Here is a 54,070-nt window from a genome sequence, read left to right as displayed (position 1 = left end):
CTCTCGCCTTGTCCACCCCAGCGCCGCGCATGGAGAACACGGTCTCGCCGAGCTCGTAGTAGCTCCCCAACGCCGCGCGCTCGGGGATGACGATAGCGCCTGCCAGGCTGGGATCTTCCAGCCGGCGGCGGTGCTCGGCACGCTTCAAGTTCACCCGGTTGGCCACCGGCAGGAAGGCCTTGCCCTGCTTCCGCAGGGTTTCAATGGTCCGGAGGTAGACCACGAAGCTACTTCCGTCGAGCAGGGTTGGAACCAGGTATAGCTCCGCGTCTGGGAGCTGATCCTTTACTGGGGCGCTGGGTGGCAGGTCTTGAATCTCCAGGTCGAAGCCGGGCGAGGAGGAACGGCCCACGGTGAACGGGGTTTCGTCTGAAATGGCTGCCCACGCGATGGAGCCGCACTGCGGGTCGCGGTCATTGACGAGCACGCGGGATTGGCCGGCAAACGCGGCGGCGAGGTTGAGCGAAAGCGTGGTGCGCCCCACGCCCCCTTTAAAGCAACAGACAACGAGACGCATGAGACAGGCTCCTTTTATGGGTAGGTCGTGCAACACACTACGATGCAAACCTAATCCCGCAAGGGCCGTGCAGCTAGAGGGGTTTAGCCGTGCAGACGTCGGAGGTTCAGCGACCCCGGGGCCCTGCGGGAGCCGTGGCCCACCCTGCCGTTGTCTCCACTCCGCTCTTCGGCGGCGAGCAGCCGCCGGCCTGAGCTTCAGGTCACGGCTTTATGGTTGCGACGGAGGTGGGCGTAGGCGGGGTGAGGCCGATGAAGCGCGGTGTGGGACCATTCGCCTGCCCGTTGGCGTCCAAACCATGCCTGCATGGCCGGGCAAAGAACGCCCCCCCAGACCTCCGCCAGCGTTCGGCCTTCGTCCACCCGTCGCCGCTCCAGCTTCCCAGTGTGCCCCCGTCGCACCACGAACCGCTCCCCGATCTGAACCAGCGGATTGGCCCCGGCGTCCATAAGCGCCTCAATCATCGCGGCATAGCGCGTCGCCAAGACCGGGTCCGACTGGACGGCCTTGAAATACATGAGGGAGGCGACGGCCAACGCAGTGATGCCAGGGTCGCCGGCCATGCCAGCGTCCAGGTCGGGCGTCCCCTTGAGTGTGTGGAGCCACCCATAAAGCGCCAGCGGGTCGTTGGTTTGGATGGCCCGGATGAGGCTTTCGGTCCCGGCGCTCATTGCCCACTTCCCAAAACCCCGATGAGCACCAAGGCCACCAACGCGTAGAACGGCACCAGCACGATGCTCCACCACTGGCGGGATGCTTCCTGGGCCTTGCTGCCCTGTCGAACAGGAGCTGACGCGCGATAGAGGCGCACCAGGGCGCGCCCGGCGGAGATGGGGTTGGCGACCAGGTCCCGGTAGAACACCGCGGTGCCCAGGAGACCTAAAACAGCAGGGACATGTTCAAGAGGCTCATGCGGAGCGCTCCTCTTCTTTCTTCCAACGCCGCTCATGGCGGGCCCGGGTGGCGAGGCGCTGGATCCGGCGGTGCTTGTCCGCCAGTTGGTTCAATCCGTTCGTGCGATCCAACAACTGCGGGGCCGTGTGGAGCTGGAAGTGCGCCAGGTCGTTGCGGGCGGTTTCGGAGGGATGAATTTTCATGCGCGGACTCTCTTTTGTGTATTTATGGGTAGGTCGGTTTATCCATTAAACCGCTCCTACACACTGATCCAACCACAAGTTCAACCCGTGTCAACCCATTGATTTGAAGCATTTTTGACTAAAAACAGAAACTACTCTCAGGGCTTGTCAGAACGCGGTTCTGTCGCATGTCGACGTGCATGACACGTCACTACTGGCCTCGCCTTCCTGTTAACGCCCCAGGCGTTGGCCTGGTCGAGTGCTGCTCGCACTGGGTTGCCACCGCAATTAGGGCCGCCGCGTTATGGGTCTACCCCCGTGTCGCCATCCGGCTGTACGTGGCGTCGGATGTGGAGAACGTTCGGGATCTGGCCAGCCGTATTGAAGGTTCCCACGGCGTCGCCGGCTCGCTACGCAGCGCCAGCACGATGAACGTTCTCGGGGAGGGGCTCGCTCCCGCCGACTTCCGTCAAACCAGTCTCGTAGTCAGTAGCCTTCCAGGCGATATGTTACGACGCTACAACGTTCAAAAATGCAGTAAGCTCTTGCTCAACCGCCGGATCAGCGCACAGGAAAAACACGGCCTCGTGGTGGTAGGCCTCCGTGAGCGTGGAGTGGATGCTGACTCCTGCGGCTTAGGGGGTTCTCACAAACACGTCGTGCTGGTGCTGCATGCCCGCTTGGTCAGCCTGATCCTGAAGCGCGCGCTTAGCCACCGCCGTCCGCTCAGAGACATGCTCCATTGCAGGGGTTCCGACCCCGCATGCGGTGTAGAAGACCTTGCCCTTGAACGTGGTGCGCCAGACACAAACACTCCCACCATCGCTCAGGGACTGCATGTTAAGAACAAGGCTGCTGATCATCGGAATTCATGGGAAAGGTGGGCCGCAGCTCTCCAAACGACGCCATCCGCTTGGGCGGCTGAGACACGCGGGGAGGGGGCCAGCCAGCCCTAGCAGCACCCCCATGGACCGTGGGCGACCTGCCGGCCCAATCGTGGCGGTCATCGTCCAATGGGTGTACCTGTTCCATCACACGTCTCGCGGGATGGGAGCTCCAGCAAGGGAGTGCTCGATCTGTCTGGGGGCCGCCACCGGTATTAAGGCCAGCCCGGGCCTCGTCCACGCTGAACGCAAAGAGGCTTGCGCCTTCGATCGGTGGGCATCACAGTGACACGCATGGCCTTGCATGAGCGAACACAACCACCGCTATGACCGCTCCTCTGGATCACTTCGCAGACCTGTGCATGGCGGCCCAGGGGTTTCGTCCCTCGCAAACGAGGCTGACGGCCTTGTGTGATCAAGACCTGGTTTGGTTCCAGCCGGGCAAGCCAGCCCGGTTTGGACTCACCGAGGTGGGTAAGTCGCAGCTGATGGAGATGTTGAAGGCGTGTTGTAGCGGGGCCGTCGATGAGCCGCTTGCCAAGGTCAAGTCGATGCGACCCAACAGCGTGGAGTTCTCGGCTGGAATGGCTTACTTCGACGAATTCGAATGCAATTTGCGCCTGGGCGTTCGACCTGAAATTCTCCCGAATCGTTTGGCCTTCCTCGCTTGGCTGATCAAAGAGCAGCCTAGCGCGCCCATCGCCCCAAAGTAGGCGCCATCGCCCACAAGCTGCCGACACCTCTCCCGTCCGCTCCTTGCACCACAGCACCATTGCATCGGGTGTCTGACGGAGAGCGCAGGCGTGCCCTCGCAAGCTTGGGCTCGACCAAGCGCCTGCCCACGCCAACCGTGTAACAGTATTGATCTACGATAATTGGCCGCCGCAGTTGTCAACGCTGGCGGTCGCCTCGCTCACGGCCTGCGGCTGTACAGTTCAGACGCAGATGCGTGGTTGTTCGATCAAGGCTTGCAAGCCAGTGGAGGTGGGGCTGAAGTTCATGGGCAGCTTGCCGATAAACCTGTAACAAGGTAAATGAGGCGAGAAGCCCAGCGAAGCGATGGCGCGTTTCAGATCGGGGGTTGCTTTGAGCGTTCGAAAGGATCGGGTTCGCTATGCCTTGACGGTCGTAGGGGCCACGACGGCGTGCCTTCTGGCGATGCTCGCCGTCGCCCAAGCCATTCTCTACGTCCGTGACAAGGAAGGATCGGAGGCAGTGGCAGAAGCCGCGGTGGCACGCTCGGAGGCTATCTCTCTCGCAAGGCGCGTCGCGGCCGAACAAGCGTCTCGCATAGGGCTGCCTCGCTGCTCGGCCGCCGACATTGACTCGCTGAAAGAGATTGCGTTTCGCTCCAGCTATATGAGCGACATCGGTCGCATCCAAGACGGACGCCTTGTCTGCAGCGCCCTTTGGGGGCGCTCGCGCCCCTACAGCCTCCCCGCTCCACGCTTCTCCAGCGGAGGTGTCCGGATTTGGCATGCATCGGATCTCGTTGGCTCCCCCTACACCGGGTCCAATCTGATCGCCCAAGGCGACACGTTCACCGTGTCTTCTCCGTCTGCCTTCGAGAGCTTGGACCCTGCGCGCAGCAGCTCCATCAGCATCGAAACGAAGGACCGATCATTTGCATTCCGGACCTTGTCCCCGACCAGCCGCGTCGGCAACCCCTCTGTCGTCCAAGCTCAGCATTGCAGCCATGTGGCTGACATCTGCGCCTTCGTCACCAGCCCTAGGCACGTGGTGTCCGAGCTGCCCTCGGCGTTGCTCACCACCATCTTGGCAGCCGGGGCGTCGGCGGGGCTGTTGCTGGCGTTCCTGCTGATCAAACACCGAATCACGGCACGGCAAACCATCCAGCAACGGCTGGTGCTTGCGCTGAAGCGCAGCGAGATCGAACTGGCCTACCAGCCCCTGCGTCGGATTGGCACGCGGGAGCTCGTGGGATTTGAAGCGCTCAGCCGCTGGCGCCCGCCGGGAGACGATGAAATCCCGCCGGCCATCTTTGTGCCCATCGCCCACCGCCTCGGCCTGAGTCCTGATCTTTTTCGATACGTCCTGGCCCGTGCCATGAATGACCTCGCCCCCGCTTTGCGGGAGCACAGGAACCTCTACGTGAGCATCAATGCCGAGCCTGTGGACATGGCCCAAGAGTGCATCGTTCGCTACATCAGCAGCGTTACCACCGATTTTGGCGTGCTCCCCGAACAAATTCGCATCGAAATCACCGAACGGGAAGAACTCGTGTCTGCCACCGCCAAGAGCAACATGCAGGCCCTCTCGGTTCTGGGATACCGGTTCTTGATCGACGACTTCGGGACGGGCAGCGCGAATTTCTCCCACCTCGCCCAATCGCCGTTTCGAGGAATCAAGATCGATCGCATGTTCGTGGCCGCTATCAACGAGGACTCCCCCCTGCGGCCCGTGTTGCCAGGGATGTATCGCATCGCACGTGAGCTTGGGCTGGATGTCATCGCAGAAGGCGTCGAAACAGAAGAGCAAGATTTGCTGCTCTACCGGATCGCGCCGGACGCCATCGGCCAGGGATGGCATTACGGCCGGCCTCTCTCAACAAAAGACGCTCTGGCCGCCATCCAGGTTGGGTAGCCCTCCCGCGCGGCTGGACCCAAGCCTGTTCACTGGCGCTTGACCTCCGTCCTAGCAAGATGTCCGTGCGTCCGATGGACGCGACAATCGTGAAACTCTCCGCTATGGCGCTGACCCCAGTTGGCGCCGCCGAACCAACGGGGTGACTCCCCCTCGCCCTAGGTGACGCCCCGGCAATTCAGGGCATCGTCGTGATCGGCACCCCTAGCCACTGGCCTTTCTAGGCCAACGTGCGCCGCGCACCAAACCAGTGGTCGAAACCGCCTAGCCGCTGGTCTGGCTTTTTGCTGGTGAACGTACTGGCTGAGCGCTTTCCAACAGCGCCGCTCGGTCCCTTCGCTGTGCCGTGGGCTGTCAGCGTACAGCGCGCCTCTTGGTCATATTTCTGCTGCGGCAACAGTGGGATCGAACCGCGCTCATGTATCGGGCGCGAGGACAGCGGGGACGATGCCGTAGCTGCATTCTTCAGAATTGAATTTTCCTATGAGGTTCCGTTGGGGATGTCGCGGTGCATCATATGCATTCCCCTCTGTTCAGCTTTTTGTTCATCTTCATGCCCAACGTTGGGCGTTTTTTCATCGATCAGGTTGAAGGAGTGCTGCGGGCGGACGGCCTGCTCTTGCAGGTCACGCGGGTCAGCTGCGCTTGCCTGGAGTGCGGCCGACAACTGCGATTGGTGCCAGGGCATGGCCTGCTGGACTTGGACGGCTCGGCCGTGCTCACTTGCCCGATGTGCGACAACCGCCAGGCAGTGGCACGAGCAAGGTTGGAAGAGCTCTGCCAACCAACTTCACCACCAGCGCTAGGCGAGCCCTGATCCAAGAGCGGACCTCTACGCGCTGACTGAAGGGACCGATTGACGGTGCAGTCAAGCTGAACGCTCACCGGTTTCCTACGCTTGAGCTTGGGGCCACACTGCTGCTGGGCCACGATTCGGTGGCCAGCCAACGGAAGCGGTGTATGCACGAGGATGAGACGGATGCGTTGGTCAAGTTGGAGCTCCGCCTGAGCGAGTGCGAGAGGCGCCTGTCCAACGCTGAGGGCAAAACCAATGCCTTGGAGTACGCGGTCAGGGCGTTGGTGGCCAGTTCTGCCAATCCATCCGCTGTGCGCCTGGCATGGGCCCACCTGATGCCCATGATCGTCGACAACCATGTGCCTCCGCAGCCAGGCTCCAATGCAGACTTTCTACTTGGTTTGCGTCATGGCCTGAGGTTCGTGGCCGAGCAAATCGACGCTTTACCCTGATCCCTAGAGACTTCCAAGATCCAGAACGGTTGCTTGGCCCTTTGAGAGAATTGCCGCCAGCAGACGACCGCCCGCCAATGGCCGCTCGCTGTCGCGGTTGAGGTAAGCGGCTTGCAAACGTCCTGCTGCCATCAACTCCGCCCGTTCCATGCTCGCCGGCTGATTCCGTAAGGGCTCGCCGGGCGACGCCAAGCCTCCCACCAGCGCTTGAACCACGGCGGGGTGGCCGTCTTCGGACTTGGCATAAGCGGTGGCGACCATGTGCTGCGCGTGCGCCGACCAGCCGCCCAAAACCAACTCGGTGTGCATAGCGCTGACGGGGATGCCAGCGGCTGCAGCCGCGCTCACGTAGTTTGGCCAGAGGCGATCAATCACGCCGCCGAGCTCGCCGGACAGCCGCTCTATCGTGAAGTCCACTCGGAAACTGGCCTGGAGACAGAGCTCGTAGATTCTTAAGAAGAACTGGGCCGACCCACGCGTGGCCAAGACGGCGTTGTGCTGAGGCAGCAGAAGCAACTTGGCACCCTCCGAATGCCCCCCCGTTTGAGCGTCTTGCGCCAGGGTATCGACGGTCACAGCCAAGTGATCGGCACTCAGCAACACGTTCAAAATGCTCATCTGCCGTCCTTGGGATCCATTCAGTCGATTGAACCTTCCAACGCCAATTCAGCCAGAGGGTTTGTTGAGAATCTCAGACGCGATCCGCTCCCCCGCTTCCAACACTTGGAGGCACGACGGCGCTTTGATTCCCAAACCGGAGCGCGCGCCCACGCCGTGCACCTCGACAGCAAGGAGGACCCAGCGGCTTTCACTGATCCGCCAGATCTCGGAGGTGTAAACCTGCTCCCCCACCGACAAGGTGACCCGTCTCAAATCTTTGGCCGGCTTGGAAGTGCCCATGGCCCTCGAACCCTGACTGCTTAAAAGCAGTGTGCACGCGAACGCCGCCGGCCTCAACTGCTCCCTTTACTCCGGCGCTGCTCGCCCTGCGACGAAGGGAGTCACACTCAAGCGAATGCACCCCGATAGCTCAGTCCCTGCCCTCATGGGATGCCGGCGATGTGACCGTGACCTGCCCAACCTGGGGGTCGCCGTCATGGCGTTGAAAGGGCGGGACATGGTGAGGGGGCCGCGCCCAGCGCGTTGGGGGCATCTCCGGCCGACTCCACCGTTGAATTGAGCCCAATCTGCAGCAGAGCCAAGGCCGCCAAGCACGCCTGCCGACTGGCGAACGTCTCCCGGGGAGCCATCAAAACATGCCCGCGTGGCGCCACCAGCCGCCAGCGCCAACCTTCCGCCCCTGTGATCCGGGCCCAAAATCCCACCCGGTGGTATACCTCAACGTACATAGCTGCCTTGCGTGATCAATCTGCGATGCTAGCGCCATCGAACCGAGCTCGGCCTCTCTTCCGGCCGGGCGTTTAACTCGTCTTTTGAACAGCGCGCTCAGGCGTGCGTCGCTAGAGCCTGCTCCGGCCCCGGGACGCCCCGGCCCACAGGCTCATCCAGCAAGTTTGAGCCCCCAGGATGGCCGGGAAGAGACCGCAACAATTGACTCACCCTGTGGACGCTTCCTCCCCTCCCCCCCTCCGCACCCAGCACGTAGAGAACCCGCCCTTCAAACTGGGCGAAAGCCAGCTCAAGTCCTTCCACGTCTGCCAACTTCTTCGTCAGAAGAGCTCGCCACGACGGGGGCGGTTCGGATTCAAATTCGACGATCACCGCGGTATCACCGCACTCCAGTTGCATGATTTCCACGCGAAGGGCGTGGGGCGACGATGCCGGCAGTTCGGGGGCGGATCGGGCCATAGCGGAAGTGTCCAGGCTGGAGGGGGTGGGGAAGGAGTATCCAGCGCTCGTGCCAAGACCGCGTCAAGGCACGACGGCACTCTCGCCTTCCAGTGATTGCCGTCATCACAGGGATGCACTAGCGCTTTACTCGCAGTCCTGCATGATCCCCCGAATTTTTGATCAACCGGGTTTGCCGTGACTGCTTCTCGTACCCCTCGCATCCTTCTTGTAGAGGACGACGTAGCCATCCGCGAATTGACGCAGGACGTTCTCAAAGACAGCGGCTACGACATCACTGCGGTGGGCGACGCCGAATCGGCTGTGGAGCGCCTGGAGCAGCAGCCCCCCTTCGATCTGCTCATCTCGGACGTGGGCCTGCCGGGGATGAACGGGCGCGATCTCGCCGAGCACGCCATGGCACGCCACCCTTCTTTGAGGGTCCTGCTGGTCACCGGTTACGCGGGCGTGTCCGGCGCAGACCCGCACTTCCTCCAAAACGACGTCATGCTGCTCAAGAAGCCTTTCACGCTGCGGGAGTTGCTGGGAACGGTTCGTTCGACGCTTTGACGGCTTCCAGCAACAACTCGGTCACTCTCCTCTCCAACTCCCCCGCGGCGAACGGCTTGCTGAGTATCTCCATGCCAGACTCGAGCTGGCCGGCCCCCACCGCGACGCTTGCTGCATAGCCAGTGATGAACAACACCGGCAGGGTCGGACGGCGCTGCCGGCCCGCGTCCGCCACCTGTCGCCCATTGAGCGAGCCCGTCAGGCCCACGTCCGTGATCAGCAGATCAAAGTGCTGTTCGCTGGCAAGCACAGTGAGGGCGTCGCTGCCGTTTGCAGCTTCCGTCACGCGGTGGCCCAAACTGCTCAGCACCTCTTTCACCAGCGTGCGTATGGCGGTCTCGTCTTCTACCAGAAGAACCGAACGACCAGGCGACGTCGCTGGCACAAGCGTGGCCATCTCCTGGATACGGTCATCGGCATCCGCCGTGCTCTGCGGCAAATAAAGGTGCATCGTCGTGCCCCCCCCCCCCCCCGGAATGGAGTCAACCGCCACCTGACCGCCGGATTGGCGCGTGAATCCGTAAATCATCGACAAGCCCAACCCCGTGCCCTGCCCGATCGGCTTGGTCGTGAAGAAGGGCTCGAACACCTTTTCAACAACGCGTGCGTCCATGCCGGTTCCCGTGTCTCGGACCGACAAGCGAACATAGGGTCCAGGAGTCAGCGCCAAACGCTCCGCCAGCCCGCCATCGACGTGTGAGAGCTCTGTCTCAATCGAGATGCGTCCTCCATCCGGCATGGCATCTCGCGCGTTGATGCACAGGTTGAGAAGGGCGTTTTCCAGCTGCGGAGCATCCACCCGCACGACGTCCTCCACTGCATCCAACCGCGTCTCGATCTCAATGGAGGGCCCGATAGAGCGGGACAGGATGTCGAGCATCCCGTTCACCATGGCCGACACGTGGATGGCCGACGGTGCCAACGTCTGCCGGCGAGAGAACGCCAACAGTCGTTGGGTTAGCGCTGCAGCCCGGTCGGCCCCGGTTCGAGCCATCTCCACGTAGCGACCCAGGTCCTCCAAACGGCCTTGGCCGACGCGCATCTCCAACAGCTCCAAGCCCATGGAAACCGCTGTGAGCATGTTGTTGAAGTCGTGGGCAATGCCGCCGGTCAGTTGGCCGAGGGACTCCATCTTCTGGCCCTGTCTCAGCCGCTCCTCCATCGCCATCAGCTCTTCAGTGCGGGCCTGCACCCGCTCTTCAAGCGTTGCGGTCAACTGCTGCAAGCGCTCTTGAGCCACGCGGCGATCGGTGATGTCGGAGGCTGCACCGAACCACTCGCTGACGTTCCCTTCGCTGTCCATCAACGGGACTTCGCGCAACTGGACCCAACGGACGGTGCCGTCGGCGAGCAAAGCGCGGTGTTCGACCTCCAACGGCGAAGCCAGCTCTCGGGCATGAGCGATGGCCAATTCCACCTCCGGCCTGTCCTCGGGGTGGATCAGCTGTTCACGCCAGGCGCCCCCAGTGGCCTTGAGCTCGGCCATGTCCCCTTGGCGATAAATCTGCTCGACGTGCTGCCAATCGGGGGAGACTGAGTAAAGCGACTGGGTGGCCGCGGCCACCAGTGCCCCCAGACGCCGCTCGCTTTGCGCCAAGGCTTCGGACGCGTCGCGCTCCGCAGTGCGGTCCCGAAAGACGACCACGTAGCCCACCGCTTGGTTTTCTTCTCCGCGCAACACGGTCATTGCGCCGTGCGCCCAAATTTTCTTCCCGCTGCGAGACCACATCGTTCGGATGAAGCGTGGAGGTAAAGAAGAAAGCAATGCCATCGCGCCAAAGCTCGTCTGCCAACTTGTATGCACTGCGTCGGGCGGCAGCGCTGGCGGGCACATCCAGAACGACGACGTCGACGTGCCTCGCTTGCGCTGCGCGCAAGGCTCCTGAGGTGGATTCGAAGCATTCGACGTCATAGCCGAGCTCTCTTAGTCCAACTCCAACCACCTCACAGATGGAGGTTTCAATGTCCACGAAGAGAATGTTCATGTGGGTTGCCGTTCCACAAGGTCGGGTCAAATTTTCCACACGGTCAGCAGCTGGTTCAAGCCAGTTGGGACGACTTCTGCTCTCGGCAGACGGAATCTCCTCAGCTTTGCCAACGCTTCATCGGGAGCGCGAGAGGAGACCCCAGCATCCCTTCCGCCGGGTGACAGACCAGTCGCCACGGTGCTCATTTCGCCCCTCCTTCGCTGAGTGGCTTCGAGAGGAGCCCCACGTAGACGGAGGCAGACGGCCCTCCCGTGAAGCGCACAAGGAGATCCATCGCCGTTGCATTCATTGCGTCCGCGTCGCCCCGCTGAGCGAAGCTGGCCCAGTCTGCCATCGCAATGCTCTGCAGCTGGCCCTCCTTGGCCTCAAACAGCCGCATAGGCCACTGCGGCAGCCGACGTTGCGAGACACGTCCCCGTGCCAACTCGATCAAGTTCAGGTGGCTGCGCGCTTCGGATGCCCTGGCGTAGGCAACGCGAAGGCCATCGGGCGGACCCTCCATGTAGGACAGGAACCTGGCCCCGTCGTACAAGGTCACCCCGGTCACGCCGGCCTGCCTGTTGAACCGCTCCGCATCGGCCATCAACTCAACCAGCCGCCCAAGGCCAAGGGTGGGGCTGGCCTCACTCACAAAAACCACCGCACGGTTTGGCATGACACGCTCCTAAGATTGCTTCAGACCCAACAACCTGACGGGTCGGGAAGAGCAACAAGTGCTACACGGCAACCTTTGATTTTGCCTTCCAGGCGCCTGTTTCCAGATCCTCCCTCAGCACCCAGTCCTTTGCCGGAATCTTCGCCCCACGAGCGGTCAGGTAGTCCGGCATGGAGAGCAGGATCTCACCCCCTTGAATCAGACAGCTGGTCGAGAGGACCACGCCATCACTGAGCTCGACCAAGCAGGTGGTTCTCTCGCCCGGTTCAGCCTGCTCGCCTGTCAGGGACGCAGTGGCCCCTGGGTAGATGTGGCTGTGAGTAAATTCCAACCGCATGGCATGCCCCTGTCGAATGCCTCAAGTTGATGACTCCCCTGCTTCCACTTTGCAACGTGAATCGGGCGGCCTACAGAGAGAATCCGTTACCCATCACCGCGGGACGTCATCGGGACGATTGCCGGCCAATGCGGCAAGCCGCTCCATCCCCGTTTCTGGGATGAATTTCCCTCCGAAGCGTTGGGAGAGATTCACCCAGTTCGACCTCATCAGTGTTTTGAGCTCGGCTTCTGAAATCGGCAGAAAGAGCAATGCATGCGCAGGAAACCGCAACTGCTGGATGGATCCCCGCGCCAGCTCAACGATTTCGGTATGCAGGGTGACGGACTCGGTGTAAACGCAGCTGGCAGCCACCGCACTCGCTGCGCCTTCCATATACGTTAAAAACCTGCTGCCGTCGAAGCATACGACTGCATGCGAGCCGCACTTGGCATTGAACTCTCGGCCTGCACGCATGACTTCGGCCAAGCGCTCATCACCGATGCCCTCCACCGCCGCGCTCACGAACACCACTGCACACTTGGGCATTGAGGGCCACCTCCAACTCGGAACCAGTGAGTCTAAACAGGCCAAGAGTAGATCAGCTGTGTAGAAAACGCAGGCGGGCTCGGACCGAAGTTGCGGTCCTTCTGAACGCTTAAGGATGCGCCATGGTTAGGACCATCCTAGATCAAGCTGGCTGCAAGAGACTTGACCTGGTAGGGCAGCGTCGCCCCGAGGTGCGCGAGGACTGCGGCCTCAACGACCGAAGTGCTGCACAGAAAAAATATCCCGTCTCGCGGTCCAGCCGACGTTAAAGACCGATGGACAAAGATCACTGAGGCGGATTCATCGCTCACGAAAACCTCATGAAACTTCGATCCCGCAAAGCGCACTTGGAGGGCTCTCCGACTTGCTTTCGTGTCCTGCCGTAGCTCCATACCGTATTGCCCAGGCGTCCCGATGCCACTAGCGGTGAAGAGGTACTTTTTTCTGAACGAAGTCAACCAGACCAGAACTGATCCGCCTTGGGCGAGAACGCGCTTGTGAGCCAGCTTGCTGCGTATCATCGGGCTGCTCGTTGTTGACCGGGTTGATCGATTCGTCCCGCCTGTCGCCCGTGGACGACCGACTTGGGAGCTTCCAGCGATGGACGGGTTCAGTATCAGGCAGCGGCAGCGGTGAGAGCAACGCCCACGCGCTGCCCACCATTTCGGCCGTCCAGGTAGGCGCGCTCACAGCACCACAACATGCCGTTCTCCGGGCGAAACAACCCGAGCAGGCTGCGCAGGGCCTAATCCTTTAACTGCCTCGCCAGGCTCAGCTTGAGCACCGAGGCGCTCATGGCTCCGCCGATTCAGTTCCGCGGTGCACGCGAGACAGACGCCATCCACCGTGCGACTTGAAGTAGCCCGTGTCGCCAGTCAACGAATAGCGAAATCCGGCCCAAATCGATGTCGGCACGGAGCTGTGCCAAGTGCGAGCCTTTTGGTAGGCGTAGCGAAACGAACGCATCATTTCGGTTCTCCGCGGCGCAGCCATTGCCGACACGACGGCGCTTTGAAAAGCGCGATTGCGAGTTGGAGCAACCCCAACGCAGCTGCGGCAGCCAAGATCACAAGAGCAAGAGACAAAAGGAGGTCCATGGCGGGGGTCCTGCAGGCCCGTGGGGTGGCAGCACCTCTGAGCGCCCGGGCCATTGGCGCTCAGCAGTCCCCTGTCCGCTACAAGTGAAGATCGCCACAACCGCGTGATATCGGCGTGAAAGCCAGCCGCGTCATTTGTTGCCGTTGCAACCGCCCACTTCTGACCTCCTACTAGTGCTTGGAACCGGGAAATCGAGTTGATTGAACAGTCCAGGCAATGCACCCGTCTTCATCAGTGATCCTGTTCATATTTGGTCAGAAACATCTCACACTGCTCGCTCCGCTTCCGACAGCGCTCTCTCTTCGCGTTGACCGTTCAATGCAATCTTCGACCGTCTTTGTAATCCACCAAGTCGATCCCACACTGCTGAGCAAGGGGGCGAGGGCTGGATCTGCAGCTATCCTGATGACCTGCCAAGCGTGCCGAGCTAGGTCCACCGTCACCATCGGTGGCGGACTGCAGACGGATAACGCGGGTGTCTGGGTCACTTGTCCGGGATGCAACGCGAATGCCATGCTAGGTCTGGAGGAGATTTGGCGCCTTTGGAGCAGTGACGCCGGGATCGCCTTTGCAGCGGCATTTGACGCGTCGATCAAAGCGCCAGTCAGCGTGATGCCGGAGGGAGATCGTCGAAGAGGCCCTGACCTATCGCCTAGCGGTTGCTGCAATGGCTGCAGCTGAGCACGGCGCCACCGGAGATCGATGTCAGCCCAATGGGCTCGCTTGAAACGAAATCACTGTCGCACATGTGGCAACGGGCGTGGACTTTCAGCGCTTTGGACACCGCCTGCGGACCCGCGCTCTCGCGCTCGACCCAGACCAAGCGAAACCGTCCAGTCTCACCAGCCGCACCACAGCTTTCATTCGCGTCCCGCTCGCACATTCAAGTTACCAACCGTGGCGTATGGCTTAGCATCAGGCGGCGAGGGAGAAGGCAGCGTGCTGCGCTGCTGAGCCTCACGTGAAGCCGATTTAGTCAGGTGCGCGATGAACTGGATCGGCCAAGCGCGGCGAACCACTAGGGAGTATCGTGTTCAATCCACTTCAAACGAGCCCATCCATGCTGCGAGCCGTTGCCTACCGAAGCGTTGCCGACCCGGGAATTGATTCCACCCGCCTCGATCAGATCGTGCGCGGTGCACAACGCTTCAACCGGCTAGGCGGCGTGACAGGAGCGATGCTCTTCGATGGAGCCCGCTTTCTCCAATACGTGGAGGGACCAAACGATGGCATAGAAGGCGCCATTGGACGCATCAGGGCCAGCGATGACCACACCAACCTCCATGTGCTTGGGAATCGCTGATCGAAACCCGGCGCTTCCCGGCTTGGGACATGAGCTGCTTTATGCAGCCCAACACTGTGCTGGATCGGCTGTTCGTCGCCCCGTGGGGAAGTTTGGACCGCTCGCTGGATCACGCCGGCAACCCGGTCGGTGGCTTGTTGCTTCTGCGCCAGATCTTGGCGTAAGGCCGCAGCCCAAGGGGAGGCAGCCCCTGCTTCCCACGCGCGCCAGAGATCCACTCACGGCGGTTAGCCACACGCGGTTGCGAGAACCGCAGTTTCAGAACAACGCTGGTGCGCTATCAACTTGCCGTAGTCGAATCGTGGGCGATCTTGTGAGACAGGTCTGCGATGTGCCGTTCGACGGCGGCCAAGGCTAGCTGCATCGCGTCGCCCTTATTACGGATCACACCCCTCTCCCGCACCTTGACGTCCACACCGTCTACCGTCGCCAAGTAGTGGAAGACATCATCGGTCGGACTGGTGATGGTGACAACGTAGGTATGCCCACCCATCGTGTCTCGCATGGTGTGGCGGAAACCCTCTGTCTTCATGACCGGTTTGCAATGGTAGGCTGGGATCAATCTTACGCGGATGAGCGAGGCAAGAGGGCGATAAATGACCTCTCGGCCGGATCTGCTTTGGCTGCTGAGGTCTTGGGTAAGCAGGAGTTCGCTTCCCCTCCGTCCCTTCGCAGTTCCCGTAGCAGTCGTTGCCTATGATGACAATCCGGCCGCCGTCACCGCCGCCGCCTTGAGAAGGCGGGGGTCATCGAACACCGCGACTCCCAAGAGACCAACAAAGAGCAGGGCGAGGTTCAAAAGGCTTATGCGAACCGCTCCTCTTCCTTCTTCCACGCCGCTCATAACGGGCGCGCGTGGCCAAGCGCTGGATCCGGCGATGCTTGTCGGCCAGCTGATTCAAGCCGTTGGTGCAATCCAGAAACCGCGCGGCGGTGTGGATCTGGAAATGCGCCAGGTCGGTGCTGGCAGCGGGCTCGATGGGATGAATCTTCATGTCGTCACTCTCTTTTTGTGGGTAGGTCGGTTTACCCATTAAACTGCTCCTACAACACGATCCAACCACATCACCAACCTTTGTCAACCCATTGATTTGAAAGATTTTTGACTAAAATCAAGAACCGCCGCCAGGGCTTGTCAAAACGCGGTTGTGTCGCATGCTGAAGTGCATGACACCGCATGCCCGCCCTCGCCGTCGTTCTCCTGCCCCAGGCTTTGGCCTGGTCGAGTTGCTGCTCGCATTGGGGGTTGCCACCGCAATGGGCGCCGCCGCGTTTTGGGTCTACCCCCGCGTCACCACTCGGGTCAACGTGGCGTCGGACGTCGAGAACGTTCGGGACCTGGCCAGCCGCGTTGATCGGTCCCATGGCGTCGTCGGTTCGTTCCGCGGCGTCAGCACGTTGAACGTCCTTGAGGATGGGCTTTCCCCCGCCGACTTCCGCCAAGCCAGCGCAGCGACCATGAGCAACGCGTGGGGCGGAGCCGTGACCGTGTCCCCGGCCACGGTGCGCTTGGCGGGGGATGCCTTCTCCGTGGGGCTGTCCGGGCTTCCTGCGCGGGCCTGCGTGCCGTTCGTCTCCGCCCTTGCGGGCGACGCGAACGTGCGGGACGTGATCGTGGGCAACACCAGTGTTTTGTTGGGCAACGGCGGAACCCTGGACGTCCCCGGGCTGGGATTGGCGTGCGGGGCCGATGGGGCCGTGGTCGACGTCGTCTATTACTCAGGCCTGGTCGCCGGGTCGTCGGTCGCCGTGGTGCCCACGCTTCCCCTGCCCTCCACGCCCGCCGTCCCTGGCCCTTCAACGCCGACACCGGCTGGCCCCGTATCCACCGCTCCCAGCGCGCCCGATGCAGTGCCGAGCGTTCCTGGGAGCGTGTCGCCAAGCCCTGGGGTTGCTCCTTCCCCTGCGGTTCCGCCGCTTCCTGTTGCGCCCAACGTTCCGGTGCCTCAGCCGCTCCCAACGCCGGTCCCCACCCCGGCTCCGCCGGCCTTGGTGCCGTGCCGGCAATCGGAAAGCTCGGCGGCCCGGGCGAGCTGTCCGGCGGGCACGTGGGGCACGGAAACAGTGCGGACACGCCAGGTCTGCGCCGCTGGCGATGTGGATCCAAACTCAGACGCTGCGTGGGAGCATCCCGAGGTGTGGGTTCAAGCCCAGACGGTGGCGGCTGTGACGGCGAGGGATTGCCAGGCCTGCCCTGGAACCTCCCAGGAGGAACGCGATCAATGGCTACCCACTTCTCAACCCTGCCCGTCGGGCCAAGCTGGGACGCACATCTGGGAGCGGCAGCAGGTCAGATCGCGGGACATGTTCACCCATTGCCCGTTTGGCACCACCGCCCTGCCCGGCCCCACTTACGGCGGCTGGTCCAACTGGGTGGATACCGGGGCTCGTCGCAACGAGGTCAGCACATGCAAGCCCACGGCCGCTCGCTGCGGCAATGGGAGCTTGCAAGTGGTGGCGTGGCACTCCGCCGATGGGCAGGACGTGCCGCCGCCCTCGGGTTCGAGTGGCATTTCTTACTGGTATCCCGACGCCGTGGTGCGCCTGACGCCAGCGGAAAAAGCCAAGCTGGACTGGGCCATCGCCAACGTGCCCATCCACCGGGTCGAGACGCCGGCCCCGATGCCCGGCAACTGGCCCGCCAACGTGAGCGAGTCGGCCTTCTACGAAGAGCAATGCAACGCCCTTTCGGACGCGGGAAACATCCGTTACGCCTACTCTTACGATTTTGAGTGCGTCTCCAACATGGGCATGCACTACTGCGACTACAACTGGACCAGCGGGGGCACCTCTTTGGCCGTGTGCCGCCAGGCCTGCGCGTCCGATTTGGTGGGCAAGACCAACAATCCGTATCGCTGGGAGTGGCCCGAATCGTCGGTGGTGGCTTCGACGCCCTACACCACCTGCACGGGCCAGCCCGGATGCACGCCCAACGGCGGTTTTGGCACCCAGCAAGGCCTGCCGGCGTGCAACGAGCACAACGTGGGCCAGACCTTGGCGTTCAACTGGTATCGCCAGTTCTACAACCCCGTTCGAGTCGACTACCAGAAGCTGACACTCACGTGCAGGGGGCCCATGGGCTAGCGGCCAGAAGCACTTGTCGGACACGCACGGAACAGTGCACTACGCAGCTGGGGGCACGAACGATGCTTGGCTGGGCGTCCCCATGACCTTCTGGACAAGCTCGTAACCAGAGACCTCCTCATAACGGGAGGGTATTCTTGCTTTGAGCCCATGAAGGCGCCGATTCGCCGTCAATGCGAGCTGGTTGTAAGTGGTCGCCGTGACGCGTCCACGCTGGGCCCCGTTGTATTCCCGGTTAGTGACGGTCGAGATATTGGATGCGACCGAATGACCGACCACGAAGGCATGGAAGAAGGGAACCCCTTCAATGCCTCCGCTGGAGACGAGCTCATCGACATACTCAGCCGCTTGATTCATCTCTTTGCGACCGATTTCAGAGCGCCCTTTCTTTAGCTCAATGAGTAGGACATCGCGCATCATCACCAGCTGATCCCTGGCATTATCGAAAGTCTCTGTCCCAACAACAGAGAGTGTCGCATCGGAGAGGACGACAATGTCAGGGCGTTTCGCTGCATTGGCAAACGCCTGCCCACCCTTTCTGCCTTTGAACAAGCTGGTGGCGACGGTGCGCAGGGTATTGTTCGACGCATACTCCGAGCTATCGAACTCAGGACCAAACAGCCAACGCGCCTGCGTCACGAGCGGGTGAAGGGTGTGCAGCTCGTCAGCTTCTGGGTCACCGCTGAGCTTCTCCATGGCCGCAATGATGGACAACCGACTGTCGATCTCGTCCAGAACGGTAAGCGCATCCTCCACCGTCCACTGCCCCAGCAACCTGTCGAGCCCGTCGATGTCGTGCTCATCCAGCTGCATCAGCTTGTCGAGGAAGCTTGAACCGCTTCGTGCCTTTTGAATCTTTATGACTGCCTTGACGACCTTATTGAGCGTTTCAGGCGGTATGCCTGGTTGGTCATGCACCACCGCCTTCGTGAACTGCGCCACTTCAAGCATGGAGCGCCTAGGCAGCGTGCGCAGATCCTCTCGATTCTTGTAGAGTGCGTCCTCTGAGTTTTCTTCAATCAAGTGGGCCGACAACTTTTCGACCATTTCCTGCGCATACCCGTTGGCTGCTTCGAAAAGGCGATCGGTGCGCTCGGTATTCTTGAACTTCGACCAATCCGGTTCGACTTCGGACAGCCACTCTGCCCCACACTCGATCACGATGGCATAGCGCTTCGCAAAGCGCACCCGCCCATCCAGAACGGCCATTGGCCCAACGGTCCAACTCGGCAGCCCTACCAACCGATTGCTCACCCAGAATGCCACGCCTTGGTAACGCGTGGATTTGGCCGTGCGCGTTGTGTCCACCACATACGCGGTGACGCCAAAGCCTGGTTCGACCTGAATCTTGCGTTCTTCTAGGAGGCCCTCATGCTCAGACAGAGGGACGGACTGGCCGTTCACCGAAACGATGAACTGCGGATCGTGTAGGAAACGTCCCGACAAGACCGTTCTGATCCGATCTGGATCCGGGCGGTGGCGTTCAACCTCTACCAACAACCGGGTGCCATGGCCCGAACGGGTGCCTGTCTCGTGGCTCTGGATGTAGAACGGGGACGGCTGATTTCGAGTGCCGATCACGAAGGTTGAGAGAACGCCGTTCGTCCAAGTTTCGATCGTGTAATGATCAGAGAAGCACAGAAGGCCATGGCGACCAATGCCGTTGCGCCCGAAGGCCATGCGCACCCAATCACGACGCCCCGACGGAAACTGGACGTTCGCCCCTTGGCTGCGATGCCGGTTGTATCCCAAGGTCATCCAGCGCTTGCGAAACTGGTCCTCGGTCATCCCATGGCCATCGTCTTCCACCGACAGCAAGCCACCCGCTTCCCCCGGGATGATCACGGCAACCTTAGCAGCCCCCGCATCCCATGTATTGGCGACCAACTCGGTGAGGGCCACGTCTGGGTCATAGCCAATCCGACCGAGTGACCGAAGCACGTAGTCTTCTTCAAAGAGAGCTTCGTTGGCTGCCTTGCCCTTCTTGCCCATGGGGATGTCCGCTAAATGCTTGATTGGTAATGTGTGCAAGACTATGCCGCCTTCCGCCGACTTTGGCAAAACGCTAAGCCCTGCCCATCTCACCCGCCGCGACCCAGCGAAAACGAGATATTCCGGAAGCCACTGGTATGAGTGGACGATGGCGAGGAGCCATTAGTCCCAGAAATCGAACCCCAAGGGTTCCCCATCCCACCGACTGTAAAGATCCCCAGCGCCCCAGTAGCTCACCTTGCCGTCTTGCACGGTGCGAATGGCCCGGAACACGCTCCGGTCCGGCGACGGGTGGTTCAGGCGACCATCCAACACCGGCAAGACGTATCCTGCCTGACCGTCGCTCGACGTCTCATCCGACGGTATGGGCAAAAGCAGCGCGCCCGTTGGAGTTTCCCGCAGCACCAGACAGAAAGACGGATATCGCTTGAGGCAACGCACCAACGCTGGGTGCGTGCCCGCCGCCCTTACCTCCGCCATCAGGCAATCAAGCGACTCTAGGGCCAGTGCCTTCGCCTTAGCGCTCTGCATGGCGAGAGATGCCTCCTGGCACCATGCTGCCACGTCCGACGAGTCCGCCAGCAAGAGCTTCTTGTTTCGACTGGCAAACCTCTGTGCAACGCGACGGTAACGGGAAGTGGTCACGAACATCCCAGAGGCGCCCTCGCGTAGGCTGTGCGCCTCCAGCGCCGCGACGGCCTCCAAGCCAATCGGGCGGTGCTTGGCATACCGCCGGGCTTGAACCAAGGTCAGTGCATCGCCCAAGGGAGACTGAAGCCACATCCGGACGTCCACACCCTCGTCGGCCGTGCCGGGCCCGATCTGCGTTTTCCAACCGCGCGCCGTGAATACGCTGCTGATCAGCTCCTCGAAGTCACGGTGAGGAAGCTGGTAAAGATCTTCGGGATGCTCCGCAAAGTGCTGGTATACGTCCCCGGAAACGTCCGCTGTGTCAGCTTCGATCAAGCGGCAGGTCCATTGCCATTGGGCCCATTGATCAAACTGCTTCTGCAACGCCGACTCGTGTTCGATGAGGTAGTAGTTGGCAGTGACGGCATCGTCCAGTTCGAGGTAGAGGCCTATCTGGGCCAACTCCTCCCCTAGCTCGTCGGCTTCTCGGCTTCCCTCGTTCAAGCACCGCGCCGGCATGCCGTCGGAGCACAGCGTCAGGATAGACACGCCCTCACCAGGCTCCGTGTCGTAGTGCTCCAACGGGTTTTTGTGGCTGGAATCCTCCCAGAACTCGTGCCGCTTGGCCCAAGTTTCCGTGATGGCTTGGGCCTGCTGCACGATGGCTTCCAAATGCGCATCCGGCCTGCCCGGTTCTTCCTTCGCTTTTGCCACTTTTACTCTCCCGGTCATGAGTCGGATGTTGCCATCGGTGGGGCCTGACCGCCATTTGTCGACCGCTGGCCCGGCGGCCTCGATTCGGGCATGCTCCTGGCCGCCCAGCCTGCCTAATAAGCAAAGATGACCGATTACACGCTCGACGATCACGCCAAGGCCGTCCAAGACCTGGCACGTTTGCACGAGAAATGGGAGAACTATTCGGGAAACAATCCGAACAAGTTCCGTGCAGACATCGAAACCGCCAAGGCCACGCTGGCCCAGGTGGAGCGCGCACTTAAGGACACTGGCGTATTGCCTCGAACGGCCCAAGAGGAGCGAGACGCGGCGCTAGACAAGGCTTACCCCAATGCGCTCACCCGCCAGATCGTGGAATGGGAAGGTCAGCGCTTTCAGAAGCGTTATACGCCTATTGCCACTAGCCTCTCAGGAAAGACCGTGCGCGAATGGAAGGGCTTTTGGGTCCCGCTGAGCGAGTGAGATCACTTCGGCGGCACGGTCGTCCGATCCCACGCGCGCTTGACCCAGCCCAACACCACGGCCAGCACGCCGATGACGAGAGCGCCATACAGCCAGGCACCAACAAAGGCCAAGGTCGCGATTTCGCCATAGACCGGATGCTCGGCATACTTGAACCCGAGGACGGCGGCCGCCACCACCGTCACTACGCCCAACCCGCCCCCGAGCAGCGCCCCTTTGAGAAAACCGTGCGTCGGGAAATACGGCATTCGGCCCGTGCGGACATGCCACTCCCAGACCCGCTGCGCTCGGATGTGGAGCGCTAGACAGAACGCCAAGAACGCGAAAATAAGCAGGCCCCCAGCGCAGTAGAGCGAGCCCAGCAACACGCTGGACTGCATGGCCTCCTGGCCCCCACCCAAGGCAAGCAGCCCGAGCGGACCCAAGATGACACTGGGGAGGATCATGGCGGCCGGCCCGGTGGGCGGATGCAACGGCTGGTATGGCGGATAGCGGTTCACGGTGATCTCCCCTATTGGATGGCTGCACGCTTGATCGAGACCGGCGTGCAGTCAAGCGGTGGACTGCGGCCCGTTTAGCCTGCAGACGTCCCTTCATCTTTCACTTCGACCACCTGCCAGCCCTCACCTTGCGGGCGTAACAGTGCACGCAGTTTCGGCTTGAGGGTGCTCGGCTCGGGCTTGGTGGGCTGGCCACCGATGGACCCCTGGGCTTTTACCGACCCGCCCACCATGCACTCTTGATCCCCATTGGGCTTCTTCTCGCAGTCGAGATCCAAGCCGCCCGCATCGGTCACTTCAAACCGCCAAGAGCGCTGGAGGGTTGCCTGCCTTCCCTGCTCGGTGAAGAAGCCTTCCACGACCTTCACCCCGTCCTCCTTCGTGGGGCCCTTGTCACCAGAGCAGGCGGTCAGGGTCAAGAGTGCCGCTGCTGCGGCCAAGATCAGTGCGTGCTTCATGTCATGCGTCCTTGTCTTTGGAAGGAGTGATGCCGATGATCTGGTTCTTGTAGCCGATCTCCAGCCGGTCGATTTGCAGAACGATGTCCGGCAGGCCGTTGGGCTTCAACCTGCCCTCCACGACCTTGAAAAAGATTCGATCTCCCGTGGCGTCGCGCCCCACCCTTCGCAGCTCGGCCGCGTCTTCGGGCTTCAGTCGCAGCGCGGCGTGGTAACGCCCACCGTGCTCGACCCCCACCACCGCATTGCCTTTGCCCAACGGCGAAGGGCCGATAACAGCCGTCGGAAGAAAGTCAGGCGAGCGGGGATACCAGTCGTGGTTCATGACCAGCACGTAGGCGTGGAGAATGTTGGTCTTGGGGTCGATTTCCACGTCGATGTAGGGCCGCAGATAGAACGCGTCGGTGGAGGCAACCTGCTGCGCCTTGGCCTCAAACGCAGACGCCGGATCGCCCTGCAGGCCGACGCGTTTGAACTGGTGGCCCCAGGAGCCAATGCAGTGCGTCCGCATGGCCGGTGTCAGGGCAGCACCGGCCTTGGCCTGGGCAAAGAGGTTGTCTTCGCACATGCCGAAACCGGCCGAAGCGGTGGCCGCCAAGCCCCACCGGATCCGGGTGTAGCCGTCGAGCACCGGCGGGTCGCCGTCGTCCCAGTAAGTGCCGGCGGGTTCCAAATAACGCTTGGTCGCAGGCGCGGAGGCGGCATTCTTGCCCGCCTGCATCAACCCCTTGCCGATCCTTCCCAAAATGCCGTCCTGGGCGTTGGCCGTCCCGCTGGCCAACGCCAAGCACACGGCCACGGCTGCAATCGCTTGCTTCATGCATCCCCCTGATCCCGGCCACCATGGCCTCATTTGCCATTTTGGCAAATGCGGTGCAGCATTGGAAGCGGCAGACTTGGGGATTGCTCCCGGTTCGTGATCGCCCATGCCTGCCCCTCTCGCCCCAGCTCACACGTTTGGCCGCCGCTTGCGCGAGGCCCGGCTTGCCAAGGGCCTGACGCAAGCAGAGTTGGGGGCCGTGCTTGGGTTGGACGAGGAAAACTCCGCCGCTCCCAGGATTTCTCGTTACGAGAGAGGAGATCGCGTGCCGGATCCTGCAACGATGGAAAAGCTGGCTCAAGCACTTGGCATGCCGGTCGCCTATTTCCATGCCACAAATGATCTAGTGGCAGAGACGTTGCTGGTGATGTCGCGGCTTGAACCCGAACAGCAGCGAGAGCTGCTGACGAAGGTGAGGGATTACGCCCAGAGCCGTGGCGTGGACATCGATCCTCCCGAGTAACGTCAACGATCTCAGGGAGAGAGAACGTGCTGAAACGACTTCGACGGTGGTGGCTGCGGCGGCATGCTCCGTGCCCGATGGCACCGGAGCAGATGCAGGCATTGGTGGATATCAACCTGCTGGAAATCCAACTGGCCGCACTGGACGCCCTCAAGCCCTCGTCGCCAGCCGCGGAGGCGGCCAGACTGCGTGCCCATGCATGCCTCTCATTGATTACGGGCCTAGACGGGAGCAAAACGCCGGCCTGGGGCGAACTGCGGGCAGAGGCCCGAGCACTGAACCGTGAGTTGGCAGCTCTCCTCGCCGCTGCACAGATCGACGCCCCCTCAGAGGCCTGATCCCTATCGTTCGCGAAAACCATTTCCCCATCCCCTACGACAATCACCGACTTGCCTCTAAATGTGACCCGCGTCACTATTGAGGAAGGGGACGGAGCCTTCCTGGCTCTGGCCATTCACAGGGGAAGTGACCGATGGCGAACAAGAATGGGGCCGCTGCGCCTACGACTCTGGAAGAGTGGTTGAATGGCCGCCCCAGCTGGCTGCGCATGGCCGCTTCCACGGTGATCCAGCACCGCCGCATGCCGAACGAAGAGGAGATGGAGGCGCTGGCGACTCACTGCCTGGCCGACGCGGCCAAGACACTGGACGTTCCCCACCCGGCTTTGGCACCGGGAACCATCTTGGGGACACCCACCGCCGCTGAGCTTCGCATCGACTCGGTCTCCTCCATCCGCGGCGTCAATGCCCTTGGCGAGGACGCGGCATTGGATCTCAGCCAAGGCCAGATGACCGTGGTCTACGGACCCAACGGGGCCGGCAAATCGGGCTATGCTCGTTTGATGAAGCACGTCTGCGGCGCGCGGGCCAAGGGATCCATCCACGGCAACGTGTTCAAGCAGAACCCCGATGCTGCCTCTGCTCTAATCAAAGTCACGGCGACCCGATCCGACGGCACGACATCGTCTGCTGATCTCACTTGGCAAGCATCCGACGGCCCCCACGCGACATTGAAAGCGGTGCCGGTCTTCGACTCAGCCACAGCGCTGGAGTTCGGAGACAGCGCCACCACCGCCACCCATCTTCCCCGAGCTATGCGGTTCGTCGGGATGCTCATCCACATCTCAGACGATCTCGCCACCCGATTGAAGGCCCGCGCCGCCAAGCTCACCAGCAAACTGCCCATCATCCCGGAAGACCACGCGCAGAGCAGCGCTGCAACGGTCCTCCGGAAGTTGACGGCGAAACTGACCGAAGAGGAGATCAACCAACGTTGCGCCTTCCCCGCTGCACTGAACGATGAGCGTTTGGCGCTGGAGACCGCACTGGCCCAGGCGAATCCTGAAGTGGCCCACGCCAAGGCCGTCGGAGAGCTGGAACGCTTGTCGCAGATGGCCACAAGCGTCTCGGCGTTGAGGGAGAGCTTGAGCAACGAGAAGGCCCAAGCCCTCCTGGAGACCCGCAGCAATGCAGAGGTCAAGCGCCAGGCCGCCACCACCTATGCCACGGCCTTCCTCAATGGGCTGCCGCTCAAAGGCGTCGGAGACGCCGTGTGGCAAACCCTTTGGGACGCTGCAAAGGCGTATTCGACCGGTCTTGCCTACCGTGATCTCCCGTTCCCCCACGTTGGAGACGAGGCTTGTTGTGTCCTCTGCCAGCAACCGTTGGGAGACGAGGGAAAGGCCCGTCTGGCTAGCTTTGAGAGTTACCTCAACGACACCCTGCAGACAGAAGCTAAGAGCGCGGAAGACACGCTGACGGCGCTTAAGAAAGCGTTGCCCAGTCCTCTCACCGATGTCGCCTGGCAGGCCCAGTGCGCTGCTATTGGCTTGGAAGCCCCCCAAGCCACTGAGCTGCTTGAAGCCATCCATGCGAGGTTGAAAGCAATGGCCGAGGCCACGGCGGCTCCGGCAGTGCAGTGGTCTATGTGGACCAACGCCTACGATCAGAAGGTCAAGACAACCACCGCTGATCGCGACGCGCTGGCGGGCTTGCTGGACCCGACGGGGCGGAAAGAGAAAGAAGCCCGCCTAGCAGAGCTGAAAGCACAACAGTGGCTATCGGAGCAGCGCAATGCGGTATGGGCCGACGTGATCCGCCTCAAACGCGTGGGAACGGTGGAGGCCGCTGTTCGGTCTACCTCAACCAGCCAGTTGACGACGAAAAGCAATGACATTGGCGAGTCGGAGTTGGCCAAGGGCTATTGCGACCGCTTCAATGCCGAGTTGCAGGCGCTAGGGGGCCATTCGCTTCCTGTCCGCATGTCGTATCGATCCCAAGGCAAAGGGGCGTTCACCTTTTACGTTGAGCTGAAGGACGCGCAAGGCGCCCAGAAGAATCGGGAAATCCTGAGCGAGGGTGAGCAACGCATCGTGGCGTTGGCGGCCTTCCTGGCCGACGCGACAGGGCTTGAACGGGGCATGCCCGTGATCTTCGACGACCCCATCTCCTCCCTGGATCAGCGCTTTGAGGAGGCGGTCGCCAAACGCCTGGTAGATCTGGCCGAGCGTCGCCAGGTGATCGTGTTCACGCATCGGCTGTCGCTCATGGTCCTCCTACAGAATGCCGCCAAGCAGCGAGCCAACCTCGATCAGTCTACGGTCAAGGTCGCGGTTGAATCGATCGCCCGCGATGGGAGCAAAACCGGCATGCCTGCGCAGATCAACACCTTCTCGTTGAAGCCTCAATCCGGCTTGAACCAGATGATCAGCAGCATCGGACAGCTCAAGAAGCTCGACCCGCAGCTGAAAGACCTTGCCCTGAAGGCCGCCTGCAGCAACTTCCGAATCTTGGTCGAACGCTCTGTAGAGGACGAGCTTTGCTCTGGCGTCATCAACCGCTACCGGCGCGAGATCAACACGCTCAACAAGCTACAGCGGCTCAGTGCAATCACGCCAACAGACTGCGCACTGATCGACGGGATGATGACGAAGTATTCGGCATTCGAGCACTCCCAACCCACCGACACCCCCAGTTGGCTTCCGGGTCCGGACGAACTGCTAAAGGACGTGCAAGACATGCTCGAATGGTGCAAGGAGTTCGGTAAGCGAGCGGAAACGGCGGCGAAACCCAAGGCGTAGCCCTGGCCACCCGTTACTGCGTGCTCACGGTCATCAGAAGCGCCGCTTGCCAGCGCTTCCCACAGCAGGTGGCAGCGCTTGATGCAACTCGTGCGCGCGAAGAAACGCGTGCAGCCACTCTTCGGCGTCCTTGACGCCCGTCAGTTCCCGAATCACCACCCCGGCCAAGCAATCCCCAGGGACGGCAAACAGGTCGTCGTTCAGATCGCTGCTGGACAGAGGGGTATGGAAATCGGCCCCCTCTTGGAACGCCTGAAGCAGGTGCTGCCGGGCAAGAGGATCCCGGCGTGCCGCCCATGCGAGGCGAACGAGCTCCGACGATGGCCAGGGTGCGGGGGTCATCAGAACTCGTAACCGTCTGGCACGCCCGAGGGGATGCCCTGCATGGGGCCCGAGTAGCCCACCTGCTGAACCAGGTTCTGGGCGGTTTGCGACATGCGATCCAGGCGTTCCGGGACTTGGTCCAGGGCGAACAGAACCATGCCAAAAAGGGCGATGTTGAGCAGTTTGTTGAAAAGTTTTCGCACGAGCGAGGTCCTCCGTGGTTGTCAGGGGTTCGGGTTTCAAAAAGGCTGGTGGTGTTGGGCGATGCCGAACAGGCAAAGCGCCCAGGTGGCCGCAATCACTGCAGGAGCCAGGCAGAGGAGCACGCCCAGGGCAATGTCCGACAGCTTGGCCCTGGGGTGGGTCACCATCTCCCATCCCAGCTTGGCTGCTCCAAGGCCTGAGACGCCTAGCCAAAGGAAGTGCAGCAACGCCAAGTGGTCGCGGGTCGTCAACGGCTTGAGCGCTGGGATCATGGACAAGCGGTCGCGTTGAGTGCTCACGCATGGCCTCCGGCGGCTTCCAGCTCCATCAATGCCTCCAACTGGAGGGTCAACACCTGCTCGCGCAGCTCACTGTAGGCAAAGTTGTAGAGCTGGTAGTCCGCAAAGCCGAACTCGTCTCGACGCTTGCTCGCCTCCTCGATCTTCTGAGCGAAATGCTCTTCCAAGTGAGAGAGCGAATGGCGGACCTTACTGCAGGCCTCATCGCCAGCGGCACCGTGGGCGCGCCTGCACGTGTTCACTTGGGCTTCCAGATCTTCGTTGCGCCGGTTGCGCTCTGCTTCGTAGGCGGCGGCCGCAGCGACGCCTTCTTCGTGTAGGAACTGAAGTTTCATTAGATGCTTCCTTAGATAAAGTGGGGATTGGCTTCAATCCGGTCGCCGATGACGGAGCCAACAGCAAGGCCGAACAGCACGCTGGCGGCGTAGACGGCAAGGGTGACGATGAACATGGAACAATCTCCTGTAGTGATGCGAAGAGAACATTTCTGTCCTCTGATTTCAGAATACGATGCCGCAAACTTTTGACAACACATTTATCCGATCATTTTTTGACTAAAGCGTTTTTCTGCTCGATTTAAAGCAGATTTTCAGCTTCATAGAGGTACCTCACACTATCGAAATAATGAGTATCGGGAGAAGGTCGCACACGGCCGCTGCTCCTCCCCAAAAAGCGGCGATATGAGATAGAACCGCCGCACCTGGCGTGTGGCGCAGCAAGCTCCCCAGTGCGCAGCTGCATCGGGTAGGACTACCGGTCGCTTTAGATCTCTGGCCGCAAAAAAGACAGCCTTAGCTGCCCAAGTTTCGCAAAGGCCGTCTTGCTCACTCGCTCGCCTGCACGCACCGCCATACCAACTGCCGGACGGCCTCGGTCAGCCTTATGCCGGCGCGATTGGCGTCGATCAGCAGGGCCATGCTGGCGGACGTAGATACCTCCACTTCGGGAAGAGCGGCGTCGTAAGGACAACGCTGAGTGGATGCAATGCCCGCCCAAGGTCGCGGACGGCGAGGTGAGAAACACTCGCGAATCTCCGCGTGCTGCTCGATGAGCTGCGTCAGCGCTGCTCGCATGCTCAATCGCTGCGCCTTGGCCAACGACTGAAACGCCTTCTTGCTCGGCGAGTCGATCCGCACCTCATGAATCGTGTCGACCAGAGGCTGATCTTTCTGACTCGGGTGCAGGCGATAAGGGTTGGTCATAACGCCCGCTTCCTGGACATAGGAAGCCACGCCTGTGCGGCCGCCTCCTCGCTGGTCAGCAGCGCGGAAGTGCCCAGGAAGCGGGTGAGCTGGTAATGGCCGATGGTGTGGGGATACCGCTGGGCGTGCATGGCTTTGTCGAAGTAACACTGACCACCCGAGCGGCGTTGATAGGCGAAATAGCGGCGGCGGCGACTCGTTGCTGGGGGTTTCATGCCGACCCCCCGCAATCGTCACAACGCCGCATCTCTGCCGGATACGTTGAGAAGGGGTGGGCCCCTTTCTGCCCCACTTCCCCGCAGCACCCACACTGCATGAGCCCCCGGGCGGTTTGGCAAATCGCGGCCTCCGGGCCTTGCCAAACCACGCCGACAACGACGGCTTCCCAGGAGCTGCCGCTCCGGGCCACCACGGTGAGCCTGTCGCCGTTCCTAACATTCTGGGCGGGCACCCGGGCGCCCCACTCGCCCGTCTTGAGTTGGAGGGGGCTGGCGTGGTGGTGAGCCATTAGAAGACCCCCCGATAACCAGGGGCAACAAAGCCTGACTGGTCAATAACGCAAGCAATCATGCGAAAACCTTTGAAGAGGGGCATTCCCTCGCTACCCACTCAAACTAAGCTGCCTCCAAAAAATCGCAATACTTTCACCCAACGTTTTATCGACTAAATATCAAAACTGCCGGAAGGGCCGCGAATCGCTGAAAAACCCTGAAACGCCTCACATTTTCCAGCCAAGCACCGGGCCCGGCGGAAGCCGAGGCCCCACCTGCCTTTTTCCCAGAGCGCTGTTGCTCCATGCTGCTTTTGCCGTTGCTTTCTGTCTTCAAGAGCTCAAAAGAACGCGGCCAGGGCCGCGCCCGAAAAGCCCCCTTTTGGGGAAGAAAGGCTCGGCGCCGGGGCTTCCGCCCCAGCCTGAGCGTGGCTGTCTTTGGTTCAACGCCCCAAAAAAAAGCCCCGGTTTCCCGGGGCTCTGTCTGCAACGCTCAATGGCAATCACACCTTGAAAGGGTGCGCCGGCCATTCCTGTTCCGGGTGCTTCTTTTTCCACGCCTTGCCTTCGGAAGTCTGAGCCCACGCAAGGAAGGCCTTCGGCTGACGTCCAGTGCCCGCCCAAGTGGTGCCGTCCGGGATCTGGAACTTCGGGGCGCGACTGATGCCGGCGCTCGCGGAAACCGCCTTGCGCGGCTCAAGCAATGCCTTCAGTTCGTTCTTCTGCTTCGACGTGTAGTGCTGCCCAAACTGCTGCAAGGTCTCGAAGACCCCTGCAAAGCTGGCTCCGGCCTCCGCCGCCACTGCTTCCTGCTCCGCCTTTTCAAGCGCTGCAACCTGCGCCTCAGCGTCGGCCTTTTTCTTCCTGATTTCTTCCAGCGACAATGCCACGCTATTTCCTCCTGGGTTTTGCGAAACCGCGATCGTGCCGATTCACGAGGCGGCTGTAAACCCTCAACGACCCAGGCCAGGCTTTTGCTGAGTTTTCACCGACGTCCAAGGGCTTCGCCTTGGAAGTCACTAAGCCCCCGTCCGTGTTCGCGGTGATCAACCGCGGGCAGCACTACGTATGGCCTACTCCGGGCGCGGGCTAGGGCCCGATCATGCTTCCATAGCTGACATGGCCTCGCCAAGTCCGGGATGCGGATCCTTGAGACCCATGTCAACCATCGCCAACCAGAGAGCTTCAAATGCCTGTTCTTTTCTTTCCTCATGGTATTCGAGTGCCAGCGACACCAAGTCCAACAGGTTGTCCGTCCACATTTGAAAGCCCTCGACGTTCTGCGCCTCGATGACTGCAAATGCCCACGCCGACGCGATTTCGGCGTAGCTGGGCCCCACTTTAAGCCGGAGGTTAGCGAGGTGCTTGGGATAGCGAAGCGCCAACGTTTCATGCGTGACCAAGGCGTAGCGCCCATTGCCCATGCGCAGCTCCCCCGTCCAGTTCGCCTCGTTCACCAGGCTCTCCGCCTCCCGCGCCGTGGTGGGCCAAGAAGCGCCCGACACTTCGGTGGCATTGCAGCCTTCGATGCAATAGCCATGCAGATCGCTGAAGTCGTTCAGTGCCTTGTATTCCATCTCCTCATCATCAAGCTCAGGGCAGTCCTCAACCGTGACTTCCCCCGAGCGCGGAAGCCTCTCAACCACCTCCCCATCAGTGTCCCAATCAATGTTGTCAAAGCGGAACGTGCGAGGCGGCAGGATCGGCTCAATCCCCGCATGGGTGAGCACCTCGCACACGATGGACGTGTGTACCTCCAACCCAGAAGCGATGGCCCGAGCGTGGGTGGCATGGCAGGCCAGGCCCAGGATGGCCAAGTCCAAGTATTCCGGGGACAGCGGGAACATCGGCGTTGCGTTCGTCATGGGTGGTTGCCTCGTCAGTTGGTGACTGAAAGGCTACGGACCCTCGGAGGCCATCTCTACGCACCAAGAGGGAGCCCCCTCTTAGGCCTGAACGGCGCTTCAGGAATAGCCCCCCATGCCTGCCCAAGGACGGCTTCAGCAGTTGCCCGTCTCGTGCGTCACCAGGAACCCTTCGGAGCCCCGCGTCTCATCGGATGCAGCGTCCTTCTGGGTGGTGCGATTGGCCTTCATGGCCATGGTCTCGGCCCAGACTCGCAATCCGATGTCCTGCAGAAGGATATCTTCCCTCTTTCGCGCGGTCGATTCGACGATCCAGTGGCGGCCATACGCGCCATGCAGCAATGGCCCCTCTGGCCATCCTTTACGGGCGACGGTCATGGCCAGTCCGGCGATTAACTGCACGTCAAAGCAACGCCCCGTCTCTTCCTCGGATAGCTCCAAGCGCGGAGCAAGCAAGGCTTCCCTGGCCTTCGTCTCGGTCTGTATGACGCGCTTAAGCTCTGCTGGGGTTGGAGCCTCCATGCGCGTCCACACTTGCGCTGGCAAGCATGCCTTGATCCAGTTCCAAGCGCTTTCGGTGTCGTCGGGCGGATCAGGCGGGTGCAGGATGAGCCGACTTTCAAACAACGTCTGGAGAGTTTCTGGGTGCCTCCACTGGCGACCGTGGATGTAGTGTCCCCAAGCCAGGATCTTGTCGCACACGGGCACCGCCGGGTGCTGGCACGGTCAGGAAATCGTTCAACGCACGTCGCACTATTTCGCCCACGCTGACCTGCTCCATCCATGCCCTAGACTTCAACGTCGTCACCAACTCTGCTGGGGCTGACACCGGAGCCAGCGCGATGCGAGGCCCAGGCACCAGGCATTGCGACGGGGATAGAGGCTTGGTGATCGCGTCCGTGAGCACTTGGCGCACGGCTTCGGCGATGGTCACGCCAGAGGTGCTGGCTTGCACTTGGAGCGCTTGGTGCATGGCCTCCGGAAGCAAGACCTTGGGAAGGCGCTGCGGGGATTGAGGCTTGAAAAGACGCGGCATCAGCACGCCCCCCTCTCCGCTGCAGTTGGAGGCCGGTCCCGTGTATGACTATTCATTGTCCCTCTCCAGGTCTCGCTACAACCAATGGCTTAGCAACGGCCCGGGAGAACTCAATCGTGGTCCTGCGCGTTGAGAACAGACCTGTCACCGTGACCGAGCAGGCATCCCAGCCTGAGCGTTCAGCAACGCGCAAACAGGCTTCACCGATTCGTTGGACGTCATACCCATCCCTGCGACTCTCAAGGAGCTCCTTAAGCACCGGCAGCAGTCGGTCATAGCAGGCGTTCGTTCGAAAGAGGTTGCCACCTGCGGTGCTTCTGCAGAACTGCGAGAGTCCTTCGCCGTCGTCCGGCGGTGGCCGTAGTGACCAACCCGCCAGACCCAACAACATGGCTGCCGCCCCTCCCACCACCAGGCCTCTCGCCCTTCGTGACTCGGCCAGTGCCCGCAGTGCGTCGGCGGAACGCTGATCCACTGTAGCCACACGTTGACGCCATTTGCTGGCCCACTCATTCGACAACCTCATAAGACCCTCCCGCCTGAATGTTCGATACATTCATCCTTGATCGAAACCTCACGTTCGCAAGAGGCGACCACCCGGGGTGTTTGACTAAATGTCGAATCCGCAAGGCTGTTCACAGAAACCCGTAGCATTGCGAAATAGTCCGCATATCGGACCGTCTCGGATCCGCGCCTGACCACCTGAGTGGCCCGAGAAGCTTGACGCTTATCCCCGCGTCCCTGGGGTTGCCCGAGCGACTCAATAGCCACGCGGCGGCTATCGCCAAGCGGTCTAAGTCGCCGTCGTTGCCGGCTTGTCAGGAGCGGCCCGGAGGCACGGCGGCCCAATCGGCCACTCCGCCTGGCGTTCACCGGCCCCAGACGCATTCCCTGAGTAAGCTAGAGCGGTAGCCTACCGTGATAGAGGTGACCGATGGCTGAGGCCGCCCGTCAGATTGCTCTGGAGTCGTTGCGGATCCTGGATTCCGATCCCGAGCCCTTCTTCGATGCTCTCACCAAGGCCGCGAGGAACATGACGGGCATGCCGATCGCCTTGATCTCCTTGGTGGACGGGGACCGCCAATGGTTCAAGGCCCAGATAGGTCTTCCCGGTGTGGACGAGACGCCCCGCGACATTTCCTTCTGCACCTGGGCCATCCAGTCCGATGAGCTGTTTGAGGTGGCAGACGCCGCCCAGGATGCCCGCTTTTCGACCAACCCGTTGGTCTTGGGTCCTCCTTTCGTCCGCCACTACGTCGGCGCGCCCATCAGCGCCAATGGCCACAACGTGGGAACGCTTTGCCTGCTCAGCCCAAACCCGGGAACGATCTCAGCGGAGCAGGGAGCAGCCCTGTCCTGCTTGGCCCAAGCCGCGGCAGTCGGCATGCAGCAGCGCGCTCGCCTTCTTGAGCGGGTCACCGAGTCCCAGGCCTTGCAACGGCGTTTTCAGAGAAGCCAGGTCTTTCTGGAGCGCACCAATGCACTGGCCAAGGTCGGCGGGTGGGAGCTCGTGCTTGGAACTGGAGAAGTCAAATGGACCAAGGAGACCCGGAGGATCCATGGCGTCTCTGACGACGCGGTGCCCGGCTTGGACACGGCGATTGCCCTGTATCCGGACGGCGCACGGCAGCGGCTCGAGGCCGCCCTGGAAGACTGTATCTCATCGGGTGTGCCCATCGATTTGACCCTTCCGTCCAGCAAGCTTTCGGGAGAGCGCACGTGGGTCCACGTGGTGGGCCACCGGGAGGAGAACGAGAACGGTGCCCGATTGATCGGCGCGATTCAGGACGTGACAGAGCAACGGGCGGCGGTCGAGGCATTGGCGCATAGCGAAGCGCGTTACCGCCGGCTTTTTCAACACAGCCTCGGCCTCATCTGCACGCATTCCTTGGACGGGACGGTCACGTCGGTCAACCCTGCGGCCTCGCACTCACTGGGCCTGTCGGAGGGTGACGTCGTCGGACGATCGCTGGCCGAGCTCATTCCCAAGAGCAAGCAGGACGCGTTCAAGGCTTACTTGGATCGCATCCGGGAAAACGAGAGCGACTCGGGGATGATGGAGCTGGTTGCCCGGGACGGGTCGCGCCGCTTCTGGGCGTATCACAACGTGCTGGACACAGAAGCCCAACCGCCCTACGTGCTGGGCCACGCGCAAGACATCACGACTCAACACATCCAAGAGCAGCAGCTCCACGACTTGGCGACCCGCGACCCGCTCACCCGCGCGTTCAATCGCCGCTACCTGGCCGATCTGGCCCACCAGCAGTTCGATGGGTGGGGCTGTCTGGTGTTCGACCTGGACCATTTCAAAGAGGTCAACGACACCCAAGGCCATGCACAAGGCGACAAGGTGCTGGTGGACTTCGTGGCTTTCCTGTCCGCCCCGCTCCAAGGCGAGGAAGCGGTGGTTCGGCTCGGGGGCGACGAGTTCCTCGTGTTCGTCCCCGGTGCAACGTTGGAAAGGCTGAGGGTGTTGGAGGACACCTACCACGAGCGCGCCGGCGAGGCACCGATCCGCTTTTCCGGCGGATGCGCCATTGGTCGGCCCTCGGAATCGGTGGCCGATACCATCAATCGCGCGGACATGAAACTCTACGACCGCCGAAAGCGGGAACGGCAGTGAGCCTGCCCTCAGATCCGGGCATGGGGCCAGTTGTGGGCTGCCCTCCTTACGCCGATGATCGCCTTCTAAGCGTAGCAAGCGGCCTTTCAGTGCCGCCCAATCTCACCGATGGAGAGGGCAACATGGATAAGCGGGTGTGCTTTGATTTCGAGATTGATTTCAGCAACGGGGGCGGGATTCAGGGCCAAGGCTTCCGGCTGGACATCGCCGGGGATGACATCACCGATGAGGCGTTGGCCGACTACATCGTGCGCGACATGCGCCTGCTGATGGTCGGCGAGGTTCGCATCCTCAACAAGGAAATCATTGAGGAGCCTCACAAGCGCCCGGCACATTACCACGCCGGTCCAACTGTCCACGCTCCAAAGGACGGGTGAGCGGCCATGCATCCTGATGTTCTCGGCTGGGCTGCGACCGTCGTGTTGATTGCCACGCTGGTCCGGCAAATGATCAAACAGTGGCAGTCTCCCCACCCCGAAACGGTCTCCAAGTGGCTGTTCGTCGGTCAGATGACCGCGTCCACCCTTTTCACCGTCTACAGTGCACTTTTGGGGTCAACGGTGTTTGTGGTGACCAATGCCCTGCTGCTGCTCACGGCCGTGGTGGGACAGATCCTGGCTTGGCGTCGACGTCGACGAACCGACGCACCGCCTACCTGCTGACCCAGTATTGGCTGCACCAAGGAAGGCCGTCGTAGGCCTTGAGCAGCCACTCGTCGTCAGATCCGAAACGCGCGTCGCATGACATGTTCGACCCGGCCTCCGACGGTGACCAGCGTCGAGATGGCCCAGTCGCTGGAAGCGGACACGGGCGGAAGCAACAAGATCTCAACGCCGGCCCCCATCGCCGCGCCTTTCCATACCTCCACTGTGCCATCCTCGCTAGGACTGCGGTGCAGGCACCAATCCGAAGCGAACTCCGTCAGCTCTTGCCGTCCATGAATCCTATCGAGCGCGCTGCAAAGCGAATCATACTGAGCACTCCTCACTCCCCCTTGCATCGTTTTCTAACCTGCGCTTCACCATCCATCCCAGACTACTTCATGGCAGACATGAAGATCGAAAGCCAGTCTGAATCCCTCAGGAGGACGCCAACTTTCTGACGCGGCAGCCTCCGATCCATTACCTGAAGCTGAGACCAGGGACGACCGCCTCAGCCGATTCAGTCTGGTTTCCGCCTGCGCCTCGCAGCACCCCTTTCCGCCACAGACCCGGGCAGAGCTACAGCCACCCTCGCCTTCGCCCGACGAAAATGGAGGCCGCGCCCAACCCCGCCATGACGCCCACCGCAATCCAGAAGCCTTCGGTCTTCATGCCGAAGAAGTTGGCATCGAAGTTCATGCCCAACGCGCCCGCGATGACGGCCAGCAAGCCGGTCACCACCGTCACGAAGGTCAGCAGCTTCATGCGTTCGTTGGTTTGGAGCTCGGTCTGGGTGCTGAAGAGCTGGAAGCTGCCAACAACGAGTTCTCGGGCGTTCTCAACCACGTCCAACGCTCGCTCAAACCTGTCGTCCAGATCGCGCAAGTGCCGCGCCACCTCTTCGGCCCCGTCAGGCACGAAGTCCGGCCGCGAGAGGCCGTCGAAGACAGTTCGGTGCGGTGCCAGCATCCGTCGGAGCCGAGAGGCCGCGGCTCGGAGCGCGGCGAGCTCGGGCAGGGCCGAGCGCCCAGGGGGCTGATCAGACAAGATCCGACTCTCCAACCGTTCGATCTCCACCTCAAACAGCGCGACGGCGGAGAAATACGTGGAAAGATGCCAATCCAACAATGCGGCCACGAAGCTCGCCTCGCCCAAGCAGCCGATGTCGCGGGCGCTCTCGGGTTCCCGCTCCCGCAGATCGGCCAAGAAGGCAATGTTTTCGTCGTGGTGGGTCACCACAAAGTTCGCTCCAGCCACGACGGTCAACACCGCGCCCTGGAACTTCAGCCCCCTCCCACGCAACACTGCCACTACACGCGCCATGAAATGGTCGGCGAACTTTTCAAGCCGGGGATTGGTGGCGATGGGACTGCTCGGCAGGGACGCGGGATTCAACTTCAGCGCGCGCCACACCTGTTCGGCTTGATGATTGGGAGCCCCGCACAGATCCACCCAAAGAAGTTCGTCGTCGCTCGGAGGATTGCCAGGAAGGTCCTCCAATCGAAGCGTGCAACTGCCCTTCTCGCGATAAAGCTTGATGGTCAAGCCACTTTCAGGAACGTCGGGGGTATCCATGCGGGAATCTTGCCGAGCGCCAGTTCAGTCACACGTGAAGATCCAACGCTGCGCTTGCCCCGCAGCAAGAATGGCCTTGAAACTGGGCTACGCCGCCCGGACGATCGTTGCGGTCCTCGGGGCGAAAGCGAAGACCCCTAGGGTTCGACAGTCCAAGGTCTGACTGCGCTCACTCGCTTCGCAAGGCTATTCATCCTTCGGCATCGGCGATCCGCACATACGCTTCTGTCATGGCCGTAGAGAAATCAGCCCCACAGCGAAACGCATTCAGCAACGCGCCCAAGAGGTAGCGGTGCTCGTCGACGGGGAACAGATCCACGTGGTGCTCGCCCTCTCGGTTCGCGTGCTTCACTGCATTCCGCAGCCCCACCATGTCCTCTTTGATGTCACGGTAGAGCAGATCTTGGCGGGCGCTCATCTGCCTGGCCACCTGGAGCATGTGCTCGCCAATGGTGGGGGTGTCGTTGACCGGGGGCAGCGCGCGGAGCATGTCCTCTGCCGTGCCGGCCAGAAGTACGACGGTAGCGGGGTGATGGCCCGCCAGATAGAGCGCGCACGCGGCTTCCAAGTGACCGATGGCGATGTCCAGTTTGCTCAAGCGCATGGGACTACGCCATAGGGGGGACGGCCATCATAACCCCCATGGCGGCGACCGGCCCGGGGAGTCCCTCGTTGACAGGGCGCATGGCTCCCGCCCTGACCGCTTCCCTTTTTGGGCACGTCTGATGGTGCAGATTTCTCCGTTTCCTCCGCTACGCGCGTGTCATAACCTTGGTTGAACCGGCCCTTCACGCATCGTCGCCGACCAGCGGGGCATGGTAATGGCTCTTCCTAACTCGGATGCCCACATGGCCATCAAGACCGCTGAAGAACTGTTTGTGCACGAGCTCTCCGACATTTACAGCGCCGAGAAGCAGCTGACCAAGGCCCTCCCCCGCCTGGCCCGCGCTGCGGAGAATCCGGACCTGGCCGCCGCCTTCGAGACCCACTTGGAAGAGACCCAGGGGCAGATCGAACGCATCGACCAGGTCGTGGAGGTGCTGGGGATCCGCCTGAAGCGCATCAAATGCGCAGCGATGGAAGGCCTGGTGGAGGAAGGCAAGGAAGTGATCGATTCCATTGAGAAGGGCCCGGTGCGCGACGCCGCCCTGATTGGCGGTGCCCAAAAGGTGGAGCACTACGAGATCGCCTCCTACGGCACCATCGCGGCATTGGCCAAACAGCTGGGCTACAAAGACGCCCTGCCCTACCTGTTGGAGACGTTGGAGGAGGAAAAGGCGACGGACGAAAAGCTCACGTTGCTCGCCGAGCAAGGCGGCAACCAGAGCGCAGCCAACAAAAAGTAATCCCGGAACGGGCCTGCGGGCCCGCTCTGCCTCAGGAGCGCAACATGTGGCGTCGCAACGGGCTGTCGATCGTGCTGTTTGTGCTTATGGCTGTGTTCTTGGTGGCTCAAGCCCTCACCGGATGGCAGGTCCACAACGAGGAACTGGCCCAGTACGGCTTGCCGTCTCTGCCGTTTTGGAGCTACCTGACCACGGGCCATTTCAGCAGCGCCACGTTCGAGAACTGGGAAAGCGAGTTCCTCCAGATGGGCATGTATGTCCTGTTGACCGTTCGGCTCCGTCAGGCGGGGTCGGCTGAGTCCCGGCCGTTGGATGCGGCAGAGGAGGAATCCCGCGTAGAGCCTGGCACAGCCCCTTGGCCCGTGCGCAAGGGGGGCGTCTGGAAGAGCCTCTACGGCCACTCTTTGGCCATTGTTTTCTTTCTCCTGTTCTTCCTCTCCTTCTCGCTCCATGCAGTGGGAAGTTGGAGGGCCAAGTCTCAGGAAAATCGACTGGACGGGTTGCTGCCCCCATCGTTTACCGATCACCTCTTCAGCAGCGACTTTTGGTTTGAGTCCATGCAGAACTGGCAAAGCGAGTTTCTAGCGGTCTTGGCGCTGGTTGTGCTGACCATCTTCCTGCGACAGAAGGATTCGCCACAATCCAAGGCGGTGGAAGCGCCGCATTCACAGACGGGGGACTGAGGTGAGCACCCCCGCCCTCCTGATCATCGACCTGTTCAGCAAGTTCGACTTTCCCGATGGGCAGCAACTTGCACCGCTGGCCCTCCGGGCCGCGAAAAAAGCCGGTCAGATTCGAGCGGCGTTTGACGAAAGGGGCTGGCCTGTCATCTATGCCAACGACAACTTTGGCGACTGGAAGTGCGGCTTTCACCAGCTAGCGGAAGTGTGTCGCCATGAGGACGGTCCGGCCGGTGACATTGCCCGACTCCTTTTCCCTGGCCCGGATCATTACACGGTGCTCAAGCCGAAGCACTCGGCGTTCCTGGCGACCCCGCTGGCCGTGCTTCTCGCAAAGCTGGACGTTCGCACCCTGGTGCTTGTAGGCATGGCCTTGGATTCCTGTATTCACGCCACCGCTATCGACGCACACTCGCGGGAGTTCTCTACCGTGGTCATCTCCGACGCCACGGGGTGCCTGCCAAAGCGCCGGTCCGCCGCGCTGACGCTGCTGCGATCCACCGGTAGCGTCCAAGTGCGCACGACCGGAGCGCTGCTTCAGTCGCTTAAGAGCGGCCCTCGCCGTTCAGCGATCGATCCTATTGGAAGGAAATAGGGACGTTCAAGAGCCCTTCGGGGGCCTGCGTTAGGGGAGCAAGCCGAGCAATGATCGGTGTGCGGCCACGCCCGCCAAGGCTCCCTCCCCCACCGCCAGGGCGATGTTCCCTGCAAACCGGGCGGCATCGCCGCACGCGAACACCCCTGGGATGGTGGACTGTTTGGCCGAATCGGTGGTGATGCATCCCGCGTCCTCGGTCGCGCAACCCAAGCATTTGGCCAAGCCGGAGGCCAACGTGGTTTCCGGGTGGACGAACAAGGCTTCCACTTCGCGGGAGCTGCCGTCTGCGAGAGTCAAGGACGCTTTGCCGGTCATGCCAACCAGTGCCTGCTTCTCCAGGGTTGCACCGATGCCCCTCAGCTGCAGAGAAAGCTCTTCCGCCTCCGACGAAGAAAGCGCGCCGTCGTGGAACGCCGTGATCTGTCCCCACTGAGAAAGCGCCCTGACTTGGTCCATCGCTTCGGATCTGGACGCAATAAGCAGGCCGATGGCTGTTCCGCAGATTTCATAGCCGTGGCAGTAGGGACAATGGAGGACGGTTTCTCCCCATCGCTCCGCGAGCCCCGGGACGTCGGGCAACCGATCCTCCACGCCGTGCGCGAGTATCAGTCGCTGGGCGTGGTAGTAATCGCCGGATGCACAATCAACACGGAACCCGGCCTCCAGTGAACCGGCGGCGTCGGTGGCCTCATCGGTCACCCATTGCACTCCCTCGTAGGCCAGCAACTGCCGGCGGCCGGTCTCAAGCAAGGCTGCGGGGCTCGCCCCATCCCACCCCAAACACCCGTGCGCCTTCCCAGCGCGTTGGTTGCGCGGCTGCCCGCGGTCTATCACCAACACCGTGCGGCAAGCGCGCGCCAACTGCAAAGCAGCCGACATGCCCGCATAGCTTCCACCGATCACGATGGCGTCGAAGGCAGGCAGGTCCTGCGAGGTTGGTGGGCTTGGACTGGTCATCTTCGCTTGCTCGATGGGGGAAATGCGCCGGGCGGGCGCGACACGCGATCGCCATGCTGGTTGGTTCAGAACAGCTCCGTCTGAGCCGGTGGGTAGACAAGCGCTGGCCCGACGGCCTGCGCCATCGGGTTCAGCGGATGCGGCTTGGGTTCGGCGTGGGACATGATGTGCAGCACCTCATGGCCCCGGTGCGTCAGAAGGTCGGAGATGAGACGGCGGTGGCAGCGCCACCACGGTGCCTCCGCGCACATCAGCGCGGTCCGATGTTCGCCCGCCAGTGCAAGCACCTTCGATAGCCCGCCGGCGAACTCGGCGGTCGCCATGTGGTCTGCGTAGCCCTGAAACGCGGCGTTGTCCCACGCACCATTGGGCGAATCCGGCTGCACCTTGCGCCGCCCGCCCAGTTCAGGAATCCAGAGATACTCCACGCCGTGCGCTGGCAACGTTTTAGCCATCTGCTCGGATGCGAACCAAGGGTGACGACGCGATCCTGGGAAACGACGCACGTCCGCGATCGCCGAGATGCCTTGTGCGAACAGCAGGTGTAAGAACTCGTCCCAAGGTCGAGTGGAATGCCCGATGGTCCAGACGGTCACCGGGGTCGGAGCGGGAGCATCGCACTGCATGAGGCTCATTGGACAGGAGCGGGCATCAAGCCCGCGTGCTCATCACGTGCTCGGCAGCTGCCATCGGGTTTCCGTCTGCCCGTCTACGCTCGGACACGACCGCGGGGATAGGGGCTAGTCGTTTCGTGCCCATTTCGACAAGTTCTGCTTCAACGCATCGATGCCCTCCCAGGGATCCTTGCGGCGACGCTTGAGCTTGGCCGGCACGTCCTTGATCGTGAACGCGTCAGCCCGCTTGAGCTTGGGCAGCTCGCTCCACGCCAAGGGCATGCCCACCGGAGCGCCGGGCCTCCCTCGCAGTGAGTAGGACGCCACGGCGGTGGCTCCTCGTCCGTTACGCAGGTAGTCGACAAAGATCCGCTTGTTTCGAAGGGCTTTGGTGGCGGTGGCCAGGAACCGTTGAGGTTCCGACTGGGCCAGCGCGTCAGCGAAGCCTTTGGCGAAGCGCTTGGTCAAATCCCAGTCGCACCCGGGATTCAGGGGCACCACGACATGAAGGCCCTTGCCTCCGGATACCCGCAGGAAGGACTCCAGCTCCAGTTGGCCCAGAAGCTTCCGGATGTCACTGGCGGCCTTTTTTACCTCCGCGAATGGCACGTCTGGGCCCGGGTCTAAATCGAACACCACCCGGTCGGCGCGGTCGGGCTCCTCCGCGTGGCTTCCCCACGGATGGAACTCCAGGGCATTGAACTGGACCAGCTCCAGCAAGCTGGCCGCGTCCCGGACCACCAAGTAGTGGGCGTTGATGCCGCTGTCCTCCTTCAGCTTGACCGAGTCCACCAGCTCCAGCCCGGCGGTGTGGTGCTTTTGGAAGAAGCAAGGCTTGCCGGTGCCGGCGGGACAGCGAATGATCGACAGGGGCCGGTTGATCACCTCGGGCAGCAGGTGGTCCATGACCGCCGAGTAGTAATCCCAAACGTCTTGCTTGGTATAGCCGTCGCCAGGGAAAAGGACCTTGCTCGGGGAGGACAGTTTGGGGGGCACGCGTTTGACTTGGGGCTTTGCGGCGGACCTCCCAGCGGAGTACGCGGCCGATACCCGTTTGCCACGGGCCGGTTTCGCCAGGGCGGCACGATCCGAATCCGCCAAATCATCCACGTCCTTGTCGGCCCGCACGGCTTTCAAGGAGGCTTGGCGCAGCAGCTGCTGTCCGCCGATGCCGCGAAAGAACACCTCCACCACAAAGCGTGGCTCGAACCAGGTGGCAGAGCGAAGATCGGTGTCCTCGGTGGGCACATGGGCCGTCGGCTTCTTGCCTCCCCCTTGGATCCTCTTGCTTACCTCCTTGATCAATGCGTCGGAGAACCCGGTGCCCACCCGGCCCACGTAGAGCCAACCGTGTTTGGGGTCAGGCTTGGCCAGAAGGAGCGAGCCAAAGCCGCTGCGGCTTCCTTTGGGGGCCGTGTAGCCCACCACTGCGAACTCATCGCTGGCCAGCTGCTTGGTCTTGCGCCAGTCGTCGCTGCGGCCGGTGTGGTAGCCGCGATCGGCGCGCTTGGAAATGATGCCCTCAAAGTGTCGTTCGCCAGCCAGGCGGTAGGCCTCGTTGCCGTCGCCTTGGACGTGAGAGCTGAAGGCCAAATGGCCCGCTTGGCCCTCCAGCAGCTCCTGCAGGAGCGCCTTGCGCTCCAACAGAGGTGCTGCGGCCACGTCCACGCCATCGATGTGCAGCAGGTCGAAGAGCGCGTAGGCCAGCGCGCCTTGCCGCTCCCCGGACAACGTCGCTTGGAGCAGGTTGAAGTCCTCCTTGGTGCCCGATCCGGCGATGAGTTCGCCATCCAACGCCGCAGAGGTCAGGCCCAGTGCGGCCACGGCGTCGCGTATCTCGGGGATCTTGTCGGTCCACTCCAACGCGTTGCGGGACCACAGCCGGACGGCCCCATCGGCGACCGTTGCGAGGATCCGATACCCGTCCCACTTGATCTCATGGACCCATTGGTCGCCCTGCGGCGGAGCCTCCCCCAGCTTGGCCAACTGGGGCTCGAAGGGGCCGGAAGGCGGAGCCGCCCCCTTCGCTTTGGGCAGGGCCAACGCCTTCTTGGCCCAGTTCTTCCGTCGCGCGCGCTTTGCGGGAAGGGCTTTGAGCTTCTTCTTGTCGGCTTTACCGCCGCCGGCCCTCTTGATGTCTGCCGTTGGGGCCGCCGACACATCGGCGAGCAGATCGTCCGCTTCCAGATCGCTCGCATACGCATCGTCGTCCTTGAACAACAGCCACTGCGGCTGACGGGCCGGTTTGCCGGACCGGACCAAGTGCCACCCGCCTTTGAGCTTGGTGCCGAAAAGCTCGAATCGCAGGTGACCCTTGGCAAGTTGTGCCTCTGGGTCTCCTTGGGTGGCCCAGACGCCGTGATCAAACTGGGCCACGTGCCCACCGCCGTATTGCCCTTTGGGGATCTCGCCTTCGAAGCTGGCGTAGTCGACGGGATGGTCTTCCACTTCGACCGCCATCCGCTTGACCTTGGGGTCGTAGCTAGGGCCCTTGGGGACGGCCCAGCTCTTCAGGGCGTCGCCGATTTGCAGCCGGAAGTCGTAGTGCCGGCGGCTGGCGTGGTGAAGTTGGACCACGAAAATAGCGCGCTGCCCTTGCGGCAGCGCTTTGCCAGGCTCCGGCTCCTTGGTCTGGTCAAAGCGGCGCTTGCGACGGTATTCGACCAAGGACATGACGGCTCCTCGTTACTTGCCCAGGTGCTTGCGAACGGCCGCAGCGGTGGGGCCCACGGCTTTGACGGCGGCCCGGAGCTCGTCGGCGGACACGCCCAGCGCCTTGGTCCAATACTGGAGCTCGTAGTCTTCGTTGACGTTGATGCGGTCGCGGTCCGGGCTGCCGGTGTTCTTCTTGTCGTCGCTCATGGGATTCTCCTTGGGTGATCAGGCGCTCTTTCGAGCCTTCTTGGCGGGGGACTTCTTTGCGGCTTTCTTTGCTGGGGCCTTCTTAACGGCGGCCTTCTTGGCAGGCTTGCTGTCTTTGGTGGAGGGCTTTGAGGCGGTCTTCACCGGCGTTGCCTTCGCCGGGGTGCGCTTGTTGGTCTCCAAGCTCTTTTGGAGCAAGGCCATGAAATCCACCACGTTGGTCGCCGAGTCCTCGCGGTGCTCCGGTTCCTCAAACGTCGTCGTGGCATCGGCCTGCTTGACCCGCTTCTTGATGATGTCGGACAGGCGCTCGCGGAACTCGTCCTGGTAGCTGTCCGGCTCCCAGTCAGAGGTCATGCTCTCAATCAGCTGCTTGGCCATTTCGAGCTCTTTGGGCGCAACTCGGTAGTCCGACGCCCCACCCTGCGGCAGTTTGTATTCGTCCGGAGCCACCAACTCCTGCGGGTAGCGAAGCAGGATCATGATCAACGCATCGCCTTCGGGCATCACCGCGCAAATGTATTCGCGCGTGCGGATGACCACCCTGGCGATGCCCACCTTGCCGGTTTCCTTCAGGGTCTCTCGGAGCAGGACATAGCCTTTTTCGGCCTTCTTGCCGGGCACCAAAATGTAGGGTTTTTCGAAGAACCTCAGCCCGATGCTCTCGGCGTCGACAAACGCCTCCACGTCGATGGATTCGTGCGTCTCGGGGGCGGCCGCGGCGATGTCTTCTTTCTCTATGACGACGTAGCTGCCCTTGTCGTATTCGAAGGCTTTGACGATGTCCTTCCAAGGCACTTCTTCGCCGGTTTCGGCGTTGACCCGCTCGTAGCGAATGGGCTTTTTGTTTCGTGCGTCCAACATGCGAAAGCTCAGATCCATGCGACGCTCGCCGGACATGAGGGACACCGGAACGTTGAGCAGCCCGAAGGACAACGAACCACTCCAGATAGGCCTGGGCATGCCAGCCGTCTCCAATCCTAGGGCCTTCCGTTGTAGGCCCGGCCCCGTCGGCCGGGCGTGAACCCGGCCGACGCGGCTCAGTGGTTACTTTTTGGCTTCGACGCCCGGGGTGGCATCGCGCACCATGAACTCCTCGGTCACCTCGGGCAGGTGGGCCGCCAGCCAGTCGGCCATGGCCTCTTCTTGGACCAGGATTTCCTCGCAAACCCGGGCCGTTTCTGCATCGCCCGCTGTCTTGGCGGCGGCGATCAAGGCCGTGTAGGAAGCAATCTCGAAGTGCTCAAAGACGTAGCCGGCCATCGCGCCTTTGACGATCTCATCGGAGGCCGTCATGCCGCCGACGGCCTGACCGAAGGCCGCCATCTTGCCCATCACGTCCTTGAGGGTCGACGGGGAGCCGCCCAGGCGCTTGATGCACCCTTCCAGCAGTTCGCGTTGACCGATGGTTTCCTGGATGTGTTCCTCGATGCGCGCCTTCAGCACCGGGTAGTGCTCGATGCGGGACGCCTGCCCCTTGAGCATGGTCTCCGCCTGCTGCTCCATTGCGTGTGCGTCGCGCAGCCAGTCCAACAGGTTCTCTTTGAGCTCTGCCATGGGTGTCCTCCTCTCGTGTCGGGCGAAGCGTTACCGTATCGAGGCTGGAATGCGGATCAAGCGATCCCCGAGTGAAGGCTTGGCGAACGGCAGAGCGTCCGAGACCGGCGATGTGCGGGCTTGGCGACCGATGGCCTTCGTGGTGAACGGCGCGCATGCAACGCATTCGCAGGCCATTGACCGCTCCCGCCCCATGCTGAACGCTCCTCAGCGCCAGGCCATCCTCATGACCCGTTCCGCGCTTTTGCTCGTTTTCTTGGCCCCCTCCCTCGCCTTGGCTCAGCAGGGGGACGGAACCGACGTCCAAGCCAACGTCCATACGTTCAAACCCGCCAAGGTAGATGCGACGCCCGAGCGCGTTCAGGCCCTGAAGGTGCCCAGTGGCTTCCAAGTGCGTCCCCTGGCGCAAGGCCTTCAAAATCCCCGGATCATCGCCGTGGGACCAGATGGGCGGATTTATGTCTCACGTCGAGATCAAGGCGACGTGCTGTTGCTGGAGGATGCCAATGAAGACGGAGCCTTGGACGCCGAACCGAAGGTGGTCTTCTCGCGTCCAGGGGCGCACGGCCTGGCCATCGCCAACGGGCAGCTGTATGTCGCCACGGCCAACGACGTGTATCGCGCCCCCATACGCCCGGACGGCACGTTGGGTCCCGAGGAACGGATCATCAACGACCTGCCCGATGGCGGTCAGCACCCCAACCGCACGCTGGCCTTTGGCCCCGATGGGATGCTCTACATCAGCGTGGGCTCGTCCTGTAACGCGTGCAACGAGACCAATCCCGAGCATGCGGCGCTGCTGAGGTCCTCGCCGGATGGCAAGAGCCGTTCCATCTTCGCCAGTGGCCTGCGGAACACCATCGGCTTTGCTTGGGACCCCAAAACGGGGGAGCTGTGGGGGATGGATCACGGCATCGACTACTTGGGCAACGATGAGCAGCCCGAGGAGCTCAACCGCATTCAGAAAGGAAAGAAGTATGGTTGGCCCCACATCTGGGGCAAGGACGGGGTGAATCCCCAGAGCACACCGCCAGGGCAGATCAGCAAACAGCAATGGGCGGCGACGAGCGAGCCCATGGTGCTGGGCTACACCGCCCACGCGGCCCCCATGCAGATGCTGTTCTACACCGGGCAGCAGTTCCCGGCAGCTTACCGGGGGGACGCCTTCGTGACGATGCGCGGTTCCTGGAACCGCAAGCCGGCATCGGGCTACGAGGTGGCGCGGGTCCATTTCGACGCCGGCAAGCCGGTCGGGTTTGAGCCCTTCTTGACCGGCTTCCTGGTCGACAACGGCCAAGCGCATATCGCACGGCCCGTCGGTCTGGCGATGACCAAAGGCGGTGCCCTGCTGGTCGGCGACGACGCCAATGGCGTTATCTATCGGGTGACCTACAGCCAAGGCCAAGCGGCCCCCTCCCCCGAGGCGGCGGTGCCTAGCGGGCCCTTGATGGCCCAAGTCAATCAAGGCTCAGGCGTGCCATTGGCCAAGGATCGGATCGGCAAAGCCGCTGCGTTCGAGATCCGCTCCCCGTCGTTCTCCTCGGGCCAAGCGTTGCCTTCCCGCTTCAGTGCGTATCACGACGATGCGTCGCCCGCTCTCTCTTGGAGCCCGGTGGCTGGTGCCAAGTCCTATGCGCTGATCATGGAGGATCCGGATGCAGCCAACGTCAAACCCTTCGTTCACTGGGTCGCTTACAACATCCCAGCGACCACGCAATCGCTGCCGGAGGGCCTGCCGGTCGATCCGCGGCTGCTGAAACCGGAGGGAATGCTGCAGGGGGCGAACAGCCGAGGGTCTGTGGGGTATTTCGGCCCCAAACCGCCTGTGGGCGATCCACCCCACCATTACCACTTCCAGCTGTTGGCCTTGGACACCGTGCTTGATTTGAAGGCCGGCGCGACGCGGGACGAGGTGCTGAAGGCCGCGAAGGGCCACATCCTGGGCGTGAGCGAGACCGTGGGCACCTACCAGCAGGTCGAGGCCCCGCTGAAATAAAAAAGGGACCCGAAGGTCCCGACCGGTGCCCAAGGCCCGGAAACTCAGTGAACCTCCAGTTCCTGGCAAAGGGACTGGAGGGCAGCGGCGATCTCTTTCAGGCGAAACGGCTTTTCAAGGAAGGGCGTGCCTTTGAAGCGTTCGGGCAGCCGGTTGGCCCCAAGGCCGGTCGTAAACAGGAACGGCACCCCCAACTCGACCAAGCGATCGGCCACGGGGTAAGACTCGACCCCGTTTAAGTTGACGTCCAGCACCGCAACATCGAAGGCGGCTTCCTTGGCGCACGCCAAGGCTGTGGGCAAATCTTCGGCCGTCTTGGAGACGTCGTAGCCGACTTGGGCAATGGCCTGCTCCAAGACCATCATGAGAGTGGGCTCGTCCTCTACTAGAAGAACCCTTAGTGCTTTGCCGTCCAATCCCATGACTTTCTCCCTACCAGCGCTCTGCGTGGTTGTGCCACGATTGAACAGTGTGGCCCGAGGGCTCGCCCGATTTGTGAAGAAAATGTAAAAGGATGACGACCGTCGCTCTTCTACACTGCGCACTCTGTCGCCCTTCGGTGGCCCTGCCGAGAGGATGACCTATGAACCAACCAGCGAAAGCGAAAACCGATTTGAGGGACGAGAGCCGGCAGTTTGCCCTGCTGGTGAACTCCGTCACCGACTACGCCCTCTACATGCTCGACCCCAGCGGGGTGATCCAGACCTGGAACCCGGGTGGGCAACGAATCAAGGGCTACCAGGCTGCCGACGTGGTCGGCACCAACTTTTCCCGCTTCTACCTGCCCGAAGAGGCCCAAGCCGGCCTACCAGAGCGAAACCTGCGGACCGCGGCCTTGGAGGGGCGCTACGTTGCTGAGGGCTGGCGATTGCGTCAGGACGGAAGCCGCTTCCGCGCCAGCGTGGTGATCGACCCCATCTGGGAAGACGGGGAACTGGTGGGGTTTGCCAAAATCACCCGCGACATCACCGAGCGCCACGAAGCGCAGGAGCAGCTGCTCCAAGCCCAGCGCGATCTCCTGCAGGCGCAGAAGATGGAGGCCATCGGCAAGTTCACGCTCGGCTTGGCCCATGATTTCAACAACCTGTTGACGATCGTGGCCAACTGTCTGGATCTCATCAGCCTGAGGGTGAAAGACGGAGGCGTGGCCAAGCTCATCGATACCGCGCAGCGGGCCGCCGAGCGCGGGGCCCTTTTGACTCGGCAGTTGCTGACCTTCGGCAAGGGCCAAACCCTGGTGCCAGAGGCCGTCGATTTGGCCGCCTTGATGGCCGAATGCGAAGCGCTGCTGCGCCGCTCTGCCGGCGACGCGATCGCATTGACGGTCGAGGTTTCTCGAGGCCTTCCGACCTTGTCGCTGGACAAAGCACAGCTGGAGGCCGCAATCCTTAACCTGGTGTGCAACAGCCGCGATGCCATGCCGAAGGGCGGAACGATCCTCATCACGGCCTCTGCGCGGCAAACCCGCGATCCTACGTTGCCCAACGCCAGTGAAAGCCCTTACATCTGCTTGAGCGTCCGAGACGACGGTTCAGGGATTGAGGCGGACCAGCAGGCCAGGGTATTTGAACCGTTTTTCACTACCAAACCCATTGGAAGGGGCAGCGGGCTGGGCTTGAGCCAAGTGTTTGGCTTCACGGCCCAGTCCGGCGGGTTCACCGAGCTCCAGAGCGAGCTTGGGAAGGGAACCCGCGTCAGCCTTTGCTTCCCCGCACCAGAGCATTGAGATGCCGATCCACGTGTTGTTTGTTGAAGACGAAGACGATCTCCGCAGCGTCGTCGTCGAGGCCCTGACCTCTCAGGGCTTCCAAGTCACTCCCGCCAGCAACGGGGACGAGGCCCTCGTCCTCCTGCGCGGCAGCGCCAAGTTCGCGGTGGTAGTGACCGACTTCAACATGCCGGACAGCGCCGACGGGCTGGAGGTCGCGGCGGAAGCCGCGGTTGCTCAACCCCAGGCCCGCGTCATGCTCGCGTCTGGCCTTCAACGCTCGCAGCTGCCCCCGCTGCCCGAGAAGGTTCGATTTCTCCCGAAGCCTTACCGCTTCCGACAGCTTGTTACGGCGATCCACGAAGACTTGGGCTGCACGTAGGGGTCGGATTCCTTGCGCTGCCTGGCGGTCGCCACTGGTTCACCTTCCTACCAGTGCGCGCCTGCTCACTAGGAACATTAAACGGTCGATCGCGGTTGCGTTCAACGCTTCTCCATCCCCCCGCACCTTGAAGCCGGCCCAGTCGCCCTCTGCGACCTCGCTCAGCTCTTTGACTTCCACAGGCAACCAGCGCATAGGCCAGTAAGGCAAGCGACGATCCGTGATCGTCCCTCTTTGCAGCTCGATCAGATCGTGATGGCTCGAAGCACCGAGCACTCTGGAGAACACCACGTCCAACCCGTCCGGGGGGCCCTCCAAGTATTGGAGGAAGCGCGTCCCGTCGAACAAGAGCACCCCACTGACACCTGCGTCCCGGTTAAAACGAGTTGCGTCGTCGACCAGCTCCTGGAGCTTGCCGCTCCGGAGGCCAAGCAGATCGCCGCGCAATGCGTCGGACGCCTCGCTGACATACACCACAGCCCTGATGGGCATTGGGCGCTCCTTCTAAAATAATCTGGCCACCCCCCCTTCCACGAACTCTAGTCCCGCCCACGCATTTAGGCAATCGCGTTGGGAGATAGCGCCTACAGGCGGCTGTTAACTTGATCCCGAGTTCCAATCGAGTAACCTTTGATTATGGCCCTTTACAACATCGCGGAACGTTAAGCACGGCTAAAGAACTAATCAGCAGGGGCGATGACGCGTCATTGATCTACGCCGCGCTGGAACTACGATTCTGCGTGGAATCTGTGGCTTATCAGAACTTGGCTGCATACGGTGAAGACGTTTCCACCGAGCTTGCTCGCGAATGGCGACCGGACCAGATCATCAAAATGCTGGCCACGTTCGACCCCAACTCTGATCAAACAGCCAGCTTTTCCATCTCGGTCACGCCGCTGCCCGAAGACATCGATTTCGCCTCAACTGACTTGAAGGCCGCTTTCAAGGACAAGGATTTTTTGCCGATAGGCGAGGCCAAACGCATTCCTTGGGGCAAGTTTCGCAGTTACTACAACTCGTTGGGGGCTTTCTCCATTTGCGCAAAGATCTGACGAACGCACGGCCGAAGATCGAAAGGCTCCGTGTTCTCATCGGTGAGCTGGAAGAGGTTGCGAGCTCGACGCTGATCGCTGCCGGCAAGGATCTCGCGACGGGCAAATGCGTCGACTGCGGCCATGTGCTGATTCTCGGCCCGGCAGAGCAAGCGGGGGACAAGCCCGTTTTCTGCCCGAATACCAAGTGCAACTCGAGCTATTTGGCCATCAAGGGGGACCCGGAGCGACGGGTGCAGAAGGTCGAAGCCCTGGGGCTGCGCTGCGAATGCGGGGCCATCGTTCCTATCTTGCCAGAGAGGCTCCTCAAGCCTGCGGTTTGCCCGGAATGTGGGTTGACCGTTTGCGCAGTCATTGCTGCAAAGGCAAGAGTGGGGGTGCCGCCCACTCGCGAGGGAGATCTAAGCGGCTAGTTGCACCTCACCTCCACCACGGCTTCCACGCCTGGTAGGGCTGACGGCAACACGGCTTTGCACACGCCCGACACCTCGACGGCCATCCCCGGCTCGGGGTGCTCCAAGTAGAGCGCTCCGTCGTAGCCCACCATTGCTTGTTCGTTCGGCGTAGATGCCAGCGTGCCCGGCGCGATGCTGGCCCCTGTCAGGGTGAAGGCCCGGGCGTTCTGGGTCAGCACCGGGAAGGTCACCCGCACGCCGCCTTGGCGGGGGGCCACGGATTGCTTTTCGGTCTCCCCAATCTCCACACCCACGGGCAGGTCTTTATCTTTGAGACTGAAGGTGGTGTGCAGCAGGGAGGGCACGTTGGTGACCAGCACGCGCCCCTGCCGGTTGGTGATGCCCACCGGCGCCCCGTTGACCCGCACCGGCAAGCCCGCTTGCCCGGGCACATCCACCACGGCGAAGCTGGCGTAGGCGGGACGCCCGAAGGCCACGCCGCGGTGGTCCAGGAACACGGCACCGGAGAAGTTGGCCGCCACCTGGGTTTGCCCGTCGTAGTGGTCCACCATGATCCGGGCGTCGCCGTAACGCGTCATGGCATCCGCCGTGGCCCGGGTGCTGCCCTGATCGCCCTCGGTGTGCTCTGCCGCCAAGCGAAGGCCGCCGTCGGTGCGGTAGGTCGCTCGGGTGGTCAGGGCATCCTGGCCTGGGGCTTGGCGGGCCCGCACGCCCACGCTGGCCTTGCTGCCGAAGCGATACGTGTAGCTCGCCGATACCTGGAGATCGCCGCCGTTGAGGTCCTTCAGCACGTTGGCGGACACCTGGCCTGCAGTGCCCAGGTTCGCGCTCGCGCCCAAGGAGGCGAAGGCCAGGCTGGAGCGCCCCGTGTCGATGGCGCTGTAGATGCCACGCACGGTGAAGCGGCGATCCGGGCGGTAGGAAACGCTGGCTTGGGTGCGCGAAACGATGGGCAGCGCCGTCTCGCTCTGCAGTCGCCAGAAGCCGTCGTTTTCTTCGTGTTCCAGCCGCACGCCAAACGCGGGCCCTCGGTAGTCGTAGCGGGCAGCCCAGCGCGTCCCGCCGTCGCTTGAGCGGCCCACCTCGCCGTCAAGCACGCCCCAGGTGCCCGGGGCCCAGGTGGAACCCACGGTGACGTTGCCCTTGCCGTTCTCGTCCACCTGCCCACCGGCTCGGATGGTCCAGCGGTCGTTGACGCCCTTGGCCCAAGAAGCACTGACGCCGGCCGTGCCGTAGCGATTTTCGTCTTCGCGGACCTGGCCGGCGGCGATTTCCCAGGCGGAGAGCCCGGGACGCAGCAGGGTCGGGGCGACATAGAGCCGTGCAGTGGAAACGGCGGTTTCCCGGCCGTAGGCGTCACGCACCACCACCGCCGTCTGGCTGGCTCCAAATGCCACGTTTCGACCGTCCACGGTGAAGGGGCCGGCCTTGACGTCTTGGCGTGTGATTTCAGCCTGGTTGGACAGGACCTTGACCTGCCCCGGGTCCAACGCGATCCCCCCTAAGGTCGGGACGGGCCACGTCGGCGTGAGCGGATCCAGCGCTGCCGGGTCCTTCGCGAGGCGAATGCCGCCCAGCGCCACCGGGCCGATGCGGGGCGTGGCGTAGACATCGCCGGCTTGCCAAGTCCGTTGGCGCGGCAGGTCGTCTTTCTGCCAAGCGGTCATGCCGCGGCGCATGCCAAACCCGTTGGGGGATTGGTTGAGCTGCCCGGTGGTGGAGACCACGCCCCAACGCCCTCCGGTGCGCGCGTCCAGTGCCAAGGACGTCGCTTGTTGCCCGCCTGCAATCTGGGTGGCGAGGTTGTAGTTGACCAAGACGCCCCCGATGCCGGGCGACACCTGAGAAACCGGAGTGCCGTGCTGGCTGAGCTGCTGCGCCGGCTTGCGGTCAGCCGGAATGGTGAGCTGGACGGTGGCGTTCTCGGGGGTGTAAGCCACGGTCACGCCCAAGGCTTGGTCGGTCAGGTCCTGGCCCTCCTCGCCCGGGCGAAGGGTCACGCCGAGCTTCTGCCAGGTCGTGGATTCGGCCACCCAGGCCCCACTTTGCTGCCAGAGCAACACGGGGTCCTTGGCGGGCAGCCCGTTGGCCCGGATTGGCGCGGCCAGCACCGGCTCCACCCCCTCTGGGATGGCCGCGTGCGCGCTGCCGATGGACAGGGCCAGCGCGAGGCCCAGGACCCTTCCCCGCCGCATGTGTCGCCCTCAGTTCACGGGGACGGCGACGGGGGACCCGTTGACCGTGATTGAGAGCGTGGACGCCTTGAGGCCTGGCTTGAGCTCCACGTGCTTGCTCTGCCCCGGCAATACCCATCCCAGCGCCCCTTCGCGCCACGCCGGCATGCCTTGAGGACCGACGGCGGTCAGACGCGCGGCGGTCGGACCGGTGTTGGTCAGCAGAAGGCCGTTGGCGGTCAGGCGGGCCGTGAGCACCGGAGGACCGGCCTTGGCGTCTTCAAACCCCACCGGCAGGTTCTGGTGGATCAACAACTGCACCTTGCCCGCCGTGGACGGCTGGGGCAACTGGCGCAGCAGCACGCGGTAGTAGCCGGGCGTGCCGACGCCTTGGGTGCGGACCAACCGCACGGCCCGGCGTGACCCAGGCGGGATTTCGACAATGGACGGTGCCGCGATCACCGCCTTGGCGGGGCCGGTCACGTCCTGCCCGCTGGGATCTTGGGACCAGTCCAGCACCGTCACCTGAAAGCGCTCGGGGGTTTCCCCATGGTTTTCCAAGGTCAACGCCCCTGCCTTTTCTCCAGCCGGGGCCACGATGCTTGTGGGAAACAACGACCCGTTGCCAGCCCACGCAGGAGCGGCGCACA

Annotated in this window: 58 protein-coding genes and 1 pseudogene (2 of these 59 only partly in view); 22 read left to right on the top strand and 37 right to left on the bottom strand. The window is 62.2% G+C overall.

Translation table 11 applies throughout. From position 1 onward, the window contains the following. The 3 genes from ACW5IY_RS06430 to ACW5IY_RS06420 form a co-directional block, all read right to left on the bottom strand. Positions 1-517: the 5' portion of a ParA family protein gene (locus ACW5IY_RS06430; RefSeq protein WP_049433970.1), read on the bottom strand. Its footprint begins 68 nt before the window's first position; the window shows 517 of its 585 coding nt (coding positions 1-517); the start codon lies at positions 515-517; its stop codon lies beyond the left edge, outside the window. A gap of 197 nt (positions 518-714) precedes the next feature. Continuing rightward, on the bottom strand, positions 715-1,188 hold the full coding sequence (locus tag ACW5IY_RS06425; RefSeq protein ID WP_457327052.1) for a hypothetical protein: 474 nt from the start codon (positions 1,186-1,188) through the stop codon (positions 715-717). A 237-nt stretch (positions 1,189-1,425) separates the two neighbouring features. Next, positions 1,426-1,614, bottom strand: coding sequence for a hypothetical protein (locus ACW5IY_RS06420; protein ID WP_049433973.1), 189 nt, complete (start codon positions 1,612-1,614; stop codon positions 1,426-1,428). A 1,189-nt stretch (positions 1,615-2,803) separates the two neighbouring features. Here ACW5IY_RS06420 and ACW5IY_RS06415 point away from each other — a divergent pair. From ACW5IY_RS06415 to ACW5IY_RS06405, 3 genes are all read left to right on the top strand, one after another. Further along, complete coding sequence (locus ACW5IY_RS06415) at positions 2,804-3,190, top strand: hypothetical protein (RefSeq protein ID WP_049433975.1); 387 nt, start codon at positions 2,804-2,806, stop codon at positions 3,188-3,190. A gap of 445 nt (positions 3,191-3,635) precedes the next feature. Further along, positions 3,636-5,081: an EAL domain-containing protein gene (locus ACW5IY_RS06410; protein WP_049434012.1), complete on the top strand. Its 1,446-nt coding sequence runs from the start codon at positions 3,636-3,638 to the stop codon at positions 5,079-5,081. 960 nt (positions 5,082-6,041) lie between these two features. After that, positions 6,042-6,329: a hypothetical protein gene (locus ACW5IY_RS06405; RefSeq protein ID WP_049433976.1), complete on the top strand. Its 288-nt coding sequence runs from the start codon at positions 6,042-6,044 to the stop codon at positions 6,327-6,329. A 3-nt stretch (positions 6,330-6,332) separates the two neighbouring features. Here the strand turns inward: ACW5IY_RS06405 and ACW5IY_RS06400 are convergent, their stop codons facing one another. Continuing rightward, entirely contained in the window at positions 6,333-6,947 is a 615-nt protein-coding gene (locus ACW5IY_RS06400; RefSeq protein WP_049433977.1) for a hypothetical protein, read from the bottom strand. Positions 6,948-6,995: 48 nt separating this feature from the next. Then, the gene (locus ACW5IY_RS06395; RefSeq protein ID WP_049433978.1) at positions 6,996-7,229 is read right to left on the bottom strand and encodes a hypothetical protein; all 234 of its coding nucleotides are present in this window, start codon (positions 7,227-7,229) and stop codon (positions 6,996-6,998) included. Between the two features lie 1,086 nt (positions 7,230-8,315). On the opposite strand from ACW5IY_RS06395, the gene ACW5IY_RS06390 reads away from it, so the two are divergent. Further along, positions 8,316-8,687 carry a response regulator gene (locus tag ACW5IY_RS06390; RefSeq protein WP_049433980.1) on the top strand — a complete coding sequence of 124 codons (372 nt, stop codon included), beginning with the start codon at positions 8,316-8,318 and terminating at the stop codon, positions 8,685-8,687. Here the strand turns inward: ACW5IY_RS06390 and ACW5IY_RS06385 are convergent. The 4 genes from ACW5IY_RS06385 to ACW5IY_RS06370 form a co-directional block, all read right to left on the bottom strand. Continuing rightward, positions 8,644-10,374: an ATP-binding protein gene (locus ACW5IY_RS06385; RefSeq protein ID WP_457327050.1), complete on the bottom strand. Its 1,731-nt coding sequence runs from the start codon at positions 10,372-10,374 to the stop codon at positions 8,644-8,646. The genes ACW5IY_RS06390 and ACW5IY_RS06385 overlap by 44 nt on opposite strands. A 482-nt stretch (positions 10,375-10,856) precedes the next feature. Next, on the bottom strand, positions 10,857-11,330 hold the full coding sequence (locus ACW5IY_RS06380) for a BLUF domain-containing protein (protein ID WP_049433981.1): 474 nt from the start codon (positions 11,328-11,330) through the stop codon (positions 10,857-10,859). A gap of 61 nt (positions 11,331-11,391) precedes the next feature. Beyond that, positions 11,392-11,574, bottom strand: a complete 183-nt coding sequence (locus tag ACW5IY_RS06375; RefSeq protein ID WP_152906212.1) for a hypothetical protein — start codon at positions 11,572-11,574, stop codon at positions 11,392-11,394. A 186-nt stretch (positions 11,575-11,760) separates the two neighbouring features. Next, positions 11,761-12,195, bottom strand: coding sequence for a BLUF domain-containing protein (locus ACW5IY_RS06370; protein WP_049433983.1), 435 nt, complete (start codon positions 12,193-12,195; stop codon positions 11,761-11,763). Positions 12,196-14,353: 2,158 nt separating this feature from the next. On the opposite strand from ACW5IY_RS06370, the gene ACW5IY_RS06365 reads away from it, so the two are divergent. Further along, the gene (locus ACW5IY_RS06365; RefSeq protein WP_080353422.1) at positions 14,354-14,596 is read left to right on the top strand and encodes a BLUF domain-containing protein; all 243 of its coding nucleotides are present in this window, start codon (positions 14,354-14,356) and stop codon (positions 14,594-14,596) included. 280 nt (positions 14,597-14,876) lie between these two features. On the opposite strand, the gene ACW5IY_RS06360 is transcribed toward ACW5IY_RS06365, so the two are convergent. Beyond that, positions 14,877-15,128, bottom strand: a complete 252-nt coding sequence (locus ACW5IY_RS06360; RefSeq protein WP_049433985.1) for a hypothetical protein — start codon at positions 15,126-15,128, stop codon at positions 14,877-14,879. Positions 15,129-15,342: 214 nt separating this feature from the next. After that, complete coding sequence (locus tag ACW5IY_RS06355) at positions 15,343-15,630, bottom strand: hypothetical protein (RefSeq protein ID WP_152906213.1); 288 nt, start codon at positions 15,628-15,630, stop codon at positions 15,343-15,345. Positions 15,631-15,751: 121 nt separating this feature from the next. Here ACW5IY_RS06355 and ACW5IY_RS06350 point away from each other — a divergent pair. Together ACW5IY_RS06350 and ACW5IY_RS06345 are read left to right on the top strand one after the other, a co-directional pair. Next, positions 15,752-16,219 (top strand): annotated as a pseudogene (locus ACW5IY_RS06350) (type 4 pilus major pilin); the annotation flags it as partial. 681 nt (positions 16,220-16,900) lie between these two features. Further along, positions 16,901-17,680: a hypothetical protein gene (locus tag ACW5IY_RS06345; RefSeq protein ID WP_239682849.1), complete on the top strand. Its 780-nt coding sequence runs from the start codon at positions 16,901-16,903 to the stop codon at positions 17,678-17,680. A gap of 39 nt (positions 17,681-17,719) precedes the next feature. Here the strand turns inward: ACW5IY_RS06345 and ACW5IY_RS06340 are convergent, their stop codons facing one another. Further along, positions 17,720-19,672, bottom strand: a complete 1,953-nt coding sequence (locus tag ACW5IY_RS06340) for an ATP-binding protein (protein WP_049433987.1) — start codon at positions 19,670-19,672, stop codon at positions 17,720-17,722. Positions 19,673-19,834: 162 nt separating this feature from the next. Further along, positions 19,835-21,169, bottom strand: a complete 1,335-nt coding sequence (locus tag ACW5IY_RS06335; RefSeq protein ID WP_152906214.1) for a restriction endonuclease — start codon at positions 21,167-21,169, stop codon at positions 19,835-19,837. Here ACW5IY_RS06335 and ACW5IY_RS06330 point away from each other — a divergent pair. Further along, entirely contained in the window at positions 21,143-21,499 is a 357-nt protein-coding gene (locus ACW5IY_RS06330; protein ID WP_049433989.1) for a hypothetical protein, read from the top strand. The genes ACW5IY_RS06335 and ACW5IY_RS06330 overlap by 27 nt on opposite strands. A gap of 2 nt (positions 21,500-21,501) precedes the next feature. Here the strand turns inward: ACW5IY_RS06330 and ACW5IY_RS06325 are convergent, their stop codons facing one another. From ACW5IY_RS06325 to ACW5IY_RS06315, 3 genes are all read right to left on the bottom strand, one after another. Next, positions 21,502-21,999: a hypothetical protein gene (locus ACW5IY_RS06325; RefSeq protein ID WP_239682850.1), complete on the bottom strand. Its 498-nt coding sequence runs from the start codon at positions 21,997-21,999 to the stop codon at positions 21,502-21,504. A 74-nt stretch (positions 22,000-22,073) separates the two neighbouring features. Continuing rightward, positions 22,074-22,457, bottom strand: coding sequence for a hypothetical protein (locus ACW5IY_RS06320; protein WP_049433991.1), 384 nt, complete (start codon positions 22,455-22,457; stop codon positions 22,074-22,076). A 1-nt stretch (position 22,458) separates the two neighbouring features. Beyond that, complete coding sequence (locus ACW5IY_RS06315; protein ID WP_031421723.1) at positions 22,459-23,277, bottom strand: hypothetical protein; 819 nt, start codon at positions 23,275-23,277, stop codon at positions 22,459-22,461. 106 nt (positions 23,278-23,383) lie between these two features. Here ACW5IY_RS06315 and ACW5IY_RS06310 point away from each other — a divergent pair, with 106 nt between their 5' ends. The 3 genes from ACW5IY_RS06310 (at position 23,384) to ACW5IY_RS06300 (ending at position 26,819) form a co-directional block, all read left to right on the top strand. Continuing rightward, positions 23,384-23,740, top strand: a complete 357-nt coding sequence (locus tag ACW5IY_RS06310) for a helix-turn-helix domain-containing protein (RefSeq protein ID WP_040234190.1) — start codon at positions 23,384-23,386, stop codon at positions 23,738-23,740. 104 nt (positions 23,741-23,844) lie between these two features. After that, complete coding sequence (locus tag ACW5IY_RS06305; RefSeq protein ID WP_152906215.1) at positions 23,845-24,078, top strand: hypothetical protein; 234 nt, start codon at positions 23,845-23,847, stop codon at positions 24,076-24,078. 134 nt (positions 24,079-24,212) lie between these two features. After that, positions 24,213-26,819: an AAA family ATPase gene (locus tag ACW5IY_RS06300; protein WP_239682851.1), complete on the top strand. Its 2,607-nt coding sequence runs from the start codon at positions 24,213-24,215 to the stop codon at positions 26,817-26,819. A gap of 33 nt (positions 26,820-26,852) precedes the next feature. On the opposite strand, the gene ACW5IY_RS06295 is transcribed toward ACW5IY_RS06300, so the two are convergent. The 9 genes from ACW5IY_RS06295 to ACW5IY_RS06255 form a co-directional block, all read right to left on the bottom strand. Then, complete coding sequence (locus tag ACW5IY_RS06295; RefSeq protein WP_049433994.1) at positions 26,853-27,161, bottom strand: hypothetical protein; 309 nt, start codon at positions 27,159-27,161, stop codon at positions 26,853-26,855. After that, the gene (locus ACW5IY_RS06290) at positions 27,161-27,346 is read right to left on the bottom strand and encodes a hypothetical protein (RefSeq protein WP_008268538.1); all 186 of its coding nucleotides are present in this window, start codon (positions 27,344-27,346) and stop codon (positions 27,161-27,163) included. Before ACW5IY_RS06290 ends, ACW5IY_RS06295 begins: the two co-directional genes overlap by 1 nt. Positions 27,347-27,382: 36 nt before the next feature. Further along, on the bottom strand, positions 27,383-27,646 hold the full coding sequence (locus ACW5IY_RS06285) for a hypothetical protein (RefSeq protein WP_049433995.1): 264 nt from the start codon (positions 27,644-27,646) through the stop codon (positions 27,383-27,385). Beyond that, positions 27,643-27,981 (bottom strand): hypothetical protein, encoded by a 339-nt coding sequence (locus ACW5IY_RS06280; RefSeq protein WP_049433996.1) that lies wholly within the window; start codon positions 27,979-27,981, stop codon positions 27,643-27,645. Before ACW5IY_RS06280 ends, ACW5IY_RS06285 begins: the two co-directional genes overlap by 4 nt. 489 nt (positions 27,982-28,470) lie before the next feature. Beyond that, positions 28,471-28,848 (bottom strand): hypothetical protein, encoded by a 378-nt coding sequence (locus tag ACW5IY_RS06275; RefSeq protein ID WP_049433997.1) that lies wholly within the window; start codon positions 28,846-28,848, stop codon positions 28,471-28,473. Further along, entirely contained in the window at positions 28,845-29,063 is a 219-nt protein-coding gene (locus ACW5IY_RS06270; protein WP_049433998.1) for a hypothetical protein, read from the bottom strand. The genes ACW5IY_RS06275 and ACW5IY_RS06270 overlap by 4 nt, the downstream gene beginning before the upstream one ends. Before the next feature lie 778 nt (positions 29,064-29,841). Then, complete coding sequence (locus tag ACW5IY_RS06265; RefSeq protein ID WP_049433796.1) at positions 29,842-30,228, bottom strand: H-NS family nucleoid-associated regulatory protein; 387 nt, start codon at positions 30,226-30,228, stop codon at positions 29,842-29,844. Positions 30,229-30,438: 210 nt separating this feature from the next. Continuing rightward, positions 30,439-31,203: a hypothetical protein gene (locus ACW5IY_RS06260; protein WP_049433797.1), complete on the bottom strand. Its 765-nt coding sequence runs from the start codon at positions 31,201-31,203 to the stop codon at positions 30,439-30,441. A 135-nt stretch (positions 31,204-31,338) separates the two neighbouring features. Next, positions 31,339-31,905 (bottom strand): hypothetical protein, encoded by a 567-nt coding sequence (locus ACW5IY_RS06255; protein ID WP_152906216.1) that lies wholly within the window; start codon positions 31,903-31,905, stop codon positions 31,339-31,341. Between the two features lie 1,268 nt (positions 31,906-33,173). Here ACW5IY_RS06255 and ACW5IY_RS06250 point away from each other — a divergent pair. The 3 genes from ACW5IY_RS06250 to ACW5IY_RS06240 are packed head-to-tail and all read left to right on the top strand — an operon-like array spanning position 33,174 to position 35,524. Beyond that, a complete protein-coding gene (locus tag ACW5IY_RS06250) occupies positions 33,174-34,862 on the top strand; it encodes a PAS domain S-box protein (RefSeq protein ID WP_049433799.1) in 1,689 nt (562 codons plus the stop codon). Beyond that, positions 34,859-35,239, top strand: a complete 381-nt coding sequence (locus ACW5IY_RS06245; protein WP_239682852.1) for a hypothetical protein — start codon at positions 34,859-34,861, stop codon at positions 35,237-35,239. Before ACW5IY_RS06250 ends, ACW5IY_RS06245 begins: the two co-directional genes overlap by 4 nt. A gap of 6 nt (positions 35,240-35,245) precedes the next feature. After that, a complete protein-coding gene (locus ACW5IY_RS06240) occupies positions 35,246-35,524 on the top strand; it encodes a membrane protein (RefSeq protein WP_049433801.1) in 279 nt (92 codons plus the stop codon). 558 nt (positions 35,525-36,082) lie between these two features. On the opposite strand, the gene ACW5IY_RS06235 is transcribed toward ACW5IY_RS06240, so the two are convergent. Continuing rightward, a complete protein-coding gene (locus ACW5IY_RS06235) occupies positions 36,083-37,078 on the bottom strand; it encodes a CorA family divalent cation transporter (RefSeq protein ID WP_049433803.1) in 996 nt (331 codons plus the stop codon). A gap of 190 nt (positions 37,079-37,268) precedes the next feature. Continuing rightward, the gene (locus ACW5IY_RS06230; protein ID WP_049486805.1) at positions 37,269-37,682 is read right to left on the bottom strand and encodes a hypothetical protein; all 414 of its coding nucleotides are present in this window, start codon (positions 37,680-37,682) and stop codon (positions 37,269-37,271) included. A 244-nt stretch (positions 37,683-37,926) separates the two neighbouring features. Here ACW5IY_RS06230 and ACW5IY_RS06225 point away from each other — a divergent pair, with 244 nt between their 5' ends. From ACW5IY_RS06225 to ACW5IY_RS06215, 3 genes are read left to right on the top strand one after another with little or no spacing between them, the layout of a single operon-like run. After that, positions 37,927-38,424 carry a YciE/YciF ferroxidase family protein gene (locus ACW5IY_RS06225; RefSeq protein WP_049433805.1) on the top strand — a complete coding sequence of 166 codons (498 nt, stop codon included), beginning with the start codon at positions 37,927-37,929 and terminating at the stop codon, positions 38,422-38,424. A 44-nt stretch (positions 38,425-38,468) separates the two neighbouring features. Further along, positions 38,469-39,107: a DUF6766 family protein gene (locus ACW5IY_RS06220; RefSeq protein WP_049433806.1), complete on the top strand. Its 639-nt coding sequence runs from the start codon at positions 38,469-38,471 to the stop codon at positions 39,105-39,107. A 1-nt stretch (position 39,108) separates the two neighbouring features. After that, on the top strand, positions 39,109-39,699 hold the full coding sequence (locus ACW5IY_RS06215; protein WP_049433807.1) for a cysteine hydrolase family protein: 591 nt from the start codon (positions 39,109-39,111) through the stop codon (positions 39,697-39,699). Between the two features lie 30 nt (positions 39,700-39,729). Here ACW5IY_RS06215 and ACW5IY_RS06210 read toward each other — a convergent pair whose 3' ends face one another. The 6 genes from ACW5IY_RS06210 to ACW5IY_RS06185 form a co-directional block, all read right to left on the bottom strand. Then, positions 39,730-40,659, bottom strand: a complete 930-nt coding sequence (locus ACW5IY_RS06210) for an NAD(P)/FAD-dependent oxidoreductase (protein WP_049433808.1) — start codon at positions 40,657-40,659, stop codon at positions 39,730-39,732. Positions 40,660-40,724: 65 nt separating this feature from the next. Then, positions 40,725-41,294, bottom strand: a complete 570-nt coding sequence (locus ACW5IY_RS06205; RefSeq protein WP_049433809.1) for a DUF488 domain-containing protein — start codon at positions 41,292-41,294, stop codon at positions 40,725-40,727. A gap of 105 nt (positions 41,295-41,399) precedes the next feature. Beyond that, positions 41,400-43,946: a DNA ligase D gene (gene ligD, locus ACW5IY_RS06200; RefSeq protein ID WP_049433810.1), complete on the bottom strand. Its 2,547-nt coding sequence runs from the start codon at positions 43,944-43,946 to the stop codon at positions 41,400-41,402. A 12-nt stretch (positions 43,947-43,958) separates the two neighbouring features. Beyond that, positions 43,959-44,135 carry a DUF3606 domain-containing protein gene (locus tag ACW5IY_RS06195; RefSeq protein WP_008266817.1) on the bottom strand — a complete coding sequence of 59 codons (177 nt, stop codon included), beginning with the start codon at positions 44,133-44,135 and terminating at the stop codon, positions 43,959-43,961. 18 nt (positions 44,136-44,153) lie between these two features. Then, the gene (gene ku / locus ACW5IY_RS06190) at positions 44,154-45,098 is read right to left on the bottom strand and encodes a non-homologous end joining protein Ku (protein ID WP_049433811.1); all 945 of its coding nucleotides are present in this window, start codon (positions 45,096-45,098) and stop codon (positions 44,154-44,156) included. An 84-nt stretch (positions 45,099-45,182) separates the two neighbouring features. Further along, positions 45,183-45,692, bottom strand: a complete 510-nt coding sequence (locus ACW5IY_RS06185; RefSeq protein WP_049419343.1) for a ferritin-like domain-containing protein — start codon at positions 45,690-45,692, stop codon at positions 45,183-45,185. Here ACW5IY_RS06185 and ACW5IY_RS06180 point away from each other — a divergent pair. After that, the gene (locus ACW5IY_RS06180) at positions 45,691-47,688 is read left to right on the top strand and encodes a YbhB/YbcL family Raf kinase inhibitor-like protein (RefSeq protein WP_204373540.1); all 1,998 of its coding nucleotides are present in this window, start codon (positions 45,691-45,693) and stop codon (positions 47,686-47,688) included. The genes ACW5IY_RS06185 and ACW5IY_RS06180 overlap by 2 nt on opposite strands. A gap of 44 nt (positions 47,689-47,732) precedes the next feature. Here the strand turns inward: ACW5IY_RS06180 and ACW5IY_RS06175 are convergent, their stop codons facing one another. Further along, entirely contained in the window at positions 47,733-48,110 is a 378-nt protein-coding gene (locus tag ACW5IY_RS06175) for a response regulator (RefSeq protein WP_065428009.1), read from the bottom strand. A gap of 161 nt (positions 48,111-48,271) precedes the next feature. Between ACW5IY_RS06175 and ACW5IY_RS06170 the strand changes: the two genes are divergently transcribed. Together ACW5IY_RS06170 and ACW5IY_RS06165 are read left to right on the top strand one after the other, a co-directional pair. Further along, positions 48,272-49,414 (top strand): two-component system sensor histidine kinase NtrB, encoded by a 1,143-nt coding sequence (locus tag ACW5IY_RS06170; protein WP_049433812.1) that lies wholly within the window; start codon positions 48,272-48,274, stop codon positions 49,412-49,414. A gap of 1 nt (position 49,415) precedes the next feature. After that, on the top strand, positions 49,416-49,778 hold the full coding sequence (locus ACW5IY_RS06165; protein ID WP_049433813.1) for a response regulator: 363 nt from the start codon (positions 49,416-49,418) through the stop codon (positions 49,776-49,778). 39 nt (positions 49,779-49,817) lie between these two features. Here the strand turns inward: ACW5IY_RS06165 and ACW5IY_RS06160 are convergent, their stop codons facing one another. Beyond that, a complete protein-coding gene (locus ACW5IY_RS06160) occupies positions 49,818-50,270 on the bottom strand; it encodes a BLUF domain-containing protein (protein WP_049433814.1) in 453 nt (150 codons plus the stop codon). Positions 50,271-50,380: 110 nt separating this feature from the next. Between ACW5IY_RS06160 and ACW5IY_RS06155 the strand changes: the two genes are divergently transcribed. After that, positions 50,381-50,830 (top strand): hypothetical protein, encoded by a 450-nt coding sequence (locus ACW5IY_RS06155; RefSeq protein WP_239682853.1) that lies wholly within the window; start codon positions 50,381-50,383, stop codon positions 50,828-50,830. Then, entirely contained in the window at positions 50,815-51,243 is a 429-nt protein-coding gene (locus ACW5IY_RS06150; RefSeq protein ID WP_239682854.1) for a hypothetical protein, read from the top strand. The genes ACW5IY_RS06155 and ACW5IY_RS06150 overlap by 16 nt, the downstream gene beginning before the upstream one ends. Here ACW5IY_RS06150 and ACW5IY_RS06145 read toward each other — a convergent pair. Together ACW5IY_RS06145 and ACW5IY_RS06140 are read right to left on the bottom strand one after the other, a co-directional pair. Beyond that, a complete protein-coding gene (locus ACW5IY_RS06145; RefSeq protein ID WP_049433815.1) occupies positions 51,240-53,441 on the bottom strand; it encodes a fimbria/pilus outer membrane usher protein in 2,202 nt (733 codons plus the stop codon). The two genes, ACW5IY_RS06150 and ACW5IY_RS06145, sit on opposite strands and share 4 nt — an antisense overlap. Positions 53,442-53,450: 9 nt before the next feature. Next, on the bottom strand, positions 53,451-54,070 hold the 3' portion of the coding sequence (locus ACW5IY_RS06140) for a fimbria/pilus periplasmic chaperone (protein ID WP_160314057.1). The gene runs 37 nt beyond the window's last position; the window shows 620 of its 657 coding nt (coding positions 38-657); the start codon falls outside the window, past its right edge; the stop codon is at positions 53,451-53,453.

The sequence above is a fragment of the Stenotrophomonas sp. C-A genome, from assembly GCF_054030835.1.
The sequence above is the reverse complement of the archived record's forward strand: the minus strand, read 5'-3'. Positions and strand labels throughout refer to the sequence as shown.

What these genes read in the sequence shown, in the direction of transcription:
- ACW5IY_RS06425 (WP_457327052.1), bottom strand. Translation starts at nt 1,188, where the DNA reads ATGAGCGCCGGGACCGAAAGCCTCATCCGGGCCATCCAAACCAACGAC.
- ACW5IY_RS06420 (WP_049433973.1), bottom strand. Translation starts at nt 1,614, where the DNA reads ATGAAAATTCATCCCTCCGAAACCGCCCGCAACGACCTGGCGCACTTC.
- ACW5IY_RS06415 (WP_049433975.1), top strand. Translation starts at nt 2,804, where the DNA reads ATGACCGCTCCTCTGGATCACTTCGCAGACCTGTGCATGGCGGCCCAG.
- ACW5IY_RS06410 (WP_049434012.1), top strand. Translation starts at nt 3,636, where the DNA reads ATGCTCGCCGTCGCCCAAGCCATTCTCTACGTCCGTGACAAGGAAGGA.
- ACW5IY_RS06405 (WP_049433976.1), top strand. Translation starts at nt 6,042, where the DNA reads ATGCACGAGGATGAGACGGATGCGTTGGTCAAGTTGGAGCTCCGCCTG.
- ACW5IY_RS06400 (WP_049433977.1), bottom strand. Translation starts at nt 6,947, where the DNA reads ATGAGCATTTTGAACGTGTTGCTGAGTGCCGATCACTTGGCTGTGACC.
- ACW5IY_RS06395 (WP_049433978.1), bottom strand. Translation starts at nt 7,229, where the DNA reads ATGGGCACTTCCAAGCCGGCCAAAGATTTGAGACGGGTCACCTTGTCG.
- ACW5IY_RS06385 (WP_457327050.1), bottom strand. Translation starts at nt 10,374, where the DNA reads ATGACCGTGTTGCGCGGAGAAGAAAACCAAGCGGTGGGCTACGTGGTC.
- ACW5IY_RS06380 (WP_049433981.1), bottom strand. Translation starts at nt 11,330, where the DNA reads ATGCCAAACCGTGCGGTGGTTTTTGTGAGTGAGGCCAGCCCCACCCTT.
- ACW5IY_RS06370 (WP_049433983.1), bottom strand. Translation starts at nt 12,195, where the DNA reads ATGCCCAAGTGTGCAGTGGTGTTCGTGAGCGCGGCGGTGGAGGGCATC.
- ACW5IY_RS06365 (WP_080353422.1), top strand. Translation starts at nt 14,354, where the DNA reads ATGCTGCGAGCCGTTGCCTACCGAAGCGTTGCCGACCCGGGAATTGAT.
- ACW5IY_RS06360 (WP_049433985.1), bottom strand. Translation starts at nt 15,128, where the DNA reads ATGAAGACAGAGGGTTTCCGCCACACCATGCGAGACACGATGGGTGGG.
- ACW5IY_RS06355 (WP_152906213.1), bottom strand. Translation starts at nt 15,630, where the DNA reads ATGGGTAAACCGACCTACCCACAAAAAGAGAGTGACGACATGAAGATT.
- ACW5IY_RS06345 (WP_239682849.1), top strand. Translation starts at nt 16,901, where the DNA reads ATGTTCACCCATTGCCCGTTTGGCACCACCGCCCTGCCCGGCCCCACT.
- ACW5IY_RS06340 (WP_049433987.1), bottom strand. Translation starts at nt 19,672, where the DNA reads ATGGGCAAGAAGGGCAAGGCAGCCAACGAAGCTCTCTTTGAAGAAGAC.
- ACW5IY_RS06330 (WP_049433989.1), top strand. Translation starts at nt 21,143, where the DNA reads ATGACCGATTACACGCTCGACGATCACGCCAAGGCCGTCCAAGACCTG.
- ACW5IY_RS06320 (WP_049433991.1), bottom strand. Translation starts at nt 22,457, where the DNA reads ATGAAGCACGCACTGATCTTGGCCGCAGCAGCGGCACTCTTGACCCTG.
- ACW5IY_RS06315 (WP_031421723.1), bottom strand. Translation starts at nt 23,277, where the DNA reads ATGAAGCAAGCGATTGCAGCCGTGGCCGTGTGCTTGGCGTTGGCCAGC.
- ACW5IY_RS06310 (WP_040234190.1), top strand. Translation starts at nt 23,384, where the DNA reads ATGCCTGCCCCTCTCGCCCCAGCTCACACGTTTGGCCGCCGCTTGCGC.
- ACW5IY_RS06300 (WP_239682851.1), top strand. Translation starts at nt 24,213, where the DNA reads ATGGCGAACAAGAATGGGGCCGCTGCGCCTACGACTCTGGAAGAGTGG.
- ACW5IY_RS06295 (WP_049433994.1), bottom strand. Translation starts at nt 27,161, where the DNA reads ATGACCCCCGCACCCTGGCCATCGTCGGAGCTCGTTCGCCTCGCATGG.
- ACW5IY_RS06280 (WP_049433996.1), bottom strand. Translation starts at nt 27,981, where the DNA reads ATGAAACTTCAGTTCCTACACGAAGAAGGCGTCGCTGCGGCCGCCGCC.
- ACW5IY_RS06275 (WP_049433997.1), bottom strand. Translation starts at nt 28,848, where the DNA reads ATGACCAACCCTTATCGCCTGCACCCGAGTCAGAAAGATCAGCCTCTG.
- ACW5IY_RS06270 (WP_049433998.1), bottom strand. Translation starts at nt 29,063, where the DNA reads ATGAAACCCCCAGCAACGAGTCGCCGCCGCCGCTATTTCGCCTATCAA.
- ACW5IY_RS06260 (WP_049433797.1), bottom strand. Translation starts at nt 31,203, where the DNA reads ATGACGAACGCAACGCCGATGTTCCCGCTGTCCCCGGAATACTTGGAC.
- ACW5IY_RS06250 (WP_049433799.1), top strand. Translation starts at nt 33,174, where the DNA reads ATGGCTGAGGCCGCCCGTCAGATTGCTCTGGAGTCGTTGCGGATCCTG.
- ACW5IY_RS06240 (WP_049433801.1), top strand. Translation starts at nt 35,246, where the DNA reads ATGCATCCTGATGTTCTCGGCTGGGCTGCGACCGTCGTGTTGATTGCC.
- ACW5IY_RS06235 (WP_049433803.1), bottom strand. Translation starts at nt 37,078, where the DNA reads ATGGATACCCCCGACGTTCCTGAAAGTGGCTTGACCATCAAGCTTTAT.
- ACW5IY_RS06230 (WP_049486805.1), bottom strand. Translation starts at nt 37,682, where the DNA reads ATGCGCTTGAGCAAACTGGACATCGCCATCGGTCACTTGGAAGCCGCG.
- ACW5IY_RS06225 (WP_049433805.1), top strand. Translation starts at nt 37,927, where the DNA reads ATGGCCATCAAGACCGCTGAAGAACTGTTTGTGCACGAGCTCTCCGAC.
- ACW5IY_RS06220 (WP_049433806.1), top strand. Translation starts at nt 38,469, where the DNA reads ATGTGGCGTCGCAACGGGCTGTCGATCGTGCTGTTTGTGCTTATGGCT.
- ACW5IY_RS06210 (WP_049433808.1), bottom strand. Translation starts at nt 40,659, where the DNA reads ATGACCAGTCCAAGCCCACCAACCTCGCAGGACCTGCCTGCCTTCGAC.
- ACW5IY_RS06205 (WP_049433809.1), bottom strand. Translation starts at nt 41,294, where the DNA reads ATGAGCCTCATGCAGTGCGATGCTCCCGCTCCGACCCCGGTGACCGTC.
- ligD (WP_049433810.1), bottom strand. Translation starts at nt 43,946, where the DNA reads ATGTCCTTGGTCGAATACCGTCGCAAGCGCCGCTTTGACCAGACCAAG.
- ACW5IY_RS06195 (WP_008266817.1), bottom strand. Translation starts at nt 44,135, where the DNA reads ATGAGCGACGACAAGAAGAACACCGGCAGCCCGGACCGCGACCGCATC.
- ku (WP_049433811.1), bottom strand. Translation starts at nt 45,098, where the DNA reads ATGCCCAGGCCTATCTGGAGTGGTTCGTTGTCCTTCGGGCTGCTCAAC.
- ACW5IY_RS06180 (WP_204373540.1), top strand. Translation starts at nt 45,691, where the DNA reads ATGGGTGTCCTCCTCTCGTGTCGGGCGAAGCGTTACCGTATCGAGGCT.
- ACW5IY_RS06185 (WP_049419343.1), bottom strand. Translation starts at nt 45,692, where the DNA reads ATGGCAGAGCTCAAAGAGAACCTGTTGGACTGGCTGCGCGACGCACAC.
- ACW5IY_RS06175 (WP_065428009.1), bottom strand. Translation starts at nt 48,110, where the DNA reads ATGGGATTGGACGGCAAAGCACTAAGGGTTCTTCTAGTAGAGGACGAG.
- ACW5IY_RS06170 (WP_049433812.1), top strand. Translation starts at nt 48,272, where the DNA reads ATGAACCAACCAGCGAAAGCGAAAACCGATTTGAGGGACGAGAGCCGG.
- ACW5IY_RS06165 (WP_049433813.1), top strand. Translation starts at nt 49,416, where the DNA reads ATGCCGATCCACGTGTTGTTTGTTGAAGACGAAGACGATCTCCGCAGC.
- ACW5IY_RS06160 (WP_049433814.1), bottom strand. Translation starts at nt 50,270, where the DNA reads ATGCCCATCAGGGCTGTGGTGTATGTCAGCGAGGCGTCCGACGCATTG.
- ACW5IY_RS06145 (WP_049433815.1), bottom strand. Translation starts at nt 53,441, where the DNA reads ATGCGGCGGGGAAGGGTCCTGGGCCTCGCGCTGGCCCTGTCCATCGGC.